This is a genomic window from Streptomyces sp. NPDC006384 (assembly GCF_042870695.1).
GTDB lineage: Bacteria > Actinomycetota > Actinomycetes > Streptomycetales > Streptomycetaceae > Streptomyces.
Genome location: NZ_JBIAHR010000008.1, coordinates 1 through 54,922 on the forward strand (window position 1 = coordinate 1; position 54,922 = coordinate 54,922).

The 54,922-nt window shown below is 72.0% G+C and carries 40 protein-coding genes, 2 tRNA genes and 1 pseudogene; 4 read left to right on the top strand and 39 right to left on the bottom strand.

Annotated features, from left to right (window positions below; genetic code table 11):
* Positions 1–100: 100 nt before the first annotated feature.
* From ACFYOJ_RS12405 to ACFYOJ_RS12475, 15 genes and pseudogenes are all read right to left on the bottom strand, one after another.
* Positions 101–1,894 (bottom strand): annotated as a pseudogene (locus tag ACFYOJ_RS12405) (ComEC/Rec2 family competence protein); the annotation flags it as partial.
* A gap of 89 nt (positions 1,895–1,983) precedes the next feature.
* On the bottom strand, positions 1,984–2,682 hold the full coding sequence (locus tag ACFYOJ_RS12410; protein ID WP_388596744.1) for a helix-hairpin-helix domain-containing protein: 699 nt from the start codon (positions 2,680–2,682) through the stop codon (positions 1,984–1,986).
* Between the two features lie 680 nt (positions 2,683–3,362).
* Entirely contained in the window at positions 3,363–4,208 is an 846-nt protein-coding gene (locus tag ACFYOJ_RS12415; RefSeq protein WP_356558053.1) for a DegV family protein, read from the bottom strand.
* A gap of 85 nt (positions 4,209–4,293) precedes the next feature.
* Complete coding sequence (locus tag ACFYOJ_RS12420) at positions 4,294–5,058, bottom strand: hypothetical protein (protein ID WP_356558054.1); 765 nt, start codon at positions 5,056–5,058, stop codon at positions 4,294–4,296.
* Positions 5,059–5,246: 188 nt separating this feature from the next.
* A complete protein-coding gene (leuS, locus tag ACFYOJ_RS12425; RefSeq protein ID WP_356558055.1) occupies positions 5,247–8,126 on the bottom strand; it encodes a leucine--tRNA ligase in 2,880 nt (959 codons plus the stop codon).
* A gap of 318 nt (positions 8,127–8,444) precedes the next feature.
* Positions 8,445–8,517: transfer RNA gene (locus ACFYOJ_RS12430), tRNA-Ala, on the bottom strand.
* A gap of 147 nt (positions 8,518–8,664) precedes the next feature.
* Positions 8,665–8,898 (bottom strand): hypothetical protein, encoded by a 234-nt coding sequence (locus tag ACFYOJ_RS12435; protein ID WP_356558056.1) that lies wholly within the window; start codon positions 8,896–8,898, stop codon positions 8,665–8,667.
* Positions 8,899–8,901: 3 nt separating this feature from the next.
* A complete protein-coding gene (locus ACFYOJ_RS12440) occupies positions 8,902–9,075 on the bottom strand; it encodes a hypothetical protein (RefSeq protein ID WP_356558057.1) in 174 nt (57 codons plus the stop codon).
* A gap of 224 nt (positions 9,076–9,299) precedes the next feature.
* A tRNA-Ala gene (locus ACFYOJ_RS12445) sits at positions 9,300–9,372 on the bottom strand.
* A gap of 121 nt (positions 9,373–9,493) precedes the next feature.
* A complete protein-coding gene (locus ACFYOJ_RS12450) occupies positions 9,494–10,165 on the bottom strand; it encodes a histidine phosphatase family protein (protein WP_356558058.1) in 672 nt (223 codons plus the stop codon).
* On the bottom strand, positions 10,162–10,608 hold the full coding sequence (gene rsfS / locus ACFYOJ_RS12455; protein ID WP_077798827.1) for a ribosome silencing factor: 447 nt from the start codon (positions 10,606–10,608) through the stop codon (positions 10,162–10,164). Before rsfS ends, ACFYOJ_RS12450 begins: the two co-directional genes overlap by 4 nt.
* 84 nt (positions 10,609–10,692) lie before the next feature.
* Positions 10,693–12,468, bottom strand: coding sequence for an LCP family protein (locus ACFYOJ_RS12460; RefSeq protein ID WP_356558059.1), 1,776 nt, complete (start codon positions 12,466–12,468; stop codon positions 10,693–10,695).
* A 16-nt stretch (positions 12,469–12,484) separates the two neighbouring features.
* Entirely contained in the window at positions 12,485–13,171 is a 687-nt protein-coding gene (gene nadD / locus ACFYOJ_RS12465; protein ID WP_356558060.1) for a nicotinate-nucleotide adenylyltransferase, read from the bottom strand.
* 56 nt (positions 13,172–13,227) lie between these two features.
* Complete coding sequence (locus tag ACFYOJ_RS12470) at positions 13,228–13,389, bottom strand: hypothetical protein (protein ID WP_356558061.1); 162 nt, start codon at positions 13,387–13,389, stop codon at positions 13,228–13,230.
* A gap of 151 nt (positions 13,390–13,540) precedes the next feature.
* Entirely contained in the window at positions 13,541–13,702 is a 162-nt protein-coding gene (locus tag ACFYOJ_RS12475; protein WP_356558062.1) for a hypothetical protein, read from the bottom strand.
* A 180-nt stretch (positions 13,703–13,882) separates the two neighbouring features.
* On the opposite strand from ACFYOJ_RS12475, the gene ACFYOJ_RS12480 reads away from it, so the two are divergent.
* Positions 13,883–15,013 (top strand): M48 family metallopeptidase, encoded by a 1,131-nt coding sequence (locus tag ACFYOJ_RS12480; protein WP_356558086.1) that lies wholly within the window; start codon positions 13,883–13,885, stop codon positions 15,011–15,013.
* A gap of 68 nt (positions 15,014–15,081) precedes the next feature.
* Here ACFYOJ_RS12480 and ACFYOJ_RS12485 read toward each other — a convergent pair whose 3' ends face one another.
* The 5 genes from ACFYOJ_RS12485 to proB form a co-directional block, all read right to left on the bottom strand.
* The gene (locus ACFYOJ_RS12485) at positions 15,082–16,152 is read right to left on the bottom strand and encodes a hypothetical protein (protein WP_356558063.1); all 1,071 of its coding nucleotides are present in this window, start codon (positions 16,150–16,152) and stop codon (positions 15,082–15,084) included.
* A gap of 85 nt (positions 16,153–16,237) precedes the next feature.
* Positions 16,238–16,807, bottom strand: a complete 570-nt coding sequence (locus ACFYOJ_RS12490) for a hypothetical protein (RefSeq protein ID WP_356558064.1) — start codon at positions 16,805–16,807, stop codon at positions 16,238–16,240.
* 131 nt (positions 16,808–16,938) lie between these two features.
* Positions 16,939–18,276, bottom strand: a complete 1,338-nt coding sequence (locus tag ACFYOJ_RS12495) for a glutamate-5-semialdehyde dehydrogenase (RefSeq protein ID WP_356558065.1) — start codon at positions 18,274–18,276, stop codon at positions 16,939–16,941.
* A gap of 147 nt (positions 18,277–18,423) precedes the next feature.
* Positions 18,424–18,939: a hypothetical protein gene (locus tag ACFYOJ_RS12500; protein ID WP_356558066.1), complete on the bottom strand. Its 516-nt coding sequence runs from the start codon at positions 18,937–18,939 to the stop codon at positions 18,424–18,426.
* Between the two features lie 134 nt (positions 18,940–19,073).
* The gene (gene proB / locus ACFYOJ_RS12505; RefSeq protein WP_356558067.1) at positions 19,074–20,198 is read right to left on the bottom strand and encodes a glutamate 5-kinase; all 1,125 of its coding nucleotides are present in this window, start codon (positions 20,196–20,198) and stop codon (positions 19,074–19,076) included.
* Between the two features lie 358 nt (positions 20,199–20,556).
* Between proB and ACFYOJ_RS12510 the strand changes: the two genes are divergently transcribed.
* Together ACFYOJ_RS12510 and ACFYOJ_RS12515 are read left to right on the top strand one after the other, a co-directional pair.
* Positions 20,557–22,785: a bifunctional glycosyltransferase family 2 protein/CDP-glycerol:glycerophosphate glycerophosphotransferase gene (locus ACFYOJ_RS12510; protein WP_356558068.1), complete on the top strand. Its 2,229-nt coding sequence runs from the start codon at positions 20,557–20,559 to the stop codon at positions 22,783–22,785.
* A 240-nt stretch (positions 22,786–23,025) separates the two neighbouring features.
* A complete protein-coding gene (locus ACFYOJ_RS12515; RefSeq protein ID WP_356558087.1) occupies positions 23,026–24,678 on the top strand; it encodes a VCBS repeat-containing protein in 1,653 nt (550 codons plus the stop codon).
* A gap of 103 nt (positions 24,679–24,781) precedes the next feature.
* Here the strand turns inward: ACFYOJ_RS12515 and ACFYOJ_RS12520 are convergent, their stop codons facing one another.
* From ACFYOJ_RS12520 to ACFYOJ_RS12610, 19 genes are all read right to left on the bottom strand, one after another.
* Positions 24,782–27,610, bottom strand: a complete 2,829-nt coding sequence (locus tag ACFYOJ_RS12520) for a stealth conserved region 3 domain-containing protein (RefSeq protein ID WP_356558069.1) — start codon at positions 27,608–27,610, stop codon at positions 24,782–24,784.
* A 6-nt stretch (positions 27,611–27,616) separates the two neighbouring features.
* Positions 27,617–28,606 carry a hypothetical protein gene (locus tag ACFYOJ_RS12525; RefSeq protein WP_356558070.1) on the bottom strand — a complete coding sequence of 330 codons (990 nt, stop codon included), beginning with the start codon at positions 28,604–28,606 and terminating at the stop codon, positions 27,617–27,619.
* Entirely contained in the window at positions 28,603–30,402 is a 1,800-nt protein-coding gene (locus tag ACFYOJ_RS12530; protein ID WP_356558071.1) for a stealth conserved region 3 domain-containing protein, read from the bottom strand. Before ACFYOJ_RS12530 ends, ACFYOJ_RS12525 begins: the two co-directional genes overlap by 4 nt.
* Positions 30,403–30,618: 216 nt before the next feature.
* Entirely contained in the window at positions 30,619–32,055 is a 1,437-nt protein-coding gene (gene obgE, locus ACFYOJ_RS12535) for a GTPase ObgE (protein WP_356558072.1), read from the bottom strand.
* A 103-nt stretch (positions 32,056–32,158) separates the two neighbouring features.
* Positions 32,159–32,413, bottom strand: coding sequence for a 50S ribosomal protein L27 (gene rpmA / locus ACFYOJ_RS12540; protein WP_003976205.1), 255 nt, complete (start codon positions 32,411–32,413; stop codon positions 32,159–32,161).
* A gap of 14 nt (positions 32,414–32,427) precedes the next feature.
* Positions 32,428–32,748, bottom strand: a complete 321-nt coding sequence (rplU, locus tag ACFYOJ_RS12545; RefSeq protein WP_004931419.1) for a 50S ribosomal protein L21 — start codon at positions 32,746–32,748, stop codon at positions 32,428–32,430.
* Between the two features lie 332 nt (positions 32,749–33,080).
* Positions 33,081–37,292, bottom strand: a complete 4,212-nt coding sequence (locus tag ACFYOJ_RS12550) for an Rne/Rng family ribonuclease (protein WP_356558073.1) — start codon at positions 37,290–37,292, stop codon at positions 33,081–33,083.
* Between the two features lie 274 nt (positions 37,293–37,566).
* Positions 37,567–38,343, bottom strand: a complete 777-nt coding sequence (locus ACFYOJ_RS12555; protein WP_356558074.1) for a TIGR03936 family radical SAM-associated protein — start codon at positions 38,341–38,343, stop codon at positions 37,567–37,569.
* A 140-nt stretch (positions 38,344–38,483) separates the two neighbouring features.
* Positions 38,484–39,554, bottom strand: a complete 1,071-nt coding sequence (locus ACFYOJ_RS12560) for a hypothetical protein (RefSeq protein ID WP_356558075.1) — start codon at positions 39,552–39,554, stop codon at positions 38,484–38,486.
* Positions 39,555–39,617: 63 nt separating this feature from the next.
* Positions 39,618–41,561 carry a TIGR03960 family B12-binding radical SAM protein gene (locus ACFYOJ_RS12565; RefSeq protein ID WP_356558076.1) on the bottom strand — a complete coding sequence of 648 codons (1,944 nt, stop codon included), beginning with the start codon at positions 41,559–41,561 and terminating at the stop codon, positions 39,618–39,620.
* Positions 41,562–41,690: 129 nt separating this feature from the next.
* Complete coding sequence (gene rodA, locus ACFYOJ_RS12570) at positions 41,691–42,890, bottom strand: rod shape-determining protein RodA (RefSeq protein ID WP_356558077.1); 1,200 nt, start codon at positions 42,888–42,890, stop codon at positions 41,691–41,693.
* Positions 42,887–45,136 (bottom strand): penicillin-binding protein 2, encoded by a 2,250-nt coding sequence (gene mrdA / locus ACFYOJ_RS12575; protein ID WP_356558078.1) that lies wholly within the window; start codon positions 45,134–45,136, stop codon positions 42,887–42,889. The genes rodA and mrdA overlap by 4 nt, the downstream gene beginning before the upstream one ends.
* A 113-nt stretch (positions 45,137–45,249) precedes the next feature.
* Positions 45,250–45,918, bottom strand: a complete 669-nt coding sequence (gene mreD / locus ACFYOJ_RS12580) for a rod shape-determining protein MreD (RefSeq protein WP_356558079.1) — start codon at positions 45,916–45,918, stop codon at positions 45,250–45,252.
* A 13-nt stretch (positions 45,919–45,931) separates the two neighbouring features.
* On the bottom strand, positions 45,932–46,930 hold the full coding sequence (gene mreC / locus ACFYOJ_RS12585; RefSeq protein ID WP_356558080.1) for a rod shape-determining protein MreC: 999 nt from the start codon (positions 46,928–46,930) through the stop codon (positions 45,932–45,934).
* Positions 46,931–47,159: 229 nt separating this feature from the next.
* Entirely contained in the window at positions 47,160–48,179 is a 1,020-nt protein-coding gene (locus tag ACFYOJ_RS12590) for a rod shape-determining protein (RefSeq protein WP_019325389.1), read from the bottom strand.
* 306 nt (positions 48,180–48,485) lie between these two features.
* On the bottom strand, positions 48,486–48,899 hold the full coding sequence (gene ndk / locus ACFYOJ_RS12595) for a nucleoside-diphosphate kinase (RefSeq protein ID WP_356558081.1): 414 nt from the start codon (positions 48,897–48,899) through the stop codon (positions 48,486–48,488).
* Between the two features lie 77 nt (positions 48,900–48,976).
* A complete protein-coding gene (locus ACFYOJ_RS12600; protein WP_356558082.1) occupies positions 48,977–49,333 on the bottom strand; it encodes a DUF4233 domain-containing protein in 357 nt (118 codons plus the stop codon).
* Between the two features lie 7 nt (positions 49,334–49,340).
* Positions 49,341–50,864: a folylpolyglutamate synthase/dihydrofolate synthase family protein gene (locus tag ACFYOJ_RS12605; protein ID WP_356558083.1), complete on the bottom strand. Its 1,524-nt coding sequence runs from the start codon at positions 50,862–50,864 to the stop codon at positions 49,341–49,343.
* 200 nt (positions 50,865–51,064) lie between these two features.
* Positions 51,065–53,689, bottom strand: coding sequence for a valine--tRNA ligase (locus ACFYOJ_RS12610; RefSeq protein ID WP_356558084.1), 2,625 nt, complete (start codon positions 53,687–53,689; stop codon positions 51,065–51,067).
* 136 nt (positions 53,690–53,825) lie between these two features.
* On the opposite strand from ACFYOJ_RS12610, the gene ACFYOJ_RS12615 reads away from it, so the two are divergent.
* Positions 53,826–54,827, top strand: a complete 1,002-nt coding sequence (locus tag ACFYOJ_RS12615; RefSeq protein WP_356558085.1) for a hypothetical protein — start codon at positions 53,826–53,828, stop codon at positions 54,825–54,827.
* The last annotated feature ends 95 nt before the right edge of the window (positions 54,828–54,922 follow it).

Consider the following 54,922-nt stretch of genomic DNA (forward strand, 5'->3'; position numbering starts at 1 on the left):
CCCATCACCGTCTTCGTCGGTACCCAAAAAACACGCCACTTGTTCACGGAGCCACCCTGTCAGATCAGCTTCAACACGCTGATTCAACAGGGAACGCGCGGCACACCGCCATCCGCCAGTCCGGCGGCGGCCAGCCCGTGACCAGTCTCGGCAGCGGCCCCGGCTGCACCACCACCAGCACCAGCAGCAGCGCACAGACTCCGCACCACCAGGGGTGTCCCAGCAGCCGCCGGCCGACGAGCAGCAGGCCCAGCGTGGTGAGGGCGAGGAGTGCCGCGCCCGTCCAGCTGCCCGGCCAGTCCACCCCCGCGCCGGGCAGCGCGGCCCCGGTGCGGGCGATGCCCGCGATCCACCCGGCCGGCCAGCTCGCGCACCAGGCGAACGCCTTGGCCGCCGGCATCGCCAGGGGTGCCGTCGCCAGGGCCGCGAAGCCCAGCACGGTGGCGGGCGCCACGGCGAACTCCGCGAGCAGGTTGCACGGCACCGCCACCAGGCTCACCCGTGCCGACAGCACGGCGACGACCGGTGAGCACACGGCCTGCGCCGCCCCGGCGGCGGCCAGCGCCTCGGCGAGCCGGGGCGGCACCCCGCGCCGGCTCAGCACCTTGCTCCACCGTGGCGCGAGGGTGAGCAGGGCGCCGGTGGCCAGCACGGAGAGCAGGAAGCCGTAGCTGCGGGCCAGCCACGGGTCGTACAGCACCAGGAGCAGGACGGCCGTCGACAGTGCCGGGATCAGGGATCTGCGGCGTCCGGTGGCCAGGGCGAGCAGCGCTACACCCCCGCAGGCGGCGGCGCGCAGCACGCTCGGATCGGGCCGGCACACGACGACGAAGCCGAGCGCGAGCGCCCCGCCCAGCAGTGCGGTCGTGCGCAGGGAGATGCCGAGGCGGGGTGCGATTCCCCGGCGTTCGCTGTGCTGGGCCAGCCCTGGCGGTCCGAGCAGCAGGGCGAGCAGGATGGTGAAGTTGGCTCCGGACACGGCCAAGGTGTGTGCGAGGTCGGTCTCCTTGAACGCCTCGTCCAGCTCCGGGGTGATGCGGGAGGTGTCGCCGACGACGAGGCCCGGCAGCAGCGCCCGCGCGTCGGCCGGCAGTCCGTCGGTGGCCTCCCGGAGACCGGCGCGCAACCGTCCGGCCAGCCGCTGCGGCCCGGACGGCCCGGCCACCACCTCCGGTGCCTGCCGGCCGCGCACCCGCAGCACGGCGGTGACCCGGTCCCCGCTCGTTCTCGGCGGGGCCGTCCGCGCGACGACGCGCAGGCGTGTGGTCGGCAGAAGGGCGAGCCAGGACTCGGCACCCGGCCGGCCGCCGGAGGCCCGGGGGTCTTCGGGCGCGGGGGTGGAGGCGGGCACCTCGCCCGGTGCCGCGCTGGCACCGACGGCCTCGTCGACATCGACGAGCATCAGCACCGGCGCCCGGGTCGCGACGGTCTTCCCGTCCGCCTCCTCGATCCGGCGTACTTCTGCCTCGATCACCACGGCCGGCGGCGCCGCGCGGTCCCCTCGGACGCGGGGGCGGGTGAGTCCGGGGTCCGCGGTGATCTCCACCTCGGCGGTCACGGTGGCGTACTCCCGGGCCAGTGCGGGCACGGGGCCGCGCCGCAGGTCCGCTCCGTGCAGCGCGGCCGAGGCGGCGGACGCGGCCACGCACAGGAGCACGGCGGCGGCCGACACGGGGGCCCACCCGCGTCCGGTGCGCCACCGCCTCCCCGCCAGCAGCGCGCCGGCCGTCACCGAGCAGACGAGGACCACACCGGCGGCCCACTCCGGCGCCGCGTCCAGCATCAGCGCCGCCGTCGCCCAGGCCGCCAGCGCGGGCGGCACCAGCCGCAGGTCCGTGGGCCCTTCCTGCCGGGGGTGGGCGGCACCGAGCCGGTGCCCGGACGCGGCGTGCACGGGGGCCCTGGCGGCGGCCGTACCGCCGGTGAGGGCGGACCCGTCCGCGGTGCGCCCGTCCGCGGCCGCACCGGCGCGGGTGACCGGGGTCATGGCCGGACGAGGTCGCGCAGATCGGCGAAGCGGCGCTCGCCGATGCCATTGACCTCACGCAGCTCGTCGACCGACCGGAAACCGCCGTGCTGTGTGCGGTAGTCGACGATGCGCCGGGCCATGACGGGTCCGACGCCCGGCAGTGTGTCGAGCTGGTCCACGGTCGCCGTGCTGAGGGAGACCGGCGCCGCGGGGCCCCCGCCCGGTACCGCCCCGGCCGGACCGGCCGGGGCGGTACCGGTGCCCGTGCCGGAGGCAGGTGCGGGTGCGCCGACGATCACCTGCTCGCCGTCGACGAGGAAGCGTGCCCGGTTCAGTCCGTCCGTCTTCGTGCCCGGCCGCACTCCTCCGGCCGCCCGCAGGGCGTCGTCGACCCGGGAACCCGCGGGCAGGCGGTGGATTCCCGGATCACGGACCTTCCCTCCGACGTCCACGACGATCTCGGGACCGGCCGAGGCCGTCGCCGCGGACCGCGGTGTCCCGGTGCTCCCGCCCTCGCCGGCCGGCGCCCCGTCGCCCTGTTCCTCCGTGCCGTGGGCCGCGGCCGCTCGTACCACTTCGGGCGCCGCGACCGTCTCGGTGCGGCCGGTCCAGAAGTGCTGCACGGCGAAGACCGCGGCGACGGCCAGCAGCACGGTGAGCGCGAGCGCGCTCCGCCGCTCCATCCCGCACCGGTTCTGCAACCACACCGGCATGCGCTCCCGCAGCGCCGCCCCGGCCCTCTCCCGCCAGTGCGGCACCCAAGGCCCGGAAGCGGCGGCATCGCCGTGCCCGACGGGACCGGCCGGGCCGACGGCGCCACCGACGCCGCTCGGATCACCAGGGCCACCCGGACCGCCCGAGCCGCCCGGGCCGCTGACGCCACCCGCCCCACCGAGGCCGCCCGGGCCGTCGATGCCCCCTGGGCTGCCGAAGTCTTCCGGGTCTCCTGCGCCGGGAATCCCCCGGCCGACGGGACCGCCGGGGCCGACCGGGCGGCCGAGGTCGTCGCCCGTACCGCCGGGCGGCCTCGTCCCACCGGGCGGCCCCGTCCCCGGTCCTCGCCGCGTCTCGGGGGGTTCGCCGAAGAGGACCTCCGCGCGCCTTCGCAGCTCCTCCGCGGGCGCGTGACGGTGCCGGGCCCGGCCACGTGCGGGTGACCGGTGGCGGGGACGGCCGACGCGGCCGTCGGACGCCGGTCCACGGCCCGGCCCGCTGCTCGCGGCCGCTGTGCGGGAGTGTGGTCGAAGAGCCATGCGCCGAGGATCGGCCACCTCGCCCCGACCGCGCTGATCATGGTCGATTCCCGTGGACCGTCACCGGATTGTGGATATCCCCGTCACCCTCAGGGACGAACGAGGACGGCCAGGCGTCCTCGACCGCCCCGCCCCGCCGCCTACCGGGGCGAGACCACGACTCCCAGCAGCCCCGGCCCCGTGTGCGCGCCGATCACCGCACCGACCTCGCTCACGTGCAGGTCGGCCAGGGCCGGGACCCTGTCCCGCAGCCGCTCCGCCAGGGCCGACGCCCGGTCGGGGGCGGCGAGGTGGTGCACGGCGATGTCGACCTCGGCGCCGCCCGCCCGGTCCGCGGCGATCTCCTCCAGCCGGGCGATCGCCTTCGACGCCGTACGCACCTTCTCCAGCGGCTCGATCCGGCCGCCGCTCAGCTGGAGCAGGGGCTTCACCGCGAGCGCGGAACCGAGCAGGGCCCGTGCCGCCCCGATCCGGCCGCCCCTGCGCAGATAGTCGAGGGTGTCGACGTAGAAGTAGGCGGACGTGGCGGCGGCCCGTTTCTCCGCCGCCGCGACGGCCTCGTCCGCCGTGCCGCCCGTCTCCGCCGCCTCGGCCGCGGAGAGCGCGCAGAAGCCGAGGGCCATCGCGATCATCCCGGTGTCCACGACCCGCACCGGTACCGGCGCCTCGCGCGCGGCGACGACCGCGGCATCATAGGTGCCCGAGAGCTCGGCGGACAGGTGGAGGGAGACGATGGCGTCGGCGCCCGACTCGGCGATCTTCCGGTAGGTCTCGGCGAAGAGCGCGGGGCTGGGGCGCGAGGTGGTGACCGGGCGGCGCTTCTGCAGGGCCTGGGCCAGGGAGCGGGTCGAGATCTCGGTACCCTCCTCCAGGGCCCGGTCGCCCAGGACCACCGTCAGGGGTACCGCGGTGATGCCGTGCCGTTCCATCGTCCGGGCCGGGAGGTAGGCCGTTGAATCCGTGACGATCGCGACATGGCGGGACATGAGCTGGAGGTTACCTGCCGTAGCGCCCGTACGGCAGACCGGCCCCGACGACCGGGCGGCACCGGCGCGGTGGCGGGCGTCCCCGTCAGGTCGTGTTCTCCGGCCGGGCCTTCTTCTGCCAGGGGTACACCGGTCGCGGGCCGGGCGGGGTGATGGCGGGCCGCGCGGGCTCCCGTGCCTCGCCGTGCCCCGCCGCTTCCCGGGCCTCGGCCTGTCCGGGGGCTTCCGGCCAGGTCTGCCGCCCGGCGGCCGGGGCGTCGGCGGCCGGGGTCCCGGGCCAGGAGGGCGGTGCCGCGGCGGGCTCGGTCTCCGTCCAGTGCCGCAGGGCGCCGGCCTCGACGTCGATCTGCGCGCTGAGCGAGTCCAGGTCGTCGTCGGCGAAGCGGCGGGCGCGGTCGCGGGCCGCCCAGCGCAGGGACTCCGCGGACCGGGTGATGCGCTCCGTGCGTTCCCGCAGCGCGGGCAGGCGCTCGGCCAGCGTCGCGCGGTCGGGCTCGGACTCCAGGCGCCTGAGCTCGCCGTCGAGCTCGAAGCCGTGCGCGCTGAGCCGCTCGAAGAGGGCGAGGGACTCCTTGAGGGACTCGTCCTCGGCCACGCCCGCGTGCAGCGCGTCCTGCGTGGCCCGCATCGACGTGCGCAGTGTGAGCCGCAGCTGCGCGAGCTCCGCCGCCGGTCCCGCCTGGACGAGGGCCTTGGCCCGCAGTGTGTGGTCCTCGACCGTGCGTCGGGCCTGGGTGATGTGGCGGTCCGCGCTGCGCTTGGCGGCGCCGACCGCCTTCACCGTGGCGTAGACGCCCAGCACGACGGCGAGTACGAAAAGCAGGGCGAAGACTGCGAACACTGCTTCCACGAAGCTCCTCCTCGAAGAACCGTCCCGCCGGCCCGCCCGCCGGCAGGCCGCGGTACCCGCCGCACCGCTCTTCCACGGTAAACGCAGCGGGCAGGCCCAGGGTTCCGACCGAACCCCGAACCTGCCCGTAAGGGACTACCCCGAAGCGACCGCCCGGGGCCGTCGGCCCCGGCGGCGTGACCGGCCGGTCACGCCGGGACGATGTTCACCAGCTTCGGCGCCCGCACGATCACCTTGCGGATCCCGGCCCCGTCCAGCGCGGCCACGACCTTCTCGTCGGCCAGCGCCGCCTTCTCCAGCTCCTCGTCGGAGATGGCCGGGGCGACCTCCAGCCGCGCCTTGACCTTGCCCTTGATCTGCACCACGCAGGTGACCGTCTCGTCCACCACGTACGCCGGGTCGGCGACCGGGAAGTCCCGGTGGACGACCGACTCGGTGTGCCCCAGCCTGCGCCACAGCTCCTCGGCGATGTGCGGGGCCAGCGGCGCGACCATCAGCACCAGCGGTTCGGCGACCGAGCGCGGCACCGGGCCGCCCGTCTTGGTCAGGTGGTTGTTCAGCTCGGTGATCTTGGCGATGGCGGTGTTGAACCGCATGCCCTCCAGGTCGCCGCGGACCCCGTCGATCGCCTTGTGCAGCGCGCGCAGCGTCTCCTCGTCGGGCTCGGCGTCGGTGACCGTCACCTCGCCGGTGCTCTCGTCGACGATGTTGCGCCACAGCCGCTGCAGCAGCCGGAACTGGCCCACCACCGCGCGCGTGTCCCACGGCCGGGAGACGTCCAGCGGGCCCATCGCCATCTCGTACAGGCGCAGCGTGTCGGCGCCGTACTCGGCGCAGATCTCGTCCGGGGTGACGGCGTTCTTCAGGGACTTGCCCATCTTGCCCAGCAGCCGGGAGACCTTCTCGCCCTGGTACCAGTAGGCGCCGTCGCGCTCCTCGACCTCGGCGGCCGGCACGGCGATGCCGCGGCTGTCGCGGTAGACGTAGGCCTGGATCATGCCCTGGTTGAACAGCTTGTGGAACGGCTCGGCCGAGGAGACGTGTCCCAGGTCGAACAGGACCTTGGACCAGAAGCGGGCGTACAGCAGGTGCAGCACGGCGTGCTCGGCGCCGCCGACGTACAGGTCGACGCCGCCGTGCGGCAGGCCCTCGCGCGGGCCCATCCAGTACTGCTCGATCTCCGGGTCGACCAGCCGCTCGCCGTTGTGCGGGTCCAGGTAGCGCAGCTCGTACCAGCAGGAGCCGGCCCAGTTGGGCATGGTGTTGGTCTCGCGCCGGTACGTCTTCGGGCCGTCGCCCAGGTCCAGGGTGACGTTGACCCAGTCCTCGTTGCGCGACAGCGGCGTCTCGGGCTGCGTGTCGGCGTCGTCCGGGTCGAAGGTGCGCGGGGAGTAGTCCTCGACCTCGGGCAGCTCCAGCGGCAGCATCGACTCGGGCAGGGCGTGGGCGACGCCGTCCTCGTCGTAGACGATCGGGAAGGGCTCGCCCCAGTAGCGCTGACGGCTGAACAGCCAGTCGCGCAGGCGGAAGTTGACGGTGCCCTCGCCGGCGCCGGTGCGCTCCAGCCACTCGGTGATGCGTGCCTTGGCCTCGACGACGCCCAGGCCGTCCAGGGTGACGTCCTCGCCCGAGGAGTTGACGATCTTCGCGTCGTGCGAGCCGAAGGCGTCCTCCCACGTCGAGGGGTCCGTGCCCCGGCCGTCGGTCGGCTCGACGACGCAGCGGACCGGCAGCTCGAAGGCGCGGGCGAACGCGAAGTCACGGCTGTCGTGCGCCGGCACGGCCATGATCGCGCCGGTGCCGTAGCCCATCAGGACGTAGTCGGCGATGAAGACCGGCACCTGCTCGCCGTTGACCGGGTTGGTGGCGTAGGCGCCGATGAAGACGCCGGTCTTGTCCTTGGCCTCCGCCTGCCGCTCGACGTCGGACTTGGCGGCGGCCTGCGCGCGGTAGGCGGCGACGGCCTCGGTCGGGGTCGCGTGACCGCCGGTCCACACCTCGTGGGTGCCCTCGGGCCAGGCCGCCGGGGTGAACTTCTCGACCAGCGGGTGCTCGGGCGCCAGCACCATGTAGGTCGCGCCGAACAGGGTGTCGGGGCGGGTGGTGAAGACGGTGATGCGCTCGCCGTCGATGGGGAAGTCGACGCGGGCGCCCTCGGAGCGGCCGATCCAGTTGCGCTGCTGCAGCTTGATGGCCTCGGGCCAGTCCAGCTCGTCCAGGTCGTCCAGCAGCCGGTCGGCGTAGGCGGTGATGCGCATGTTCCACTGGCGCAGCTTGGACTTGAAGACGGGGAAGTTGCCGCGCTCGGAGCGGCCGTCGGCGGTGACCTCCTCGTTGGCCAGCACGGTGCCCAGGCCGGGGCACCAGTTGACGGGCGCGTCGGAGGCGTAGGCCAGGCGGTACTCGCCCAGGACGTCGGCGCGCTCGGCCTCGGTCAGCTCGTCCCAGGAGCGGCCGCCGGGTACGGCGCGCTCACCGGAGGCGAACTGCTCGACCAGCTCGGCGATGGGGCGGGCCTTCTTCGCCTCCTCGTCGTACCAGGAGTTGAAGATCTGCAGGAAGATCCACTGGGTCCACTTGTAGTACTCGGGGTCGATCGTGGCGAACGACCGGCGCTTGTCGTGGCCCAGGCCCAGCCGGCGCAGCTGGGACTTCATGTTCTCCATGTTGGCCTCGGTGGACACGCGCGGGTGCGTGCCGGTCTGCACGGCGTACTGCTCGGCGGGCAGGCCGAAGGCGTCGAAGCCCAGGGTGTGCAGGACGTTGTGGCCGGTCATCCGCTGGAAGCGGGCGTAGACGTCGGTGGCGATGTACCCCAGGGGGTGGCCGACGTGCAGACCCGCACCGGAGGGATACGGGAACATGTCCATGATGAACTTCTTGGGCTTGGCGACCAGCTCCGGGTCGCCCGCCAGGTCGCCCTTGGGGTTCGGCGCGGCGTACGTCCCCTCGGCGTCCCAGAAGTCCTGCCAGCGTGCCTCGATCTCGGCGGCCATGGCGGCCGTGTAGCGGTGCGGCGCGGCGTCCGCCGTCACGGGGGCGGTCGCCGCGGGGTTCGTCTCGCTCATGATCCTCAAAGCTCCATCGATCGTCTCTGCCAGCGGCTGCGACATTCAAGACCAGCGGCTGCGGGTGCCGGGAAATGAAAAATCCCCTCGCACAGGAGGGGACGCCGCGCCGATTCCGGCCACCGGACTGTGACCGGGGCCGGGACTGATCAGCGCGGCTCGCTAAGCAGAAGGCGTACGGCACGCATGGCGTCAGGGTACCGCAGACGCCGATCGGGCCGCGACGGGCTCCGGGGCCGCAGGGAACCACCGGGATCCCCGGGGCACGTCCCGCACATGAACGAACCCCCCGGATCGGTGATCCGGGGGGTTTCTCTGTGGAGCTAAGGAGAATTGAACTCCTGACCTCCTGCATGCCATGCAGGCGCTCTACCAACTGAGCTATAGCCCCTTGTTCCTGCTTTCCGCCCGGTTTCCCCGGCGGCGACGCCAACATTACACGGTCCACCGGGTCCAACACCAAATCGTTTCCGATCTGCCCGTTTTGCCCTCTTGTGGCGCTCGTTACAGCGCCCCGGTCGTCACGCCGCCACGCCGGTCACGCCGCCACGAAGGAGTAGAACCGCTTGAGCGTGCAGTGCTCCTCCAGGAGCCGGCCGTAGATCGGCTCGCCCTCGAGTTCGCGGTACGTCTCGATCGGGTCGCCCTTTATGATCAGCGCCCGCGCGCACTCCTCGCACCAGTACTGGTAGTCCGGGTTGACCGGCTCCATGTCCCTGACGATCGGGGTGCCGCTGCCGCACCAGTCGCACTTCCGCCTGTGTGCACCCATCGGTCAGCTCCAGCTGTGGCCGCAGGCCGTGCACACGTAGGAGACGCCTCCGTTGTCGCCGAGGACCTGGGCGACGTGCGCCGAACCGCAGGAAGGGCAGCCGAGGCGGGTGGCCGTGCTCCGTGTCACCGCTCCGCCGAGGAGGTGACCGACCTCCTCGAGGATGCTCGCAGGCATCGCCACTCCCTCCCGTCGGGCCGCGGTCCCCTTCCGGCCGTTTGATTCTGCCACGAGCGGGCCAATACGGTCAGCGACGCTTCGGTACCGGTCCGGACACGGAGACCCGCGGGACGTAGGCCGGTGAGGGTGCGGCCGCTCGGGCGCGGAGAGCTCGGGCGCGGAGAAGCGAAGGAAACGAAGAATCCCGCCCCCCGAGGGGGACGGGATTCTTCCGTGGGCTGTGGAGCTAAGGAGAATTGAACTCCTGACCTCCTGCATGCCATGCAGGCGCTCTACCAACTGAGCTATAGCCCCTTGCTGCCACCCGGCCTGGCCGTGTGGTGTTTCGCCCCGCTCGGCGGGGCGAACAAGAAGAACTTTAGCCTGCGACCTGCCGAAAAGTGAAATCCGGGGTCCGGACCGGGTCGCGGGCGGCTCAGTCGTCGTCGCCGAGCACCGGTTCCGGCAGGGTGCCGGCGTTGTGCTCGAGCAGACGCCAGCCGCGGGCGCCCTCGCCCAGGACGGACCAGCAGCAGTTGGTCAGGCCGCCCAGGCTCTCCCAGGTGTGCGGCTCCAGACCGAGGAGGCGGCCGATGGTGGTGCGGATGGTGCCGCCGTGGCTGACCACGACGAGGGTGCCGTCCTCGGGGAGCTTCTCGGCGTGCCGGAGCACCACGGGGGCGGCCCGGTCGGCCACCTCGGTCTCCAGCTCGCCGCCGCCGCGGCGGACCGGCTCGCCGCGCTTCCACGCCGCGTACTCCTCGCCGTGCCTGGCGATGATCTCCTCGTGCGTCAGGCCCTGCCAGACGCCCGCGTAGGTCTCCCGCAGGCCCTCCTCCAGCGTCACCGACAGGCCGGTGAGCGCGGCCAGCTCGGCGGCCGTGTCCGCGGCGCGACTGAGGTCGGAGGCGACGATCGCGTCGGGTCCCAGGCCCACCAGCAGCCGGGCTGCGCGGCGGGCCTGGGCGACGCCGGTCTCGGTGAGACCGACGTCCGTGGAGCCCTGGAAGCGGCGCTCCACGTTCCACGCGGTCTGGCCGTGCCGCCACAGGATGATGCGCCTGCCGCGGCCCTGCTTCCCGGAGGTCACCTCACCGGTGGCGCTCATCGCCAGTCCCCGTCGGTCTCCGTCGCCTCCTCGGCGGCCTGGAGCCTGGCGTGCTCCTCCGCCTTGCCGCGGGTCTCCTTGGCGTCGGCGGGCAGCTCCAGCTCGGGGCAGTCCTTCCACAGCCGCTCCAGGGCGTAGAAGACGCGCTCCTCGCTGTGCTGGACGTGGACGACGATGTCGACGTAGTCGAGCAGGATCCAGCGCGCGTCGCGGTCGCCCTCGCGGCGGACCGGCTTGGCGCCGAGTTCCTTGTTCAGCCGCTCCTCGATCTCGTCGACGATCGACTTGACCTGGCGGTCGTTGGGTGCGGAGGCCAGCAGGAAGGCATCCGTGATCGACAGCACGTCGCTGACGTCGTAGGCGATGATGTCGTGCGCGAGCTTGTCGGCTGCCGCCTGCGCGGCGGTGTTGATGAGTTCGATGGAGCGGTCGGTCGCGGTCACTGCCTGGCTTTCGGGTCGGCGGTCGGTTGACCTCAAGGGTCTCACGACCGCCGACGGTGCCCCACGGGATGACGCCGGTGCCCCCTACGTCGCCGGCTCGTAGTCCCGGCCGAGGACCACCGAGACGGTCGCGTTCGCCGCGACCTCGCCCTGGGCGACGGAGCCGTCGGGCAGACCGAGGGTCCTGGCGACCTGGACGGCGTCCTCCTTGCGGGCGGCGTCCGCGTACAGCACCTGCGAGGTGGACCGGGTGCCGGTGGCGGTGCCGCCCTCCAGGAAGGTGAAGCCGCCGTTGAGGAGGGTGACGCGGGCCTTGCCGGCGCGGTCCTCGACGCCGGTGGCGTTGCGCACCGAGACGCTGACGGCCGCGTCCTTGTCGGGGCTCTTGGCGGTGCCGCCGAGGACCTCCTTGACGACCTTGTCGCCGGTGCCGGCGCCGAGCCGCCCGTCGGCGCCGACGGGCAGTGCCGTGGTGCGGAAGTCCCCGCCCTTGGCGCGCTCGGAGAGCCCGGCGAGGAAGGAGCCGAGGTCCTCCTCGGTCAGCGGCGGGTCGAGGACCAGGCCGAGCGTCTGGATCGTGACCGTCGCCGCCTGCGGGTCGGAGGACATCTTGCGCAGCACGCCCTGCAGGACCTGCCCGAAGCGCTTCAGCTCGGCGTCGGCGGACTCGCCGGGGCCGCGGTGGGTGGCGTAGGCGACGGCCGTCTTGCCGCTGAGGGTCTGCTTCTGCCCCTTGCGCACGAGGGGGGCGGCGCCCTTGTCCTCGGCGGCCGGGTCGGGGACGTCGGTGTCGGTGTCGACCTCGATGTTGCCGACGAGGTCCACCAGGATCTGCAGGAAGGGGGTGTCCAGCCGCCAGGTCCCCTCGATGTCGGTGCCGAGGACCGTGTCGAGCGCGGTGCGGGTGGCGTCGGGGCCGTCGTCGTCCACGGACGCGGCGAGCGTGGTGGTGGTGCCGTCGTCGCCGGTCAGGGCCAGGGAGTTGGGGATCAGCACCGCGGTGCCCTGCCCGGTGGTGGTGTTGTTCACGAGCAGTGCCGTGGAGGTGCCGCCGCCCGCGGTGTCGTGCAGGTGGACGGCGATCACGTCGCGTTTCTGGGCGCCGGCCGCCGCCGTGCCGCCCTTCTCGTCACCGGAGGAGGACGTGCCGGGCAGCTTTCCGGCGTACCAGAGGTAGCCGACGCCGCCGGTCACGACCAGGGCGAGGACGACGACCAGGGCGACGACGCGCGAGCGTGCGCGGCGCCGGGCCTCCTCGCGGCGCTCGGTGCGGTTCTCCGTGAACTTCATCCAGTCGATGACGTCCTCGGAGTCGTCGCTCGGCTCCTCGACGAAGGCGAACTGCTCGGTCCGGTAGTCCTGTTCCGGTTCCTCCTGCCCGGCGGGCGCCGTCGCCGGCTCCTCGGGCGGGCCGGCCTGCTGCGGGATGTGGACGGTCTGTTCGGCGACGCGGGGCTGCCGGCCGCTCGTCGCCGTCTGCCCGTAGGGGTCGTACGAGGGCTGCGCGGTGTGGCCGTAGCCGTAGTCGTCGCCGTAGCCGTCGGGGGCGGGCGGCTGCTGCCCGGTGTCGTGGCCGCCCTGGGCGGCGTACGGGTCGTGGACGTGGCCCTGGCCGTACGGGTCCTGCTGTCCGTACGACTGCTGCCAGTACTGCTGCCCGTACTGCTGCTGTCCGTACTGCTCCTGTCCGTACTGCTCCTGCTGCTGCCCGTACGGGTCGTACGTCTGCTGCGGGCCGGGCAGGTCCGGGGACTCGTACCGCGCCTGGCGGTACACCGGCCGGCCGTACTCGTCGTAGCCGGCGAGTTCGTACTGGCCGGCGTGCGCGTCGCCGTGTCCCGCGTCGTATGGGTCGTTCACCGGTGTCCCTCTCGGCTCAGTCGCCGCGGTACAGCTGGCGCTTGTCGATGTAGCGCACGACTCCGTCGGGCACCAGATACCAGACGGGGGCGCCCTTGGCGACTCTCGCCCGGCAGTCGGTGGAGGAGATGGCGAGGGCGGGGACCTCGATGAGCGAGACGCCGCCCTTGGGGAGTCCGGCGTCCGTCAGGGTGTGTCCCGGCCGGGTGACGCCGATGAAGTGGGCGAGGGAGAACAGTTCCTCGCTGTCCCGCCAGGTGAGGATCTGGGCAAGGGCGTCGGCGCCGGTGATGAAGAACAGGTCCGTGTCCGGGTTGAGCGCGCGCAGGTCGCGCAGGGTGTCCACGGTGTAGGTGGGACCGCCGCGGTCGATGTCGATGCGGCTGACCGAGAACTGCGGGTTCTCGACGGTGGCGACGACCGTCATCAGGTAGCGGTCCTCGGCGGCGGAGACCGTGCGGTGGCTCTTCTGCCAGGGCTGGCCGGTGGGGACGAACACCACCTCGTCGAGCGCGAACTGCGCGGCGACCTCACTGGCCGCGACGAGGTGCCCGTGGTGGATCGGGTCGAAGGTGCCGCCCATGACGCCGAGGCGGCGCCGGCCCGACCGCTCCGGGCCGTTGCCCGGAACGGGCAACGAGCGGTTCCGCGTGTCCCTCGCCGTGTCGTACGCCGGGCCGGTAGGCATGTCCTGCTCTCCCATGCGTGCAGACCCTACCGGCCCGGCATCACGGCCCCGGCCCCAGATCCCCTACGGGCTCAGCGGTCGCGGTTGAAGCGGGTGGTGATCCACAGCAGGAGCAGCAGGATGAACAGCGCGGCGCCTCCGGTGAGAAGGGGGTTGAGGCTCTCGTGGTTGCCGCCGTGCTCGCCCTCGGCGGCGAGAGTGACCAGCTGGGCAGCAGTGCTGTGGAAGCTCATCTTCGGCGAGACCTATCAGGTGTGGGCGGGATAAGGACGTCGGCTCATCGTATGCGGGCGCTCCGCGGGCGATCACGCCGACTCCGCCGTTGGGGCCGCTCCCGGACCCCGTCCCTCCCCGGCGGCCGGGCCGGGGAACCTTCCGTTCGCCTCAGTCGTCCTTCCGCTTGTACCCCCGCAGCAGGAACCACGCGGTCAGCACACAGCCCAGCACCATCACGATCAGGATGACCCGGAGCAGATTGCCCGCCCCTTGCTGCTCTGCCGCTGTCGCCGCCTCGGCGAGCCAGGCGGTGCGGGGGGTGTGCTCCATGACGGTGACTCCTTCGCTGTACTGCCCGTCCACGGTATCTCCGCCTAGGCTGGGCCCGGCTCCGGGGGTCCCGAAGGACCGCAAAGGGCCGCAAGGAGCACAAGGGAAACAAGGCCCGCACAAGGGTTCGCACAGGGCGTTTCCCGTACACAGGCCACACATACGCACATGGGGGAAGACATGTCCGACGGCCACCAGCACAACGGGCACGGGAAGGTGCCGGGCAGGCAGCGCAGGCGCTTCCCGGGGATCTCCTCACGTGCGTACGAGCATCCGGCCGACCGCAGTGCCCTGGTGGCGCTGCGGAAGCTGAGCGGCTTCGACACGGTGTTCAAGGCCCTGAGCGGTCTGCTGCCCGAGCGGAGCCTGCGGCTGCTGTTCCTGTCCGACTCGGTGCGCGTCTCGGACCGGCAGTTCGCCCATCTGAACGACATGCTGCGCGACGCCTGCTACATCCTGGACCTGGAGAAGGTCCCGCCGATGTACGTCAACCAGGACCCGACGCCGAACGCGATGTGCATCGGCCTGGACGAGCCGATCATCGTCGTCACCACGGGGCTGGTCGAGCTGCTGGACGAGGAGGAGATGCGGGCGGTCGTCGGGCACGAGGTCGGGCACGCGCTGTCCGGGCACGCGGTCTACCGGACGGTCCTGCTCTTCCTGACGTCACTGGCCGTCCGGGTCGCCTGGATCCCGCTGGGCAACGTGGCGATCATGGCGATCGTGACCGCGCTGCGCGAGTGGTTCCGCAAGTCGGAGCTGTCCGCCGACCGCGCGGGGCTGCTGGTCGGCCAGGACCTGCAGGCGTCCATGCGGGGCCTGATGAAGATCGCCGGCGGCAACCACCTGCACGAGATGAACGTGGACGCGTTCCTGGAGCAGGCCGAGGAGTACGAGGCGGGCGGCGACCTGCGCGACTCGGTGCTGAAGATCCTCAACGTGCTGCCGCGCTCCCACCCCTTCACCACCGTCCGGGCCGCCGAGCTGAAGAAGTGGGCCGCCTCCCGCGATCACCAGCGGATCATGGACGGCCACTACCCGCGGCGCGAGGAGGACAAGGACACCTCGGTGCGGGACTCCTTCCGCGAGTCGGCGTCCAGTTACGCCTCGCACGTGCGCGGCTCCAAGGACCCGCTGATGAAGCTGGTCAACGACATCGCCGGCGGCGCCGGGGACCTCGGCGACCGGATGCGGCGCGGTTTCGGCGGTTTCACGTCGTCCTCGCCGCGGCCGCCGAAGGACGCCGGCGGCTCCGGGGAGCCGGGCGGTCCGGGGACGCCGGAGGACCGTCCGCCGCGCGACGGCGCCTGAGACCGCGAGGCCGTGCGGGCGCCCGGGCGTGCCCGGGACCTCCGCGAGCGGGTGCCCCGCCGCGCGGCTCACACCGCCGGCTGGGCGCTCGTCGCGAGGGTGCCGCACAGGGCCGGGGCGCCGCCGGTGCGGTACGGGTCGGTGCCCGCGGGGCCGCCCGCCTCGGCGGTCTGGCCGGCGAGCAGCGGGCGCAGGTGGTTCGCCGAGTCCTCGGGGCAGGACAGCGGACCGGCCTGCACCGAGGAGGCGACGAGCTGGGTCTGGTGCAGGCGCAGGTCGTCCCGGTCGAAGCGGAAGCGCAGTTCGCGCCGGACGGTGAACAGCGACACCTCGGCCTGCCGGTCACCGGCGGGCCGCAGCGGATAGACCATGGTGTGGTCGGCGGTGACCTCGAGGGTGGACGCGTCGCTCTCCGCCACCGTCAGGCTGCCCCGCACCCTGATCCCGTCGCCGGTCAGCGCGGCCCGTGAGGGGTCGAAGCGCACCAGCCACCCGGTGGGCGTGTGCCGTCCGTCGGCGGCGGGACGGGCGAAGCTCGCGTCGAACTGGTCGAGCTGGTCCGCGTCGAGCAGCACCCGTACCGAGCGGACCTCGCCGCCGCTGACGACCGCCGGGTCGAGGGCCGAGCGGACGATGTAGTCCCTGGCGGTGGTCAGCGCGCTCGTCACCTGGTCGTCCGAGAAGTGCGCGGTGCTCCGCGCGCCCGGCAGCGGGACGCCCTTCGCCCCGGTCGCGTAGTGCGCGGCGGGGCTGCGCGCGTACAGGTACGCCGCGTCGTCGGCGCCGGGGACCTCGCCGCGCGGGGCCAGCGGGACGACGGTCAGCCGCGCCTGCTCGGTCTGCTGCCGGGCGGCGGGGCTCTGGTACGGGTGCCGTACGCCCATGTAGACCGCGGTGCCGAAGGCGAGGGTGATCAGCACGAAGAGGAGCAGCACCTGCCCGGACAGGCCCCGGCGGCGCAGCGGCGTGCGGCGCCGCACGGCGGGCGCGTGGTCGGCCATGCGCTCCTGGGCGGAGAGCTCCTGGAGGCGGGCAGCGCGCACGAACGACTCGTCGAAGACGACGGATCGGTACTCGTCCTCTCCGCCTCCGGGAACGCCGTCGGGCGTCCCTCCGGGCGGGTCGCCACGCCCTGCCATACCTTCAGGGTAGGTCCGGCAGGGGTCTCGTAAACGCCGTCGCACAGGCCAGGTCGGGACAGCTTCGGCGGGCCGGAGCGGCAGGTCAGGGGCTGCGCGGGATCACCGGGACGGGTGGCTGGGAGTAGTCGGCGGAGGCCGAGGGGGCCGCCCCGCCTCCCGGCTCGGGGCCGATGGAGGCGGGCGGCGGCACCTGCTGCGGGCCGGACCCCGAGGAGGCGCCCCGGTAGACCGCCGCGAAGGCCAGCGCGACCATGCCGACGCCCATCACCAGGGCGAGCATCCAGGCGACCGGCCGGTGCCAGCGGACCTGCCTGCCGTGGGCCGGCGGTGCGCCGTAGGGGCGGTCGAGGAGGTCCCGGTCGTCGTCCGGGTCGTCGAGGTCGGGATCATGGCCGAAATCGCCGTACCCGTCGTCGTAGCGCTCGGCACGGGAGCGGCCTCGGCGGGCCGCCTCGGCCTCGGTGGCCTCGGCCCTGGCCTGGGCGGCGGCCAGGAGGCGTTCGACGGCGGTCGGCTCGTGCACCGCGGCCGCCCGTACGAAGGCCTCGTCGAGGACCACGGAGGCGAACTCTTCGTCCGACACCCCGCGGTCGTGATCGTCGTCGGGCTCCCAGCCGTCAGGGAACGGCCTACCCCCCACGTCCTCCGGCACGGGACCAGAGTAGACCTGGGGGGTCGATTTGGGCAGACCGCGGGGAAATTCATCCGGTGGGTGAGATGCCCTGTTCGGATCAGTGGCGCCCGGCGGGGCGCGTGCCGGTCACCCGCGCCCCGGGGGGCTTCTCAGCGTCGTACGTGCCCGTCGCCGGTGACGATGTACTTGGTGCTGGTCAGCTCCGGCAGGCCCATCGGGCCCCGGGCGTGCAGCTTCTGGGTGGAGATGCCGATCTCGGCGCCGAAGCCGAACTGGCCGCCGTCGGTGAAGCGGGTGGAGGCGTTCACGGCGACGGTGGTGGAGTCGACCAGCTGGGTGAAACGGCGGGCGGCCTGCTGCGAGGTCGTCACGATGGCCTCGGTGTGGCCGGAGGTCCACAGCCGGATGTGCTCGACGGCCTTGTCGAGGGAGTCGACGACCGCGGCGGCGATGTCGTACGACAGGTACTCCGTCTCCCAGTCCTCCGGGGTGGCCTCGACGGCGTTCACCTTCGAGTCCTCGGCGTAGGCCATGACGCGCTCGTCGGCGTGGACGGTGACGCCGGCCTCGGCGAGGGCGTCCAGGGCGCGGGGCAGGAACTCGGCGGCGATGTCCTGGTGGACCAGGAGGGTCTCGGCGGCGTTGCAGACGCCGACGCGCTGGGCCTTGGAGTTGACGAGGATGTCGACGGCCGTGTCGAGGTCGGCCTGCGCGTCGACGTAGACGTGGCAGTTGCCGGTGCCGGTCTCGATGACGGGGACGGTGGACTCCTGGACGACCGTGTTGATCAGGGAGGCGCCGCCGCGCGGGATGAGCACGTCGACCAGGCCGCGGGCGCGCATCAGCTCACGCACGCTGTCGCGGCTCTCGCCGGGCACGAGCTGGACGGCGTCGGCGGGCAGTACGCCTCTGCCCGCCCGTCGCCCACCGCCACCCTTGCCGGAGTCGCTGTGCGACGCCCCGCTGATGGCGTCGCGGATCACCTGGACGAGGGCGGTGTTCGACCGGTAGGCGGAGGAGGAGCCGCGCAGCAGGACGGCGTTTCCGGACTTCAGGCACAGGGCGGCGGCGTCGACGGTGACGTTGGGACGGCCCTCATAGATGATGCCGACCACACCGAGGGGGACGCGGACCTGGCGCAGGTCGATGCCGTTGGGGAGGGTGGAGCCGCGCACGACCTCGCCGACCGGGTCGGGCAGCGCGACGACGTCACGCACGTCGGAGGCGATGGCGCGGATGCGTTCCGGGGTCAGGGTCAGCCGGTCGATCATGGCCTCGGAGGTCCCCGTGGCGCGGGCCTTGGCCACGTCCTGGGCGTTGGCCTCGACGATCTCGCTCGTGCGAGCCTCCAGCGCGTCGGCGACGGCGAGCAGCGCGTCGTCCTTCGTGGCCCGCGGCAGCGGCGCGAGGTCGGCCGCGGCGGCCTTGGCCCGGTAGGCGGCCCGGGTGACCGGGGACATCGAGTCGTAGGGCGAGAGCGTGGTCATGGGGGAAGCGTAGTGGGCGGGACGGGGCTGCTCCCGGGGCGTCCCACAGCGCGAGACTCGCTTTTGCGCCCGAGCCGGCGCCGCTCTCGCGGACCTGGTTGCTCGCCGTGGGGGTTGCGCAATCGACGGTCGCGGTTCGCGGTGGCCTCAGAACGGATGCACCCCTACCGGAGTGGCAGGCGCCGGGCCGTAGCCCGCGGCGATGCGCTGGTGGTAGGTCGCCCGGTCGATGACCTCCAGGCCGACGATCTCCCAGGGCGGCAGTCCCGCGGTCTGCCGGTGCTCGCCCCACAGGCGCAGGGCGACGGCGGCGGCGTCGTGCAGGTCGCGGGCCTCCTCCCAGTACCGGATCTCGGCGTGGTCGTCGGCGTACCGGCTGGTCAGCAGGAAGGGGTGGTCGTGGGCGAGCTGCTCAAGGGCGCGGCGCACCTCGGGGAGGGGGGCGCGGGCGCCGGAGACGCTGAGGGTGACGTGCCACAGGCGCGGGGTGTGCGCCGGTTCCTCGCCGTGGAACCGGTCGCCGGCCGCGACGCTCGTCAGGGCGCGTTCCTCGCCGCCGGCGCGGGCCGCCCCGCCGCTCCGGGCGGCGCGCGGTCCGGTACCGCCCCGGGGGGAGCCGGTACCACCGCGGGACGCCGGCGTCCCAGGGCGCACTCCGCTCACGACGGCCTCCTTCGCACACGGCTGGGCCCGGTGGTCGGCCGGGCTCGTCCCTGAAGGAAAGTTGAGCAGGCCGCGGGAGATCCCGTGGCGGTTTTGCGGAACGTCCACCGCCGATTCGAGGACGTTTCGGCCCATTACGGGTGCAGGATCACCAGATCGTCCCTGTGTACGATCTCGCGTTCGTACGCCGGACCGAGTTCGCGGGCCAGCTCCCGGGTGGAGCGGCCGATCAGCCGGGGGATCTCCTTGGCGTCGAAGCCGACGAGGCCCCGGGCCACCGCGTGCCCCGCGCCGTCCCTCAGCTCCACGGGGTCGCCCGCGGCGAAGTCGCCCTCGACGCCCGCGATCCCGGCCGGCAGCAGTGACTTGCGGCCCTCGACGACCGCGCGCACCGCCCCGTCGTCGAGGACGAGCGCGCCGCGCGGGGCGGAGGCGTGCTGCAGCCACAGCAGGCGGTCGGTGGAGCGCTTGCCGGTGGCGTGGAAGTAGGTGCCGGTGTCCTTGCCGGCCAGGGCGTCGGCGGCGTGGACCGCGCTGGTCAGCACCACGGGGATGCCGGCGGCTGCGGCGATCCGGGCCGCCTCGACCTTGGTGACCATGCCGCCGGTGCCGACGCCTGCCTTGCCGGCGCTGCCGATCTCGACGTGCGCGAGGTCGGCGGGGCCGCGCACCTCGGCTATCCGCGAGGTGCCGGGCCTGCTCGGGTCGCCGTCGTAGACGCCGTCGACGTCGGACAGCAGCACCAGCAGGTCGGCGCGGACCAGGTGGGCGACGAGGGCGGCGAGCCGGTCGTTGTCGCCGAAGCGGATCTCGTCGGTGGCGACGGTGTCGTTCTCGTTGACGACGGGGAAGGCGCCCATCGCGAGGAGCTTGTCGAGGGTGCGGGAGGCGTTGCGGTGCTGGGAGCGGCGGCTCATGTCGTCGGACGTCAGCAGCACCTGGCCGACGCGGACGCCGTAGCGGGCGAAGGAGGCGGTGTAGCGGGCGACCAGCAGGCCCTGGCCGACGCTGGCGGCGGCCTGCTGCCGGGCCAGGTCCCTCGGACGGCGGCGCAGGCCGAGGGGGGCGAGGCCGGCGGCGATGGCGCCGGAGGAGACGAGGACGATCTCCTTGTCGGTGCCCCGTGCCTTGGCGAGGACGTCGACCAGCGCGTCGACGCGGTCGGCGTCCAGGCCGCCCGCCGCGGTGGTCAGCGACGAGGAACCGACCTTGACGACGATCCTGCGGGCCTCGCCCACGGCTTGCCTTGCCCCTGCCACTGTGCCGCCTGCCCTCTCGCGTCGACGCGCGCCGGTGTCTGCGCTCGTCAGGCAATCTACGTGAACGCCGCCGTTCGCCGCGGAGCGCGTCCAGGCTGCGGACAGGGCACCCGGCCGCCGGGCCGCCGTCCCCGGCGGCACGCGTGAGAAGCCTTCCGCGCCCTGTGCTCCGCGCTGCCCTGTGTTCCGCGTATCGCGGTTCCGTCTATCGCGTACGGGGAAAGTCCGCGAAAAGCAATCCGGACATACGGGCCGGGAAACCGACATCATGAACATTGCTCTCGGCGGCAGGACACAGACCGTCCGGCTGCCGCGCCCGCAGGCCCACGGCCGGCTCCCCCGGAACAGGTAGCAGAGAATGCCCACTTTCTCCGTCATCGTGCCCGTGTACAAAGTGCAGTGCTACCTGTCCGAGTGTCTGGACTCCGTACTCGGACAGGACTACGCGGATTTCGAGATCATCGCGGTCGACGACTGCTCACCGGACGCCTCCGGAGCGATTCTCGACGAATACGCGGGCCGTGATGCGCGCGTGCGCGTGATTCACCTCGCGGTGAACGCGGGGCTGGGGAACGCGCGCAACGCCGGACTGGAAAGGGCGCAGGGCGACTACGTGCTGTTCCTGGACAGTGACGACACCCTGACCGGCGGTGCGCTGGCGGCGATGGCCGCCCGGATCGACGCCACCGGCGGCCCCGACATCCTCGTCTACGACTACGCCCGCACCTACTGGGACGGCGGTGTCAGGCGCAACCAGCGGGCGGACCTGCTCGCGTACGACGGCTCGGACGTCTTCTCCCTGGCCGAGCACCCGCACCTGCTCGACCTGCTGCAGATCGTCTGGAACAAGGCCTACCGGCGTGGGTTCGTCGCCGCGGCCGGGCTCGTCTTCCCGCCGGGGTACTACGAGGACGCCCCCTGGACGTTCTGCTCCCTGATCACCGCCGAGCGGATCGCCCTGCTGGACCGTGTCTGCGTCCACTACCGGCAGCGCCGGGAGGGCGGCAACATCCTCAGGACGGTCAGCCGCAAGCACTTCGACATCTTCGACCAGTACCGGCGCGTGTTCGCCTTTCTCGACGCGCACCAGGAACTCGGCCAGTGGCGTGCGCCGTTGTTCCGGAAGATGATCGACCATTATCTGATCGTGCTGGAGCACCCCGACCGGCTGCCGCGGAATGCGCGTGCGGAGTTCTTCCGGCGGGCGGCGGCCGACTACCGTGCCCGGCTGCCGAGGGGCTTCTCCCGTCCGCCCGGAAACCATGGCCGCAAGTACCTGATGCTGGAGCGCGGGGCGTACACGGCGATGGTGGGCGCCGGGCATGCGGCGAAAGCGGGAGAGCAGGTCGGAAAACACGCCCGGTCGGCCGTGAACCGGTCCAGGCGGGAGGCGATGGGCTTGTTCTACCGTGCCCGGCTGAGCATGCCGCTGGACGAGAATCTGGCCGTTTTCTCGGCGTACTGGAACCGCGGCGTGTCCTGCAATCCCGCGGCCGTCGACGCCGAACTGGCCCGTCTCGCGCCGCACATCCGCCGTGTGTGGGTGATCCGTCCCGACGCGGTGTCCGAGGTGCCCGCGGGCGTGGACCACGTGCGTGCCGGTTCGCGGGAGTACTGGGCCGTCGTGGCACGCGCCAGGTACCTGGTGAACAACGTGAACTTCGCGGACGCCGTGGTGAAGCGGAAGGGCCAGATCCACGTGCAGACCCATCACGGGACTCCGCTGAAGACCATGGGCCTGGACCAGCGGAAGTACCCGGCGTCCACGCACATGGACTTCGCCCGGCTCCTCAGGCGCTGCGACCGCTGGGACTACAGCATCAGTTCCAACCGGCACTCGACCCTGGTGTGGGAGCGGGCCTATCCGTGCTTCTACACGACGCTGGAGACCGGCTACCCGCGCAACGACGTCCTCGCCCGCGCCGGTGCCGAGGACGTGCGCCGGGCGCGTACGGCTCTGGGCCTGGCCGACGGCACGAAGGCGTTCCTGTACATGCCGACCCACCGTGAGTACCAGCCGGACTTCCGGCCTCCCGTGGACCTGGCCCGGTTCGCCCGGGAACTCGGCCCCGGCACGGCCCTGCTGGTGCGCGGCCACTACTTCTACGGCGGTTCCCCGCACGTCGACGGGCTCCGCCGTACGGGCCGGATCGTCGACGTGACCGCGCATCCCCGGGTCGAGGAGCTGTACCTCGCCGCGGACGCGCTCGTCACGGACTACTCCTCCGCGATGTTCGACTACGCCGTGCTGGACCGTCCGGTCATCAGCTACGTCCCCGACCGGGAGGTCTACTCCGCCGTCCGCGGCACCTACTTCGACCTGACCGAGGAGCCGCCCGGAGCGGTGGCCACCACACAGGAGGAACTGCTGACGCTGCTCGCCTCGGGCGCCTACGACAGCGCGGAGACGGCCGGGCGCCGGGACGCCTTCCGCCGGCGCTTCTGCGCGTTCGACGACGGGCGCGCGGCCGAGCGCGTCGTACGGCGCGTCTTCCTCGGGGAGCGGACGCCGCTGCCCTTCGTGCCGTTCGACGAGCGCCGCCCGGTGCCGACTCCCGCCCAGGCCGCCGCGGGAGGGGAGGTCTGACGCCGGCGGACCTCCGGAACCGGCCGACGCGCGACCGTGTCCGACTGGTGTGCGAAATCCAGGCCTCAACTGTCACAGGTGTCACATACAATCCGGTGATCATCGGCGACGGTCGCATTTCCTTCACCGCGCCGATTCTTCGACTTCACCTGTGGGGGGCCTTTGTCCATTTCACGTACCGTCAAGAGAACGCGGCGTTCCCGTCTGCTCGGCTGCACCGCTCTCGCGGTGGCCGCGGGCATGCTGCTGAGCACGCCGGCCGCCGCCGCCGACAAGCCGTCGCCGGCCGTCGACGTGACGGTTCCCAAGTCCGAACTGCCACGGCTGGACCGTGCCACGCCGAAGGCGAAGCAGGCACCGCGGGCGCTCGCCGCCGCGGCCCCCGCGCCCCGCTTCGACGTGGACGCCGACGGCTTCTCCGACACGCTGGTGCGGCTGCAGGACGGCGCCACCTACGTCTGGCACAGCACGACGGGCGAGTTCACCCCGTACACCATCGACACGGGCGACTACGAGGAGAAGCAGAAGGACATCCTCACGCCCGGCGACCTCGACGGCACCGGAGGACCGGAGGTCCTCACGCTGTCGTCGACGGGCACCCTCTCCCTGTTCCAGAGCTGGGGCGCGGACAGCACGGGCTACGCCACCTGGAGCGGCACGGGCTGGCAGATCTACAGCAAGGTCGTCACGCCCGGGGACGTGACCGGGGACGGCAGGCCCGACCTGCTCGCGCGGACCTACGCCGGAACCCTGTACCTGTACGCGGGCACGGGCAACGCCGACTCCCCGTTCCTCGGACGGGTCGAGGTCGGCAGCGGGTGGAACATGTTCGACCAGCTGGTCGGCATGGGGGACATGAACGGCGACGGACTCGGTGACGTCGTCGGCCGCACCCCGCTCGGTGACCTGTACTTCTACGCCGGCACGGGCAACGCCGACGCCCCGCTCGCCACCCGCGACCACATCGGCCAGGGCTGGACCGGCTACAACCAGATCATCGCCGCCGACGACTGGAACGGCGACGGACTCGGCGACCTGCTGGGCCGCACCGTCTCCGGCGACCTGTACTACTACCAGGCCGACGGCACCGGCAACTTCGAGACCAAGCAGCAGACCGGCACCGGTTTCGAGGCCGTCGAGCTCTTCGCCGGCAGCGGGGCCTACCCGCACTTCGGCAAGGCCTCGCTGCTCGGTCTGGACACGAACGGCACGCTGTACTGGTACGGCGTGCAGAACAACGGCCAGCTGACCTCGCGCATCCAGGCCAGCGACCCGGGCGGCTGGGACGGCGCCCGCATCGGGTACGCGTCCTCGCTCGACAACGACGGGCACGCGGACCTTCTGGAGCTGTACGACGGCGTGCTCTACAACTACGCCAGTACGGCCGACGGCTCCCTGGCCACCGGCTGGGGCGCGTACGACCTCTTCCTCGGCCCGGGCGACCTCAACGACGACGGCAAGGGCGACCTGCTCGCCCGGGACACGTCCGGCAACCTGTTCCTCTTCCGCGGCAAGGGCGACGGCGCCTCCCTGTCCGCACCGCTCAAGGTGGGCGGGGGCTGGAACGCCTACAACAAGCTGGTGGGCGCCGGTGACTTCACCGCGGACGGCCGTACCGACATCGTCGCGCGGACCCCGGACGGCCAGCTGTACCTCTACCGCGGGACCGGCGTCAGCACCTCGCCGTTCGCCGGCAAGGTCGCCCTGGGACCCGGCTGGCAGCAGTACAACAAGCTGGCCTCGCCCGGCGACATCGACGGTGACGGCCGCGCCGACCTGCTCGCGGCGAACTCCGCGGGCGAGCTGTTCCGCTACACCTCCTACACCGACGGGCGGTTCAAGGCCCGGGTGAAGCTGGGCACCGGCTGGAACACCTACCGGGACCTCTACTGATGTAGGGGGAAGACCCACCTGTGAGAAAGGGGGGCTGCCGACACGGTCCGTGTCGGCAGCCCCCTTTCTCCGTCGCCGTGGCCGCCGCGAGCGGTGCGCCGCGTCAGCGCTCGTAGGGGCTCTTCACCGGGAAGTAGGCCCGCAGGAACGCGTCGACGATGCGGGCCTGCTCCTGCTCCGGCACCTCCGCGTCACGGGACTCGCCGAGGCAGAACACGTCGTGGCCGCGGATCGCCAGCAGCCGCGTCAGCTCCGGGTGGCGGCTGTAGCTGCCCACGTCGATGTACGCGCAGCGGATGCTGCTCGGCACCGCGGCTCCGGTGAGGTAGCCGTAGTGGTGGTGGAGCGAGGACACCATGGAGATGTCCTGCCAGCCGCGCAGCGGGTTGGCGGCCGTGCGGGCCACGCTCTCGGGGAAGTCCGCCTCGATGCTCTCCAGCACGCTCTTGCGCAGCGGATGCGGCGCGTGCACGAAGCTGTTCGCCACCGTCACCCCGAACTTCTCCTCCAACAGGGCCCGGTTGTTCTTGGCCGCGGCGAAGTAGCCCTCGTCCTCCTCGGTCGGCTCACCGATCGGCACCGTCGTCGGCGACCAGAAGAACCGGCTCGTCCCGTTCGGCAGGAAGAACCGCTGCGGGCCGAGGGGCCGGCCGATGAACACGTCGTCGTTCAGGTAGAGGAACTGCTCGGACAGGCCCTCGATGTGGTGGAGCTGGCTCTCGATGGCGTGGGAGTTGAACGTGGGCAGGCAGTCGGGGTCGGAGAAGATCTCCCGGTGCGAGACGACCTGGATGTCCGGGTGCTCGGTGTCGAGCCACTCGGGGGTCTGGTCGTCGGTGACGAGGTAGACCTTGCGCACCCAGGGAGCGAACATCGCGAGCGAGCGCAGGGAGTAGCGCAGCTCGTCGCGGTTGCGGAACCGGGCGGCCTCGTCGCCGGAGGCCTCCGGTGCCAGCCCGAGCCCGGCGCGGCGCGCGGCCCGGCGTTCCTGCCAGCGCGGGTCGGAGTCGTCGACCCAGGTGTAGACGGCGTCCACGGGGAAGGTGATGTCGCTGACCAGCCTCTTGGTCAGCGGTTCGAGCGTGGGGTACTCGCGGTCCCGGACGCGTATCCGGGCGTCGGCGGTCAGCGACGGCAGCTTGGGGCCGACGGCGCTCGGCCTGAGCGGCGCGACGAACTGGCCGTCCCCGCCCTCCTCTTCCGGCACCTGACGCCAGAACTCGATGTCGCAGCCGTACGCGGGGCCGAAGCGCAGGGTGCGGCTGGAGCTCACCACGGGACGGAAGACCCGCAGGCCGGCCACCTCACCCGCCGCTTCGAGCCGCTCGGCGAGCAGCACACCCGGAGCGTGTGTACGGGGCTTGAGGAGCTCCGCGTAGACCGCCTTGCCCTCGTACTGGTCGGCGAGTGCCTTGCGGACCCGCGCCGAGTCCGCCGCGTCGACGGCCAGCCGCTGCCGGGGGTTGTCGTCGCGGTCGCGCAACAGCACGTACGGGATGCCGTGCGCCTCGAGTGCGGTGACGACCGTCTCGAAGTTCCGCTGGATGATCTCCGAGCCCTGCAGGTCGTCACGGACCTCGGAGAGCCGGCCGGCGGCCCGGACCAGGGAGCGGTCGGACGCGCCGATGACCACTTCCCGGGCACGCTGGTCGCCCGAGGAGGGGGCCGTGCGGTCCGCGGCGACGGCGGCGTGGAAACGGCCCGCCCCGCCGTGGGCCACCCGGTAGGCGATGCGGTCGGCACGCTCGGCCATCCGCCGCGGGTCGTCCCGCCGGGAGACCAGCTCGGTGAACAGCTCCTCCCACTGCTTGACGATCGCCTCGGCGGCGAACCGCGCCGACCCCTCGTAGGCCTTCTCGCCGAAGGAGCGCAGCAGCTCCTCGTCGCCCATGAGGCGCGAGATCGCCTCGGCCAGGGAGTCGATGTCGTTGGGCGGCACGAGCAGCCCGTCCACGCCGTGCCGGATGATCTCCGCGGGACCGGTGACGATGTCGTACGCCACCGCCGGGACACCGGCCGCGAACGCCTCCAGCAGCACCAGCGGGAAGGCCTCGCCGTCCTGCGACGGGAGAATGGTCAGGCTGGCCCTGGCCCACTCCTCGGTCATGTGCTGGCTCGGGCCGAGCAGCTCCACGGAGTCGTGCAGGCCCAGGCCCTGGATGAGATTGCGCAGGCGGGACATCTGCGGGCCGTCGCCGAAGATGCGCAGCCGCCACCCGGGGTGGTCGGGCAGTGCCTTGGCGAACGCGTGGATGGCGTGGTCGACCTGCTTGTCGGGCACGAGCCGGCGCGGCATCACGATCGTCTTGCCGGTCAGGCTGGACCGCGGACGGAAGCCCTCGGGGATCGCGTTCGGAATGGCGGCGAGGCGCGGGGCGGCCTTGCCGAGGGACTCCTCCATCCACTGCTTGGTCCGCTCGGTGAGCACGACCACCGCGTCGATGGCGGGTGCCCGCAGCAGCAGCGGTTCGCCCGTGCCGCCGCGCAGCTGCGACGGCCGGTGCTCCTGCTGGATGGTGATCACCCGGGAGGGCACCAGGTCGGCGGCGGCCGACATCAGCGCGGGCGAGGTGGTGATGAGCACGTCGGTGTCGAGAGTGCGCAGCGCGCGCTGCATCTCGGCGTCGGAGAGCGCGTCGAAGGTGGCCTCCCACACCGGGCTGATCAGCTCGCTCGGCAGTCCGGCGAGGTGCCGGCACTCCTCGGCGGTGAGGCTGCTCTCCCGCACCGGACGCTCGGTCTTGCCGGTGCGGTCCACCAGGTACCGCACCGGCACCCGCTCGTCGACGGAGAAGAACGGCTCCGCACGCGTCTTGAAGACGCTGAGCACCTCGACGTCGTGCCGGGGAGCCAGATGGGTCGCCTGGGTGTAGACGGCCTGCTCCGTGCCGCCCATCTCGTCACCCCAGGTGAGGAGAAAGGTGATCTTCATCTGTTATCAACTTCCAGAAGGGATAAGCGCAGCACGGAACGCCAGGCTGCCGATGGGCGTGTAGTAGGGGTTGATCCGCAGGGCCGTGCCGTCGTCCGAGGTCAGCAGCCGGTGCGGCATCCGGAAGACGTCTCCGGGGCTGCGCACGTCGGTCCGCCGCCTGGACAGCTTCAGCGACCTGCCGCGCGGCCTCTGCAGGCGCACGTCCCAGATCTGCTCCTTGGTGCTCAGCGCGCCGAAGTCGGCGATCTGCACGCCGCAGGTGAAGGCGTTCCCCTCCCACACGGCGGGCACGGTCCGGCTGACCTTGCCGTTCCTGCGGATCAGTTCCACGTTCCCGTTGCACGCCTCCGCGGGCGCGTTGACGAGCCGGCCGCGCAGCGTGATCTCCGTCCAGCCGACGTGGACGGACACGACCTCGGCGTCGGCGCCGTCCCTCCCCAGGGAGACGTACGCACGGCCGGTGCTCGACGCGATGACGCGGCAGTAGGTGCCGTCGTCCCGCAGGGATTCGGGGAGCGTGGGACCGTCGGGCATCAGCTTCGGGGCCACGGCCAGCGCGTAACGGCTCTCGCGGCCCCGGATGTCGGTGAAGACCACGGACATCCGCCACTGGCCGGCCTCCAGCAGATACCTGCGGATTCCTCCGGGCATCGGCGGGCCGGCGGAGGTGTCACCCTCCAGCAGGTCGATGACGGTGGTGCCCTGTGCCTCGACGCGCCCGTCGCTGCGCTGTGCCAGGGACAGCGGGACGACGACCGGCGAGGAGCCCTGGCCCAGGACCAGCGACGCGGACGCGGCGGTGACGTCGTCGGGCACGGCGACACAGATGTTGAGTGTTCTGCCGTCCAGCACGGACAGGTGTTCCGCGGTGACGCGCGGCCAGTCGTCGGGGCTCGGCGGGACGAGGACCAGGCTGTCCAGTCGCGACCGTGCCGAACGCACCACGGCGTAGCCCTTGCGCATGACCTGGTGGGGGGTGGGAAGTTGTCTCATCGGTTGTCTGCACCGCGCTCGTAGGGGCTCGGAAAGGGGAAGTACTCGTCCAGGAAGCGGGTCATCACGTTCTGCTGCTGGGCGAGTTCGGCCGCCGTGGACGTCGTGTCGTTCAGGCAGAAGACATGAGCCTCACGCTCGGCGAGCAGCCTGCCCAGCATCCGCTCGGCGCCGGGCCTGCCGACGTCGAGGTAGCGGTAGACAAGCCCCTCGCCGGGGAAGGAACGGCCGGTGTGGAACGCGTAGTAGTGGTGCAGTGACGAGGTGACCGAGATGTCACCGACGCTACGGAAGCGGCTTGCCGCGGTACGCCGGTGCTCGTCGGCGAACTCGGTCTCGATCGCGTTCAGCACACTGCGGTGCAGGGCGTGCGGCACGTGCTTCATCTTCTGGAAGATGGTGCCGCCGAAGCGCTCGGCGATCAGCCGGCGGTTGTTCTTCCCGGCGGCCGCGACCGGCGGGTCGTCGTCGCTCGGGTCGCCGAACGGGATGAGCGCGGGAGAGAGGTAGAACTGGCCGAGGCCGTTGGGCAGGAAGAAGTGCTGGGGCAGCACCTCCCGGCCGAGCATCACGTCGTCGTTGAAGTAGAGGAAGTGCTCCGAGAGGCCGTCGATGTGGTGCAGCTGGCTCTCTATCGCATGCGAGTTGAAGGTCGGCAGGAACGCGGGGTCGCTGAATATCTCCTTGTGGCTGACGACCTTCAGCCGCGGGTGGTCCGTGTTCAGCCACTCGGGAGTCTGGTCGGCGGTCACCAGGTAGATGTTGCGGACCCACGGCGCGTACAGGTTCAGGGAGCGCAGGGAGTAGCGCAGTTCGTCCCTGCTCAGGTACCGCGCCGCGTTGGCCGCTTCCTCGTGGTACGGCCGGTCGGAGAACTCCGCCCGTGAACGCACCCAGTCGGGGTCGGAGCCGTCGACCCAGGTGTACACCACGTCGATCGGGAAAGTGCGGCGCCCGACCCTTCCGGCGGCGAACGCGGGGCGGGTCCGCACGCGCACCGGGGCGGCGGCGGGCTCGGAGCCGTCCTGGTCGTCCGGGTCCTCGGGACTCTCCGGCGCCGGCAGCGGGGCCAGATCGGTGAAGAGGGACTCGTCCGCCTCCGTCGGTTCCTCGTCGGCCGGGACGGCCTCGGCGACCGGGTTGCGCCGGGGGGAGAGCAGCTCGGCGCCCTCCTGCTTCCAGAACTCTACGTCGCAGCCGTACCGCAGGCCGAACACCAGGCGGCCGGTCTCGTCGGTGCGGTACCAGGTACAGCGGATGACCGCGGAGCCGGACACCCGCTTCCACGGGCCGGCTCCGTAGGCGGGCAGGGCGGCCTCGTCGAGAGGCTCGCCCGTGCGTATGTGCGCCACGTACCCGGGCCTGGCCCGGCACGCCTGTCGCAGTGCGCCGATCACGCGTTCCCGGTCGTCCTCGCGGACCGCCACCGCCGCGGCGGTGTCCGAGCCGGAACGCACGCAGAAGTAGTCGACGCCGGCGTCCCGCAGCGCCGCGGTCACGTCGTCGAGGTTGGCCCGCCGCGCCTCCAGCGGAGTGATCCCCGGCATCACGTGGGCGATGCGCGGGGACTTGCCCACGCTGACGACCCGCCGGTCGTGGCGGGCCAGCAGTTCCCGGTGGCTGCGGGCGACCCGCACCCGCTTGATCTGGGCCCGCGCCGCCGCTGCGGCGGCGATGCCTTCCTTGACCTGCTGTCGGAAGCCGCTGTCCACATGCTCGGCGATCACTCGTCGCGCACCCACCGGGACTACGCGACGGTAGACACCGACCAACCGGGGTGCTTCAGGATTTCGCACTGCGGGAGCTCCTCCGACGGGAACGGCCTCGAGACCGGCACGCTCCCCTTGATGACGACTCGGGCGGACTACAGACAGGCCAAGTATGCAACGTGTTCATCTGCCGTCCGCCTTCGCGCTCCACCCTAACAACCGTCAAACCTGTGATATAGGAGACAGAAACCAGGGGTGACGGTTCCCTCACCGTGCGAGAACGCGGGCTGCGCCGCACACCGCTCAGAACGGGTCGAAGCCGTCGAACTCCCGCTCCGCTTCGTCGCGTTCGGCGTCCCGGTCGCGGCGGCGCTGGGCGGCCGGGCGGGGTGCCTCGAAGCGGTGGTCCTCGCCGCGGCGGCCGAGCATCTCGGCGCCGGCCGTCACCGACGGCTCCCAGTCGAAGACGACCGCGTTGTCCTCGGGACCGATGGCGACGCCGTCGCCGCCGCGGGCGCCGGCCTTGAGCAACTGCTCCTCGACGCCGAGGCGGTTGAGGCGGTCGGCGAGGTAACCGACGGCCTCGTCGTTGTTGAAGTCGGTCTGGCGCACCCAGCGTTCGGGCTTCTCGCCGCGCACGCGGAACAGGCCGTCCTCCTCGCGGGTGACGGTGAAGCCCGTGTCGTCCACGGCCTTGGGCCGGATGACGATCCGGGTGGCCTCCTCCTTCGGCCGGGCGGCACGCGACGCCGCCACCAGCTCGGCCAGCGCGAAGGACAGCTCCCGCAGCCCGGTGTGGGCCACGGCCGACACCTCGAAGACGCGGTAGCCGCGCGCCTCCAGGTCCGGGCGGACCATCTCGGCGAGGTCCTTGCCGTCGGGCACGTCGATCTTGTTGAGGACGACGATCCGGGGCCGGTCGTCCAGGCCGCCGTACTCGCGCAGCTCGGCCTCGATGATGTCCAGGTCGGAGAGCGGGTCGCGGTCGGACTCCAGCGTCGCCGTGTCCAGGACGTGCACCAGCACGCTGCACCGCTCCACGTGCCGCAGGAACTCCAGGCCGAGGCCCTTGCCCTGGCTGGCGCCCGGGATGAGACCGGGGACGTCGGCGATGGTGTAGACGGTCGAGCCGGCCGTCACCACGCCGAGGTTCGGCACCAGCGTCGTGAAGGGGTAGTCGGCGATCTTCGGCTTGGCCGCGCTCAGCACGGAGATCAGCGAGGACTTGCCGGCGCTCGGGTAGCCGACCAGCGCCACATCGGCGACGGTCTTCAGCTCCAGGACGATGTCGCCGAGGTCGCCCGGCTCACCGAGCAGCGCGAAGCCCGGGGCCTTGCGGCGGGCGGAGGCGAGGGCCGCGTTGCCGAGGCCGCCCCGGCCGCCCTGGGCGGCGACGTAGGAGGTGCCGTGGCCGACCAGGTCGGCCAGCACGTTGCCCGCCTTGTCGAGGACCACGGTGCCGTCGGGCACGGGCAGGACCAGGTCCTGGCCGTCCTTGCCGGAGCGGTGGCCGCCCTCGCCGGGCTTGCCGTTGGTGGCCTTGCGGTGCGGGGAGTGGTGGTAGTCGAGGAGCGTGGTCACCGACTGGTCGACGACGAGGATCACGTCGCCGCCACGGCCGCCGTTGCCGCCGTCCGGGCCGCCGAGCGGCTTGAACTTCTCACGGTGGACGGAGGCACAGCCGTGGCCTCCGTTACCCGCGGCGACGTGCAGCTCGACGCGGTCCACGAAGGTGGTCATGGAATGTGCCTCCAGTTACTACGGGGTTGTCTCTTGGGTAACACGCGAAAGGCGGACCCGCTTCCCGTCCGGGAAGTGAGGTCCGCCTCGCGAAAGTTTCCGATCAGGCGACCGGAACGATGTTCACGACCTTGCGGCCACGGTGGGTGCCGAACTGCACCGCACCGGCCTGCAGCGCGAACAGCGTGTCGTCGCCGCCGCGGCCGACGCCCGCACCCGGGTGGAAGTGGGTGCCGCGCTGGCGGACCAGGATCTCGCCCGCGTTGACGGCCTGACCACCGAAGCGCTTCACGCCGAGGCGCTGAGCGTTGGAGTCACGACCGTTACGGGTGGACGATGCGCCCTTCTTGTGTGCCATCTCTCCTCAGTCCCTTACTTCGCAGCCGCGGGGATCTCAGTGACCTTGATCGCCGTGTACTGCTGGCGGTGGCCCTGACGACGGCGGTAGCCGGTCTTGTTCTTGTAGCGCAGAATGTCGATCTTCTGGCCCTTGTGGTGGTCCACGACCTCGGCCTGGACCTTGATGCCGGCCAGGACCCAGGGGTCGCTGGTCACAGCGTCGCCGTCGACCACGAGCAGGGTCGAGAGCTCGACCGTGTCGCCGACCTTGGCGGTGGAAATCTTGTCAACCTCAACGATGTCGCCGACAGCAACCTTGTGCTGGCGGCCACCGCTGCGCACGATGGCGTACACGCGGATCTCACTCTCTCGCTCATGAACGGCACCCCCGCAGTCCAGCCGCCCGACGGCAGGCGCGAACGGCCTCTCCCGGTCGTGGCCGGTGACGGCCGCACCCGGAAGGAAGAGGTTTACGGGGATGTGGCGTGTCAGTCGACACGCCGACGGTCAAGGTTACGGGGCCACGCGACAGGGGTCAAACCGGGCCCCCGGCCACCGGCGCGACACCGCTCCGCGGGGCCGCCGCGACGGCCCGGGACCGGCGTGGCGGGCGTGCGGAGCCCGGGAACAGGCGTGTGGCCCTGCCCCGGACGGGCAGGGCCACACGTGGCGTGACAGGGACCGGATCAGCCCTCGTCGGTGGCGGCCGAGACCGAGGACGGCGCCTGCTGCTCCGCCGCCGCGGTCTTCTTCGACGCCGTCTTCTTGGCCGTGGCCTTCTTGGCGGTCGTCGTCTTCGTCGCCGCCTTCTTCGCCGTGGCCTTCTTGGCGGTCGTCGCCTTCGCGGTCGTCGTCTTCTTCGCCGCGGTCTTCTTGGCCGCGGTCGTCTTCGTCGCCGCCGTCTTCTTCGCCGTGGCCTTCTTGGCCGTCTTGCGGGCCGCCGTCTTCTTGGCCGGGGCGGCCTCGTCGGCGTCCTGTCCGGCTTCCGCGGCCGGTGCCCCGGCCTCCGGCTCCGGCTGGGCCGGGGCCGCCTGGGCCGAGGCCGACGGGACGACCACGACGGCCGCCTCCTCGGGCGCGGTCGAGGTGGTGGGCTTGCGCACGGCCCGACGGCGCGGACGGGCCGGAGCGGCGCTCTCGGCGGCCGGCGCGGCCTCCGCCGCCTTCTCTGCCACCGGTGCCTCGGCAGGCGCCGGCTCGGCGGGCGCGGTCCCGGGCACCGTCAGGACGGCGGCCTCGGCACCCGCGGGGGAACCGGCCGGCGCGGACACCTTCCGGGTGGCCCGACGACGCGTACGGCCCTTGGGCGCGGCCTCCTCCACGGCCGGGGCCGGGGTCCCGGCGGCCGGGGTCTCGACGGCAGGGGTCCCGGCGGCCGGGGCCGGGGCGCCGGACACCGCGTCCTCGACGGCGGCGGGCTCGGCCAGCACCTCGTCGGCCGGCTGCCGTACGACGGGACGCTCGGCCTCTTCCGCCGCGGTGACGTCCTGCGCGGTCGGGACCTCGGCCGGCGCCGGGGTCTCGCCGCGCACGGTCTCGTCCTTCGCCGCCTTCGGGGCACCCGCCGGTGCGGACGTCCGCCGGCTCGACCGGCGCCGGCCACGGCCGCGCGTGGCGGCGGCCTCGGCCTCGGCGGCGCTGCTGTACAGCTCCTCGTCCGGGACGAACTCGGGCGCCGGCAGGGCGACCGGCTCGGCGACCTCGGCGGCGACCTCGGACTCGGACTCGGCGTCCGCCTCCTGCTCGGCCGTCACAGCGGTCTCGGCGCCGGCCACGGCCTCGTGCTCGTGCTCACCGGCACCGGCGCGCGCCCGCTTGCGGCGCTTGCCGCCGCCACCGCCGGCGGGGGCCGTCGGCTGGTCGAGGTGGACGATGACACCACGGCCGTTGCAGTGGACGCAGGTCTCCGAGAACGACTCCAGCAGGCCCTGGCCGACCCGCTTGCGGGTCATCTGGACCAGGCCCAGCGAGGTCACCTCGGCGACCTGGTGCTTGGTGCGGTCCCGGCCCAGGCACTCCAGCAGGCGCCGCAGCACCAGGTCCCGGTTGGACTCCAGCACCATGTCGATGAAGTCGATGACGATGATGCCGCCGAGGTCGCGCAGCCTGAGCTGGCGCACGATCTCCTCGGCCGCCTCCAGGTTGTTCCTGGTGACCGTCTCCTCGAGGTTGCCGCCCTGACCGGTGAACTTGCCGGTGTTGACGTCGACGACGACCATCGCCTCGGTCCGGTCGATCACCAGCGAACCGCCGCTGGGCAGCCAGACCTTGCGGTCCAGCGCCTTGGCGAGCTGCTCGTCGATCCGGTACGTGGCGAAGACGTCGACCTCGCTGGTCCACCGGGACAGCCGGTCGGCGAGGTCCGGCGCCACGTGGGAGACGTAGCCATGAATGGTCTGCCAGGCGTCGTCACCGCTGACGACGACCTTGGAGAAGTCCTCGTTGAAGATGTCGCGCACGACCCGGACGGTCATGTCCGGCTCGCCGTACAGCAGCGTCGGCGCGTTGCCGTTCTTGGCCTTCTTCTGGATCTCCTCCCACTGCGCCTGGAGCCGCTCGACGTCGCGGCGCAGCTCGTCCTCGCTGGCGCCCTCGGCGGCGGTGCGCACGATGACGCCCGCGTCCTCGGGGACGATCCGCTTGAGGATGGTCTTCAGCCGGGAGCGCTCGGTGTCGGGCAGCTTGCGGCTGATGCCGGTCATCGAGCCCTCGGGCACGTAGACCAGGTAGCGGCCGGGCAGGGAGACCTGGCTGGTCAGGCGAGCGCCCTTGTGGCCGATGGGGTCCTTGGTGACCTGCACGAGGACGGACTGGCCGGACTTGAGGGCGGACTCGATGCGGCGCGGGCCGTGGCCCATGCCCAGCGACTCGAAGTTGACCTCACCGGCGTACAGGACGGCGTTGCGGCCCTTGCCGATGTCGATGAAGGCGGCCTCCATCGACGGCAGCACGTTCTGCACCTTGCCGAGGTAGACGTTGCCGACGTACGAGGTGGCCTGCTCCTTGTTGACGTAGTGCTCGACGAGCACCCCGTCCTCCAGGACGCCGATCTGGGTGCGCTCGCCGTGCTGGCGGACGACCATGACGCGCTCGACGGCCTCGCGGCGGGCCAGGAACTCGGCCTCGGTGATGATCGGCACACGCCGGCGGCCCTGCTCGCGGCCCTCGCGGCGGCGCTGCTTCTTGGCCTCCAGGCGGGTGGAGCCCTTGATGGACTGCACCTCGTCGGACGGCTCGGCCTTCGGGCGCGGCTCGCGGACCTTGACGACGGTGCGCTCGGGGTCGTCGGCGGACGGCTCGGCCTCGCCGGAGGCGTCCCCGGCGCGGCGGCGACGGCGACGGCGGCGACGGCTGCTGCTGGAGCCGCCGTGCTCGGCGTGCTCGCCGGTGGTGTCCTCGCCCTCCTCGGCGTCCTCCTCCGCCTGCTCGGCGGTGTCCTCGGCGTCCTCGGCGGCCTGCACGGCGGCGGTGTGCTCGGTGTCGTCGTCCGCGGAGTCCTCGGAGTCCTCGGCCAGGTCGCCCCGGCGACGGCGACGGCCGCCCCGGCGACGGCGACGGCGCGAGCCGTACTCCTCGGAGCCCTCGGCGTCGTCGCCGTGGTCGTCGTCACCGGACTCGTCGTCCTCGGTGTCGGCCTCCGGCTCGTCGGCGGCGGCCGGGGGCGCGGTGACCGTGCGCTCCTCGGCGGTCTCCTCGGGCCCGGCGGCCCGGCGGCGGCGCCGGCGGCGCGAACCGGTGCTCTCCTCCGGGAGGTCCTCGGTCGTCGCGGCGGCCGGGGGCGCCTGCTCCGGCTCGGCCCCGGCGGCCTCGGCGGCCGCTTCGGCGGCGGCCCGCTCGGGCGTCTGGAACTTGGGCTCGGCGAAGACCGGGGGCTGGAAGACGGCGACGGCGGGGCGCACCGGACGCTTCGGGGCGTCGCCCCCGTCGGTGGCCGCGGACGCGGTCCGCGCCGGCTCGGCGAAGCCGCCGGCGGCCTTGCGGGCCGAACGGCGACGCGTCGCACGCCGCGGAGCGGCCTCCTCCACGGGCGCGGCGGGCTGCACGGCCTCGGGTGCCCCGGTGGTCTCCGGGGCCTTGACGGCTTCCGGAGCGGTGGTCGCCTCGGCGGTCTCGGTCTCGGTCTCGGTCCCGGCCCGCTCCTCGCCGGCGGGCGCGCCGGCCGGGGCGGACACGCGGCGCGTCGCACGACGACGGGTACGGCGCGGAGCGGCCTCCTCGGCGTCCTCCGTACTCTCGACGGGCGCGGCGACGGCCGGAGCGGCCTCGGTCCCGGCCGCCTTCTCGTCCGTCTCGGCGGCGGTCCCGGTCGCCTCCGTACCGGCGGGCGCGGTCACCGTACGCGTGGCGCGACGGCGGGTACGGCGCGGAGCGGCCTCCTCGGCGCCCTCGGCATCCTCGACGGGCGCGGCGACGGCCGGAGCGGCCTCCACGACCTCGGCGGGCGCGGCAGGCGCGGTCACCGTACGCGTGGCGCGACGGCGGGTACGGCGCGGAGCGGCGTCCTCGGTGCTGCCGGTGTTCACGGCCGGCTCGGGCTCGGCGGGCGTCCCGGCGGCCGGGGTCACGGGGACGACGGTCTCGGCCGCGTCGGCGGCGGTGGGCGACGCGACGGGCGCGGAGGCGCGGCGCACCGCGCGGCGCCGCGGCCGGGCCGCGGGTCCGGCGGCCGGCTCGGGCGTCGCGGCCGTCTCGGCGGCGGCCTCCTCCGGCTCCTCGGCCGCGGGTGCCCCGGCCGGCGCGACGGTCTCCGCCTTCGTCTCGGAGGCACCGGACGGCGGACCCGCCGGGCGGGACGCGGCCCTGCGCCGTCGGCGCGGCGGCAGGGTGTCGCTGGGGGTGTTCAACTCGGAGCCCGTGGCGGAAGCTGCGGTCTCTGCGGGTTCGGTCGGTTCGAGCATGCGGGGGTTTCTCCCGTCAGGCTCCCGGGCGCCGCGCCTGGTCCGGCATCGACCGTGTCGACCGCCGGTGACGTCCGCGGCTCGCGCGATGCGCGGTCGCCGCCGTCCGGGGCGCGTGCGCCGCTCGGGAGCTCTCCGTGTCTTGTCTCGCCGGTTCCGTACCCCTTGTCGTGCACGGCCTGGCGAAAGTCTTGTGGTCGGTGCGCCGCCCGACCCAGGTGGCTCCCGAGTTCGAGGGCTGCGCTACGACGCTCGTCCCTGCGCGGAACCTTCCTTACGCCGGCGCCTTCGCGGCGGCGGAAGCGGCGGCCGGTTGCGGCGCGGGCGCTTCTGCCTCGCGGTCGGGCGCGAGCGGGTCGGTCACCGCACCGGTCTCTTCATCGAACAGCCCCTGCGCCAGCCTGGTCACCGCTGCGGGGACCGGCGGCGCCAGGTCGGCCACGGCGCGAAGACCGGACAGGACGTCGTCGGGTCGTACGGCAGGCGTCACGTGCCGAACAACCAGGCGCAGTATCGCACAGGGCCGGTCGGTCGGCCTATCAGCCGGCGAACCGTCCGTCGCCACGGCCTCGAGGCTCACGACGGCGGAGCGGGCGTCGAAGGTGCGGACGCCGTTCTTGGTGCGGCGCTGGACCTCCACGGCCGGGGCCGAGTTGAAGGCCGCCACGGCGCGCTCGGCGTCCGCGGCCTCCACCCCGTCCAGGCGCAGCTCCCACACGGAAGCCGTCAGCCGGTCGGCGAGCCCGGAGGTGCGGGCCTCGACCGCGTCGACGATGTCGAGCCCGGCGGGCAGCGACTCGTCGAGGAGCAGCCTGAGCCGCTCCGGGTCGCGCGCCTCGGTCAGCGCGATCTCCAGGTACTCCGCCTCGCTGCCCGTGCCGGTGGGTGCGGCATTGGCGTACGACACCTTCGGGTGCGGGGTGAACCCCGCCGAGTACGCCATGGGCACCTCGGCACGGCGCAGCGCACGCTCGAAGGCGCGCTGGAAGTCACGGTGGCTGGTGAACCGGAGGCGGCCGCGCTTGGTGTAACGCAGTCGGATGCGCTGCACCGCGGGTACGGGCGGCGGGCCTTCGGGCTGTCGCTTGCCCAGGGGACTTCTCCTTGTGTACGGGCGGACGGACCGTGACGCCGCTCCCCCATCGGCGGGAGCGTCCGGGCCGACACCTCACCGGCGTCGTACGGCCCGGATCATCCCCGCGTCGGCGGGGACGCTTCGCGTCCGGTCTTCTTTTCTAGAGTACGCGCCGGCGCCGGCACAGGTTCCCGCCGGTCCACGGCCCGTGCTTCCCGCGGCTTCCCGAACAGCACCCGGCGCACCTCCGCGCGGGCCTGGCGCACGGACTGCCGCGCGGCGGCGAGCGCCTCGCGGACCCCCTGCCCCACCGCGCGCGAGGCCCGGGCGGCGGGCCGCCAGACCAGGTCCCGTACGGCATGCCCCGCCGGTGTCAGGACGGTCCGGTACACCCAGCGCGCCGGCTCCCCGACCAGCCACCGGAACAGGGTGCCGAGGAACCGGCCGACGGCGCGCGAGACGTGGCCGGCGATCCGCCAGGCGTGCCCGAGGGCGTCCAGGATCTCCCGTCCGACGACGGCGAGGCCCCGGCCGAGAGGGGCGAGCACCCACCGCCACAGGGCGAGGGCGGGCAGCACCAGCAGGATCCGGGCGGTCCAGTACAGGACGGCGCCGACCGCGGCGGCGGCCGTGCGCAGACACCACGCGATCCCCCGGCCGCACCACGCGAGCGCGTGCCCGACAGGGGTGAGGACCCATGTGTACAGCCACGTCGCGGGGACGACGAGGAGATACCGGCCGAGCCAGGCACCGGCGGCGTACAGGCCGCGCCCCACGGCGGCGAGCGCGGCACCCACGCCCCCGAGCACCCACATGAGCGCGTGTCCGACGGGCGTCAGCACCCACCGGTACAGCCACACCGCCGGTACGACGAGGAGGACGTTCCCGAGCCAGGCGACGCCCTTGGCCACCGGCACGACGACGTACCGCCACACCCCGACGGCCGGCCACACGAACAGGGCCCGCCCGAGCCATGCCAGCGCGCGTCCGCAGGGCCGCAGCAGCGTGTCCCGCAGGAAGCGCCCGGCGACGACGAGCGCGTCCCACACCAGCCGCGCCGGTACGACCACGACCAGGGCGACGATCCGCACCGGGACGCGGATCGCCACGGCGAGGCACCCTTCGGCGTCCCGTCCGCGGTCCGGCTGCCGTTCGTCCCCGCCGCGGGGCGGCTTCTCGAGGTCCATACCCTCAGGGACGCGAGCGGGCCCCGTCCGGATCCCTCACCGGGCCGGACGGGGCCGGGACGGTCACTTGACCACGGACAGCGGCAGCAGCTTCCTGCCGGTCGGGCCGATCTGGATCTCGGTGTCCATCGCGGGGCACACCCCGCAGTCGAAGCACGGGGTCCAGCGGCAGTCCTCGACCTCGGTCTCGTCGAGGGCGTCCTGCCAGTCCTCCCACAGCCAGTCCTTGTCGAGGCCGGAGTCGAGGTGGTCCCAGGGCAGGACCTCCTCGTAGGAGCGCTCGCGGGTGGTGTACCAGTCGACGTCCACGCCGAAGGGCGCGAGGGCCTTGGCGGCGCAGCTCATCCAGCGGTCGTAGGAGAAGTGCTCGCGCCAGCCGTCGAAGCGGCCGCCGTCGTCGTAGACGGCGCGGATGACGGCGCCGACGCGGCGGTCGCCGCGGGAGAGCAGGCCCTCGACGATGCCGGGCTTGCCGTCGTGGTAGCGGAAGCCGATGGAGCGGCCGTACTTCTTGTCGCCGCGGATCTTGTCGCGCAGCTTGGCCAGGCGTTCGTCGGTCTCCTCGGCGGACAGCTGCGGGGCCCACTGGAAGGGGGTGTGGGGCTTGGGGACGAAGCCGCCGATGGAGACGGTGCAGCGGATGTCGCCCGAGCCGGAGACCTCGCGGCCCTTGGCGATCACCCGGGTGGCCATGTCGGCGATCTGCAGGACGTCCTCGTCGGTCTCGGTGGGCAGGCCGCACATGAAGTACAGCTTCACCTGGCGCCAGCCGTTGCCGTAGGCGGTGGCGACGGTGCGGATCAGGTCCTCCTCCGAGACCATCTTGTTGATGACCTTGCGCATGCGCTCGGAGCCGCCCTCGGGGGCGAAGGTCAGGCCGGAGCGGCGGCCGTTCCTCGTCAGCTCGTTGGCCAGGTCGACGTTGAAGGCGTCCACCCGGGTCGACGGGAGGGACAGGCCGATCTTGTCGTCCTCGTACCGGTCGGCGAGGCCCTTGGCGATGTCGCCGATCTCCGAGTGGTCGGCGGAGGACAGGGAGAGCAGGCCGACCTCCTCGAATCCGGTCGCCTTCAGCCCCTTCTCGACCATGTCGCCGATGCCGGTGATGGAGCGTTCGCGCACCGGGCGGGTGATCATGCCGGCCTGGCAGAAACGGCAGCCGCGGGTGCAGCCGCGGAAGATCTCGACCGACATGCGCTCGTGGACGGTCTCGGCGAGCGGGACGAGGGGCTGCTTGGGGTAGGGCCACTCGTCGAGGTCCATCACCGTGTGCTTGGAGACGCGCCACGGGACGCCCGAGCGGTTCGGCACGACGCGGGCGATACGGCCGTCGGGGAGGTACTCGACGTCGTAGAAGCCGGGGACGTACACCCCGCCGGTCTTCGCCAGGCGCAGCAGGAGTTCCTCGCGGCCGCCGGGGCGGCCCTCGGCCTTCCAGGCGCGGACGATCGCGGTGATCTCCAGGACGGCCTGCTCGCCGTCGCCGATGACGGCGCAGTCGATGAAGTCGGCGATCGGCTCGGGGTTGAACGCGGCGTGGCCGCCGGCGAGGACGATCGGGTCGTCGAGACCGCGGTCCCCGGCCTCCAGCGGGATGCCGGCCAGGTCGAGGGCGGCGAGCATGTTGGTGTAGCCGAGCTCGGTGGAGAAGGAGAGCCCGAACACGTCGAAGGCCTTGACCGGGCGGTGGCTGTCGACGGTGAACTGCGGGACGGAGTGCTCCCGCATGAGCGCCTCCAGGTCCGGCCACACGCTGTAGGTGCGCTCGGCGAGGACGCCCTGCTGCTCGTTCAGTACCTCGTAGAGGATCATGACGCCCTGGTTGGGCAGACCGACCTCGTACGCGTCCGGGTACATCAGGGCCCAGCGGACGTCGCAGGAGTCCCAGTCCTTGACCGTGGAGTTGAGCTCTCCGCCGACGTACTGGATCGGCTTCTGCACATGCGGGAGCAGAGCTTCGAGCTGTGGAAACACGGACTTCACAGACTCGGCGGCTTCGGCAGGCATCTCACGGAACCTTTGTGTGCTGACAGGGGGGACCATTCAGCGTAACCCGGCCCGCGCGGTCCCCCGAACCGCTTCGGGGACCGTGCGGTCCCGCACGGTCCCCGAGACGGTCCGGAAAGGCCCCGGAAACTACGCCGACATGGGCCGTTGCACGGTGATCGACTGCAGGAGTCCCACCGCTATCCACACGGCGAACATCGACGAGCCGCCGTAGGAGACGAAGGGCAGGGGCAGGCCGGTGACGGGCATGATGCCGAGGGTCATGCCGATGTTCTCGAAGGACTGGAAGGCGAACCAGGCGACGATCCCGGCGGCGACGATCGTGCCGTACAGGTCGGTGGTGTCCCGGGCGATCCGGCAGGCGCGCCAGAGGACCACGCCGAGCAGCAGGATGATGAGGCCCGCACCGAGGAAGCCGAGTTCCTCGCCGGCGACGGTGAAGACGAAGTCGGTCTGCTGTTCCGGTACGAAGCGGCCCGTGGTCTGGGAGCCGTGGAAGAGGCCGGAGCCGGTGAGGCCGCCGGAGCCGATGGCGATGCGGGCCTGGTTGGTGTTGTAGCCGACGCCGGCGGGGTCGAGTTCGGGGTTGGCGAAGGCGGCGAAACGGGCGATCTGGTAGTCGTCCAGGACGCCGAGCTGCCATACGGCGAGCGCGCCGGCCGTGCCCGTGCCGAGGAGGCCGAACACCCACCGGTTGGAGGCGCCGGAGGCGAGCAGGACGCCCAGCACGATGATGACCATGACCATGACCGAGCCGAGGTCGGGCATGAGCATCACGATCAGCATCGGCACGACGGCCAGGCCGAGAGCCTGGAGGACGGTCCGGTGGTCGGGGTGGGGCCGGTCGCCCGCGTCCACCCGGGCGGCGAGCAGCATCGCCATGCCCAGGATGATCGTGATCTTCACGAACTCGGAGGGCTGGAGGGAGAAGCCGCCGGGGAGCTTGATCCAGGAGTGGGCGCCGTTGATGGTCGAGCCGAGCGGCGTGAGCACCAGCAGGATCAGGAAGACGGAGGCGCCGTACAGGACGGGCACGGCGGTGCGCAGGGCGCGGTGGCCGAGCCAGACGGTGGCGGCCATCAGGGCGATCCCGATGCCGGTGTTCAGCAGGTGCCGGGTCAGGAAGTAGTACGGGTCGCCCTGGTTGAGCTCGGTGCGGTTGCGGGTGGCGGAGTAGACGAGCAGGGAGCCGAGCAGGGACAGCGCGAGGCCGGCCAGCAGTATCGGCCAGTCGAGCCGCCGGGCGAGGGAGTCGCGGGCGAACAGCCGGGTCCAGCCGGCCTTCTGGGGTCCGTATCCGGAGACCTGGAAGCTGTTGACTCCGGTCATGGGCGTGCCCTCCGCTTCCGCCTGCGGGTCTGCCGGTTCCCGGTGTCGGGCGGGTTCACTGTCGCCTGCTGGTTCTGGTCCTGCTGTCCGGCGGGGGCGTCGCCGCCCTCCTGAGCGGCCTCCTCGGTGGGCTGGAGGACCTTCACGGGGTCCTTGGAGATCTTCGGGGAGACGATGGTGCCGTCCGGCCTGATCTTCGGCAGGCTCTTGGCCGGCTGGGGCAGCAGCGCCTTCTTCTTGTCGATCTTCCCGTCGTCCGAGACGCCGTACAGGGCGTCGTAGATGTTGCGGACGGCGGGGCCCGAGGCGCCGGAGCCGGTGCCGCCCTGGGAGATCGTCATGACGATCGCGTAGTCGTCGGTGTACGTGGCGAACCACGAGGTGGTCTGCTTGCCGTAGACCTCGGCGGTACCCGTCTTGGCGCGCATCGGGATCTCGTCCTGCGGCCAGCCCTCGAAGCGCCAGGCGGCGGTGCCGCGGGTGGCGACGCCGGCGAGGGCGTCGTCCATCTTGGCCAGCGTGGTCCTGCTTATGGGCAGCTTGCCGTTCGCCTTGGGCCTGATCTCCTGGATCCGCTTGCCGTCGGGGCTGACGATCGCCTTGCCGATGGTCGGCGCGTACATGGTGCCGCCGTTGGAGAGGGCGGCGTAGACCGTGGCCATCTGGATGGGGGTGACGAGGGTGTCTCCCTGGCCGATGGAGTAGTTGATGGAGTCACCGGCGCGCATCTTGTTGCCCTCGAGGCAGTTCTCGTACGCGATCTGCTCGACGTAGGAGCCGCCCTTCTTCCCCGTCCTGCACCAGGCGTCCTTGTTGGCCTTCCAGTAGTCCTGCTTCCACTGGCGGTCGGGGACGCGGCCGGCGACCTCGTTCGGCAGGTCGATGCCGGTCTCCTTGCCGAGGCCGAACTGGTGGGCCGCCTTGTAGAAGTAGTCGTTGGGGCTCTTCGGGTTCATGCCGCCGTCCTTCTTCCACTCCTCGTGCGCGAGCCGGTAGTAGACGGTGTCGCAGGAGAGCTCGAGGGCGCGGCCGATGCTGATCGAGCCGTGGTCGGCGGACTCGAAGTTCTTGAAGACCTGGCCCCCGACGGAGTAGGAGCTGGAGCAGGCGTAGCTGCCGTCGAAGTCGTAGCCGGCCTCCACCGCGGCGGCCGAGGAGACCACCTTGAAGATGGAGCCGGGGGCGGCCTGCCCCTGGATGGCCCGGTTCAGCAGCGGGTAGTTGGAGTCCTTGCCGGTGAGCTTCCTGTAGTCCTTGGCGGAGATGCCGCCGACCCAGGCGTTGGGGTCGTACGTCGGGTTGGAGGCCATGGCGACGACGCGGCCGGTCCTGGCCTCCATCACCACGACGGCACCGGCGTCGGCCTCGTAGAGCCGGTTGGTGTTGCGGTCCATCTCCTTGCGGGCGGCCTTCATGGCCTCGTTCAGCTCGTGCTCGGCGACGCGCTGGACGCGGGCGTCGATGCTGGTGACGAGGTTGGAGCCGGGCACGCCCGGGTCGGACTCGGCCTCGCCGATGACGCGGCCGAGGTTGTCGACCTCGTAGCGGGTGACGCCGGCCTTGCCGCGCAGCGCCTTGTCGTACTGGCGCTCCAGTCCGGAGCGGCCGACCTGATCGGAGCGCAGGTAGGGCGAGTCGGTGTCCTGGGCCTTCTGGATCTCCTCGTCGGTGACCGGGGAGAGGTAGCCGAGGACCTGGGCAGTGTTGGACTTGCCGGGCGCGGCGTAGCGGCGTACGGCCATGGGTTCGGCGGTGATGCCGGGGAAGTCCTCGGCGCGCTCGCGGATCTGCAGGGCCTGCTTGGGGGTGGCCTCGTCGGTGACGGGGATCGGCTGGTAGGGCGAGCCGTTCCAGCAGGGCTGCGGCGTCTTGGCGTCGCACAGCCGGACCTTGTCCATGACCTCCTGGGGCTCCATGCCCAGAACGCCGGCGAGCTTGGTGAGGACGGCCTTGCCGTCGTCCTTCATCTTCAGCAGCTCGGTGCGGGAGGCGGAGACGACGAGGCGGGTCTCGTTGTCGGCGAGGGCCACGCCGCGGGCGTCCAGGATGGAGCCGCGGGTGGCGGGCTGGACGACCTGCTGGACGTGGTTGCCGGAGGCCTCCTTGGCGTACTCGTCGCCCTGCCGGATCTGCAGGTACCAGAGGCGGCCGCCGAGGGTGGCGAGGAGGGACAGGACGAGGACCTGGATGACGACGAGGCGGGTCTGGACGCGTGTGCTCCGGCCGGTCTCGGGGATGTTAGTCATGGGCGCAGCCCATTCCGTTGAGGGTGGTGGTGGGCGACGGGTGGGAGTTGGTCACTGCCTCCCCCTCCTCCCCCTCGCGAGGTGCGTGCTGTCGGTCGTGTGCTGCCGCGTCGTCACAGCCGCTTGACCCCCTTGATGCGTCCGGCGCGGGCCACCCGGGCCCGTGCCGCCCTCATGCGCAGTCCGCTGCGCTGCTCCCCGATGCGCAGTCCGGTGCCGGAGAGCCAGCCGGAGGAGATGTCGGTGCCCTGGGCGGCGGGGGTGGTGTCGGCCAGCGGGTCGTTGTCGGTGCGGCGGGCGAGCGCCATGACGCCGGGGACCACGAAGGGCGAGAGCAGCAGGTCGTACAGCGCGGCGGTGAACACCAGGCCGGGCAGGCCGACGTGGCGGGCGGCGGTGTCGCCGACGAGGGCTCCGACGCCGGCGTAGAGCAGGGTGGTGCCGACGGCGGCGGCGACCACGACGGCCATCGGGCCGGTGGCCGACCTGAGCCGGCCGTTGTCGGGTCTGGCGAGGCCGGCGAGGTAGCCGACGACGCAGAGCACCAGGGCGTAGCGGCCGGCGGCGTGGTCGGCGGGCGGGGCGAGGTCGGCGAGGAGTCCGGCGCCGAAGCCGACGAGGGCGCCGCCGACGTGGCCGTAGACCAGGGCGAGGCCGAGGACGGTGAGCAGCAGCAGGTCGGGGACGGCGCCGGGCAGGTGGAGGCGGGCGAGGACGCTGACCTGGACCACCAGGGCGACGACGACCAGGGAGGCGGACAGCAGGATCCGGTTGACGCGCATGGGACGAAAGCTCCTACTGCTCGGTCTGTTCGGACTGCCCGGTCTGCCCGGTCTGCCCGGACCCTTCGGCCTCTTCGGACCGGGCCTGGCCGTCGGGTGCCTCGGCGGACGGCGTCACGGTCACCGTGACGGTGGGCCTGGGCTCGGGCTTCGGCTTCTGCGGGAGCACCGTGTCGCGCGGGTCCTTCGCCGGGGCCTGGACGACGACGCCGACGATGTCGAGCTTGGTGAAGGAGGCGAACGGCGTGACGTAGAGGGTGCGGGTCAGGTCGCCGCGGGAGGGGTCGACGCGGGTGACGGTGCCGACGGGGACGCCGGGCACGAAGGGCTTGTCGGCCTGGGAGCCGAAGGTGACGAGCCGGTCGCCCTTCTTCACGTCGGCCTTGCCGTTGAGGAGTTCGACGCGCAGCGGGCGGTCGCCCTGCCCGGAGGCGAAGCCGAGTTCGTCACCGGCCTCCATCCGGGTGCCGACGGTGAAGTCGGGGTCGCTGGCGAGCAGCACGGTCGCGGTGTCGGGGCCGACGGTGGTCACGCGTCCGACCAGGCCGTCGCCGTTGAGGACGGTCATGTCGCGTTCGATGCCGTCGTCGGCCCCGGCGTCGATGGTGATGGTCCAGGAGAAGCCCTGGGCCGCTCCTATGGCGATGACCTGGGCGCCCTTGATGCCGTACTGGCCGGCGCCGGCCAGGCCGAGCATCTTGTCGAGCTGCTCGAGGCGGCTGCGGCCGCGTTCGTCGCTGCCGAGCTTCGCCTTGAGGGCCGCGTTCTCCGTCTCCAGCGCGGCGAGCCGGTCGTGCCGGTCGCCCGACTCGCGGATCGCGGAGACCGCGTTGCCGACCGGGTCGACCGCGGACGCCACCCCGTTCTCGATCGGGCCGAAGACATTGGCCGCGGCCTGCCGGGCACCGTCGACCGGTGAGTCCTCCCCGCCGCGGATGTCCACCGTGATCAGCGCGAACGCGACGGCGATCAGCAGCACCAGGAGCAGCCGGCTCTCTTTCGTGTCCCTCACGTGCGGCGGCCGTGCCTTCCTCGTCGGAATTCGGGAATTACGTTGCGGTCTTCAGGAATTCGGGGGATTCGAGGGGGACGCCCGTCCCGTCCGGTGCGGGCACTGCGGGAGTCCGGTGTCCCTCTGTCCTATGTCTCTGTGTCTCTGTGTCTCTGTGTCTCTGTGTCTCTGTGGCAACGGTCCGCCGTACGAGAGAAGAACCTCTCGTACGGCGGACCGAAGAGCTGCCTCATCTGCGGGGCTGGGCGTCCAGCACCTGCTGGAGCGCCTCGAACTCCTCGACGCACTTTCCGGAGCCGAGCGCCACGCTGTCCAGCGGGTCCTCGGCGATGTGGATCGGCATGCCGGTCTCCCGGCGCAGCCGCTCGTCGAGGCCGCGCAGCAGCGCGCCGCCGCCGGTCAGGACGATGCCCCGGTCCATGATGTCGCCGGACAGCTCCGGCGGACACTTGTCGAGGGTCGTCTTGACGGCGTCGACGATCGCGTTGACCGGCTCCTCGATCGCCTTGCGCACTTCGGCGGCCGAGATGACGACGGTCTTGGGCAGTCCGGACACCAGGTCCCGGCCGCGGATTTCGGTGTGCTCGTCAGCGTCGAGGTCGTACGCCGAACCGATCGTGATCTTGATCTGTTCGGCCGTGCGCTCACCCAGCAGAAGGCTGTACTCCTTCTTGACGTGCTGGATGATCGCGTTGTCCAGCTCGTCACCCGCGACGCGGATGGACTGGGCGGTGACGATGCCGCCGAGCGAGATGACCGCGACCTCCGTGGTGCCGCCGCCGATGTCGACCACCATGTTGCCCGTGGCCTCGTGGACCGGCAGGCCGGAACCGATGGCCGCGGCCATGGGCTCCTCGATGATGTGCACCTGCCGGGCGCCGGCCTGGGACGACGCCTCGATCACGGCACGGCGTTCGACGCCGGTGATGCCCGAGGGCACGCAGACGACGACCCGCGGGCGAGCCAGATAACGCCGCTTGTGGATCTTCAGGATGAAGTAGCGGAGCATCCGCTCGGTGATCTCGAAGTCGGCGATCACGCCGTCCTTCAGCGGACGCACGGCGACGATGTTGCCGGGGGTGCGCCCGATCATCTTCTTCGCTTCGGCCCCGACCGCGAGGATGCCACCGGTGTTGGTGTTGATCGCGACGACGGACGGCTCGTTGAGTACGATCCCGCGACCCCTGACGTACACCAGCGTGTTGGCGGTCCCGAGGTCGACAGCCATGTCACGGCCGATGAACGACATTGAGTTCCCCATCAGGATTCGACTGGCCTTCCCATGAGCTTTTGAGGGCTTTTCAGGTAGGCGAGGTGGCTGCAGTGACGCGTGGAGGCTTCCATCGTAGACGCGCTTTCGCGAACACTGCGCGAGGGTCTTCGCCATTGTCGGCAGATGGCGCATCGCCTCGCTCGTGGAGACGATCCAACGGTGGCATCCGTTCCCCCGATCAGGCGCGCATATGCCACGGGGCGGCCGCTTTCACGCGGCCGCCCCGGTCGGCGCGCCACCCAAGGGGTGACGGCTCGTCAGAAAAAAGGTGTTCCGGCGTCCTCAGACCCGGCCGGGGAAGAAGATCTTCAGCTCCCGCTCGGCCGACTCCTCGGAGTCGGAGGCGTGGATCAGGTTCTCCCGGACGATGACACCGAAGTCCCCGCGGATGGAGCCGGGGGCCGCGGCGATCGGGTCGGTCGGGCCAGCCAGCGCGCGCACGCCCTCGATGACCCGCTCGCCCTCGACGACCATGGCGACGACCGGTCCGGAGGACATGAAGGCGACCAGCGGCTCGTAGAAAGGCTTGCCCTTGTGCTCGCCGTAGTGCTGCTCCAGCGTCTCGGTGTCCAGGGTGCGCAGTTCCAGCGCGGTGATCTGCCAGCCGGCCTTGCGCTCGATACGGCTGATGATCTCGCCGGTCAGGCCGCGACGGACGGCGTCGGGCTTGAGCAGGACGAGGGTGCGCTGGGTCACGACGGGCTCCTTGGGATGTACGCGTGTGCGGTTGTACGAGGTGATGACAGAGGTTACCGGGCGTGTCGCGGCGCCTGTCACGCAGCGTCAGCGGCCTGGGCCTCCGCCTGCGCCGCGAACCTCGCCTTCGCCTCGTCGATCTTCCGCCCGTAGTGCACCGAGGCCCACCACAGGGCCCCGAACACCGCGCCGAGGAAGAACATCGTCGGCACGATGAAGCCGGACGCGAGCAGGGCGATCTGCAGGGCCCAGCCCAGGGCGACGCCGCCCGGCCGGGTCACCACACCGCACAGCGCCACGCACAGGAACATCGCGACACCGCTGACCGTCCACACGGTGCCCATGGTCAGGTCGGGGTCCTTCATGGCGACCAGTCCGGCGAAGCCGATCACGAAGAACTCGCCGATCAGGGTCGAAGCACAGAGCGTACGCACGGGATTCTCAGCCCTTCCCCAGCAGCAGCCGGGCCTCGCCGACGGTGTAGACGGAACCGGTGACGAGCACGCCGCCGCCCGCGAACTCGCCCTCCTCCTCGGCCAGCGTGATCGCCGCCTCCAGGGCGTCCGGCAGCCGCGGCTCGACCTGGACGCGGTCCTCGCCGAACACCTCGACGGCGATCGCGGCCAGCTCGTCGGCGTCCATCGCGCGAAGGCCGGTGTTCTGGGTGACGACGACCTCGGCGAAGACCGGTTCGAAGGCCTCCAGCAGTCCGCGCACGTTCTTGTCGCCGCTCGCACCGACCACGCCGATGAGCCGGCTGAACTGGAACGCCTCCCCGACCGCCTCCGCGGTCACCCGGGCGCCCGCGGGGTTGTGCGCGGCGTCCAGCACCACGGTCGGCGAGCGGCGCACGACCTCCAGCCGCCCCGGCGAGGAGACCGCGGCGAAGGCCTTGCGCACGGTGTCGATGTCCAGCGGGCCGGGGCGCTGCGCGCCGACGCCGAAGAACGCCTCGACGGCGGCCAGCGCGACGGCCGCGTTGTGCGCCTGGTGGGCGCCGTGCAGCGGCAGATACACCTCGCTGTACTCGCCGCCGAGTCCGCGCAGGGTCATCAGCTGCCCGCCGACGGCGACCTGCCGGGCGACGACCCCGAACTCCAGGCCCTCGCGGGCGACGGTGGCGTTGACGTCCACGGCCTTCTTCAGCAGCACCTGCGCCGCGTCCACCGGCTGCTGGGCCAGGATCACGGTGGCGTCCTGCTTGACGATGCCGGCCTTCTCGGTCGCGATCGCGCCGGGCGTGGAGCCGAGCCGGTCGGTGTGGTCCAGGTCGATGGGGGTGACCACGGCGACGTCCCCGTCGATCACGTTGGTCGCGTCCCAGGAGCCGCCCATGCCGACCTCGACGACGGCCACGTCGACGGGCGCGTCGGCGAAGGCGGCGTACGCCATGCCGGTCAGCACCTCGAAGAAGGACAGCCGGTACTCCTGCCGCGCGTCGACCATCTCGACGTAGGGCTTGATGTCCTGGTACGTCTCGACGAACCGCTCGGCGGGGATCGGCGCCCCGTCCAGGCTGATCCGCTCGGTGATCGACTGCACGTGCGGCGAGGTGTACCGGCCGGTGCGCAGCTCGAAGGCGCCGAGCAGGGCCTCGATCATGCGGGCGGTGGAGGTCTTGCCGTTGGTCCCGGTGATGTGGATGGAGGGGTACGAGCGCTGCGGCTCGCCCAGGACGTCCATCAGCGCGGCGATCCGGCTGACGGACGGCTCCAGCTTGGTCTCGCCCCAGCGGGTGGCGAGCTCCGCCTCGACCTCGCGCAGCGCCTTGTCGACCTCGGGGTCCTCGGGGCGGGCGGGTACGTCGGCCTGCGGGGGGCCGCCCTGGGTGCGCAGGGTGCGGCTGCCGGCCTCGATGACCGCGAGGTCGGGGTCGCGGGTCGTCTCCGCCTCGATGATCTCGTCGAAGGAGTCGAGGGGGTCGGAGGGGTCGGGCTGGTCGTTCTCGCCGGGGATGTCGCTCACGGGGACAGTCTACGGAGACCGGCCGACAGGACGCCCACGGAGTGGGGTGGCTCGGGTCTCCCGGCGGGTGCGGGTGGTCCGTGGCCGGCCGCGCCCACGCGGCGGAGCCGCACATCGATACGGACCCGCGCCCCCCTGAAGGACGTGAAGGCCCCCGGCGCCTGTCGAGGCACCGGGAGCCTTCTTTCACGTTCCGGCGTCTACGCCTGCGGCAGCTTCTCCAGCTGGGACTGGATGCGGGCGATGTCCTCGTCCGCCTTGGCCAGCCGGCCCCGGATCTTGTCCACGACGTGGTCCGGCGCCTTCGCGAGGAACGCCTCGTTGCCGAGCTTGGCGTTGGCCTGCGCCTTCTCCTTCTCCGCCGCGGCCAAGTCCTTCGCCAGCCGCTTCCGCTCCGCCGCGAAGTCGATGACGCCGGAGAGGTCGAGGGCGACCTCGGCGCCCGCCACCGGCAGCGTCGCCGTCGCCGTGAAGGAGTCGCCCTCCGGCTGGAGCCGCAGGAGCTGGCGGATGGCCGCCTCGTGCGGGGCGAGCGCCGTGCCGTCCAGCGTCAGCCGGGCCGGGACCCGCTGGCCGGGCTGCAGGCCCTGGTCGGCCCGGAAGCGCCGCACCTCGGTGATCACGGACTGGACCGTCCCGATCTCCCGCTCGGCGTCCGTGTCCCGGAAGCCGCTGTCGGCCGGCCAGTCCGCGATGACGACGGACTCGCCGCCGGTCAGCGTCGTCCACAGCGTCTCGGTGACGAAGGGGACGACCGGGTGCAGCAGGCGCAGCGTGACGTCCAGGACCTCACCGAGGACCCGCTTGGAGACCTCGGCGGCCTCACCGCCCGCCTGGAAGGTGGTCTTGGACAGCTCGACGTACCAGTCGAAGACCTCGTCCCACGCGAAGTGGAACAGCGCGTCGGACAGCTTGGCGAACTGGAAGTCGTCGTAGTAGGCGTCCACTTCGGCGACGACCGAGTTCAGCCGGGACAGGATCCACCGGTCGGTGGCGGACATCGCCGACGGCTCCGGCAGCGGGCCTTCCACCGTGGCGCCGTTCATCAGCGCGAAGCGGGTGGCGTTCCAGAGCTTGTTGGCGAAGTTGCGGGAGCCCTGGACCCAGTCCTCACCGATCGGGACGTCCACGCCCGGGTTGGCGCCGCGGGCGAGGGTGAACCGGAGGGCGTCGGAGCCGTACTTGTCCATCCAGTCCAGCGGGTTGACCGCGTTGCCGAAGGACTTCGACATCTTCTTGCCGAACTGGTCGCGGACCATGCCGTGCAGGGCGATGGTGTGGAACGGCGGGGTGCCGTCCATCGCGTAGAGGCCGAACATCATCATCCGGGCGACCCAGAAGAAGAGGATGTCGTAGCCGGTGACCAGGACGGAGTTCGGGTAGAACTTCGCGAGCGACTCGGTCTGTTCGGGCCAGCCCAGCGTGGAGAAGGGCCACAGGCCGGAGGAGAACCAGGTGTCGAGGACGTCGGTGTCCTGGTGCCAGCCCTCTCCGGTGGGCGGCTCCTCGTCGGGTCCGACGCAGACGACCTCGCCGCCGGGCCCGTACCAGACCGGGATGCGGTGGCCCCACCACAGCTGCCGCGAGATGCACCAGTCGTGGAGGTTGTCGACCCAGTCGAAGTAGCGCTTCTCCATCTCCTGCGGATGGATCTTGACCTTGCCCTCGCGGACCGCGTCACCGGCGGCCTTGGCCAGCGGGCCGACCTTGACCCACCACTGCATGGACAGGCGCGGCTCGATGGTGGTCTTGCAGCGCGAGCAGTGGCCGACGGAGTGGACGTACGGGCGCTTCTCGGCGACGATCCGGCCCTCGGCGCGCAGCGCGGCGACGATCGCGGAGCGGGCCTCGAGGCGGTCCAGTCCCTGGAAGGGGCCGTGGGCGGTGATGACGGCGTGCTCGTCCATCACGGCGATGGACGGCAGGTCGTGGCGCTGGCCGATCTCGAAGTCGTTCGGGTCGTGGGCGGGCGTCACCTTGACGGCGCCGGTGCCGAACTCGGGGTCGACGTGCTCGTCCGCGACGACCGGGATGGAACGGTCGGTCAGCGGCAGCTTGATGAGCTTGCCGACGAGGTGCTTGTACCGCTCGTCCTCGGGGTGGACGGCGACGGCGGTGTCGCCGAGCATCGTCTCCGCGCGGGTGGTGGCGACGACGATGGTGTCGTCCCCGTCCCCGTACTTCATGGAGACGAGCTCGCCGTCGTCCTCCTGGTACTCGACCTCGATGTCGGAGATCGCGGTCAGGCAGCGCGGGCACCAGTTGATGATGCGCTCGGCGCGGTAGATCAGCTCGTCGTCGTAGAGCCGCTTGAAGATGGTCTGGACGGCCTGGGAGAGGCCCTCGTCCATGGTGAAGCGCTCGCGCGACCAGGCGACGCCGTCGCCGAGGCGGCGCATCTGGCCGGAGATCTGCCCGCCGGACTCGCCCTTCCACTTCCAGACCCGCTCGACGAAGGCCTCGCGGCCGAGGTCGTGGCGGGACTTGCCCTCCTTGGCCAGCTCCCGCTCGACGACGTTCTGCGTGGCGATGCCGGCGTGGTCCATGCCGGGCTGCCACAGCGTCTCGTAGCCCTGCATGCGCTTGCGGCGGGTGAGGGCGTCGATGAGCGTGTGCTCGAAGGCGTGGCCCAGGTGCAGGCTGCCCGTGACGTTCGGCGGCGGGATGACGATGGTGTACGGCGGCTTGTCGCTCTTGGCGTCCGCCTCGAAGTAACCCCGCTCTACCCAGCGCTCGTACAGCGGCCCCTCTACATCGGCCGGCGCGTACGTCGTCGGCAGTTCGGTGTCGGGCGCTGGTGGCTGCTGCTGAGCGTTCTCGGTCACCCGCCCAGTTTAAGGGCGTCACAGCCATGTCCCGAAACGCGATTCCTTTGTAACGGTGCGGCCCCCCGATGACCTGCGCACGCCATGTCTGCGTCAGGATGTCAGCACCACGTAAGCACGGAGGGGAACCCAAGCAATGAGTCACAACCAGCCGGGCCCGTACGGCGGGCAGCCCCAGCAGCCCGGACCGTACGGCCAGCCGGGGCCGTACGGCCAGCCGCAGCCGCAGGCCCCCCAGCCCGGCTACGGTTACCCCCAGCAGGCGCCTCCCCCGCAGCCGGGCTACGGCTACCCGCAGCAGCCCGCGCAGGGCGGCGTCCCGCCGCAGCAGCCGCCCTACGGCCAGCAGGCCCCCTACGGTCAGCAGCCGCCCTACGGCCAGCAGGCCCCGTACGGCCAGCAGCCCTACGGCATGCCGCAGCCCCCGGCGCCGGCCGGCGGGAAGAAGAAGACGGGCCTGATCATCGGCGCGGTCGCGGTCGTGGCCGCGATCGGCGTGGGCGCGTACTTCGTGCTCGGCGGGGGTGGCGGGGGCGCCGGTGACATCGCCGACGACGGCCCGCACAAGCTGACGACCCCGGCGACGGTGCTCGGCGGGGAGTACAAGAAGAAAGACTCCGCCGAGAGCAGCGGTGGTTTCGACGAGGACTCCATCAAGGAGGCCGAGAAGCACGGCGTCAAGAACCCCAAGGATGTCGGTGCGGGCTACCAGGCCGGGGACGAGAACAACCCGTTCGCCATGAAGATGGTCCAGTTCATGGGCGTCTACGGCGAGATCGAGGACCCGGAGAAGGTCGTCGACGGCATGTTCGCGGAGATGAAGAAGGGGGCCGCGGAGGACAAGGAGGCCGAGGGCGAGGTCGTCGGCAGTCCCAAGGCCTTCAAGCCGGCCGATCTGGACGGCGCGGTCCTGAAGTGCCAGGAGATCAAGACGAAGACCCCCGCCGCCTCGTCGGGCGACGCGGCCTCCGGTCCTTCGGAGCTCAGCATGCCGGTGTGCATCTGGGGCGACCACAGCACCCTGGGCGTCATCCTCAACATAGAACTGACCGACGCCATGGCCGGCAAGCCCGCCGACCTGGACAAGGCCGCCGAGCTGACCGCCAAGTTCCGCAAGGAGGTCCGCGTCAAGGCCTGACGCGTACGCACACGGACATGGGGGGGGGGGGGGGGGGGGGGGGCGCGGGCCGGGGGCGCGGGGGGGGGGGGGCGGGGGGGGGGGGGGCGGCCGGT

Excerpts from the sequence above, each read along its gene's own strand:
- ACFYOJ_RS12410 (WP_388596744.1), bottom strand. The coding sequence starts at position 2,682 with ATGCCGGTGTGGTTGCAGAACCGGTGCGGGATGGAGCGGCGGAGCGCG.
- ACFYOJ_RS12415 (WP_356558053.1), bottom strand. The coding sequence starts at position 4,208 with ATGTCCCGCCATGTCGCGATCGTCACGGATTCAACGGCCTACCTCCCG.
- leuS (WP_356558055.1), bottom strand. The coding sequence starts at position 8,126 with ATGAGCGAGACGAACCCCGCGGCGACCGCCCCCGTGACGGCGGACGCC.
- ACFYOJ_RS12435 (WP_356558056.1), bottom strand. The coding sequence starts at position 8,898 with ATGGGTGCACACAGGCGGAAGTGCGACTGGTGCGGCAGCGGCACCCCG.
- ACFYOJ_RS12440 (WP_356558057.1), bottom strand. The coding sequence starts at position 9,075 with ATGCCTGCGAGCATCCTCGAGGAGGTCGGTCACCTCCTCGGCGGAGCG.
- ACFYOJ_RS12450 (WP_356558058.1), bottom strand. The coding sequence starts at position 10,165 with ATGAGCGCCACCGGTGAGGTGACCTCCGGGAAGCAGGGCCGCGGCAGG.
- nadD (WP_356558060.1), bottom strand. The coding sequence starts at position 13,171 with ATGGGAGAGCAGGACATGCCTACCGGCCCGGCGTACGACACGGCGAGG.
- ACFYOJ_RS12470 (WP_356558061.1), bottom strand. The coding sequence starts at position 13,389 with ATGAGCTTCCACAGCACTGCTGCCCAGCTGGTCACTCTCGCCGCCGAG.
- ACFYOJ_RS12475 (WP_356558062.1), bottom strand. The coding sequence starts at position 13,702 with ATGGAGCACACCCCCCGCACCGCCTGGCTCGCCGAGGCGGCGACAGCG.
- ACFYOJ_RS12480 (WP_356558086.1), top strand. The coding sequence starts at position 13,883 with ATGTCCGACGGCCACCAGCACAACGGGCACGGGAAGGTGCCGGGCAGG.
- ACFYOJ_RS12485 (WP_356558063.1), bottom strand. The coding sequence starts at position 16,152 with ATGGCAGGGCGTGGCGACCCGCCCGGAGGGACGCCCGACGGCGTTCCC.
- ACFYOJ_RS12495 (WP_356558065.1), bottom strand. The coding sequence starts at position 18,276 with ATGACCACGCTCTCGCCCTACGACTCGATGTCCCCGGTCACCCGGGCC.
- ACFYOJ_RS12510 (WP_356558068.1), top strand. The coding sequence starts at position 20,557 with ATGCCCACTTTCTCCGTCATCGTGCCCGTGTACAAAGTGCAGTGCTAC.
- ACFYOJ_RS12515 (WP_356558087.1), top strand. The coding sequence starts at position 23,026 with ATGCTGCTGAGCACGCCGGCCGCCGCCGCCGACAAGCCGTCGCCGGCC.
- ACFYOJ_RS12520 (WP_356558069.1), bottom strand. The coding sequence starts at position 27,610 with ATGAAGATCACCTTTCTCCTCACCTGGGGTGACGAGATGGGCGGCACG.
- ACFYOJ_RS12525 (WP_356558070.1), bottom strand. The coding sequence starts at position 28,606 with ATGAGACAACTTCCCACCCCCCACCAGGTCATGCGCAAGGGCTACGCC.
- obgE (WP_356558072.1), bottom strand. The coding sequence starts at position 32,055 with ATGACCACCTTCGTGGACCGCGTCGAGCTGCACGTCGCCGCGGGTAAC.
- rpmA (WP_003976205.1), bottom strand. The coding sequence starts at position 32,413 with ATGGCACACAAGAAGGGCGCATCGTCCACCCGTAACGGTCGTGACTCC.
- ACFYOJ_RS12550 (WP_356558073.1), bottom strand. The coding sequence starts at position 37,292 with ATGCTCGAACCGACCGAACCCGCAGAGACCGCAGCTTCCGCCACGGGC.
- ACFYOJ_RS12560 (WP_356558075.1), bottom strand. The coding sequence starts at position 39,554 with ATGGACCTCGAGAAGCCGCCCCGCGGCGGGGACGAACGGCAGCCGGAC.
- ACFYOJ_RS12565 (WP_356558076.1), bottom strand. The coding sequence starts at position 41,561 with ATGCCTGCCGAAGCCGCCGAGTCTGTGAAGTCCGTGTTTCCACAGCTC.
- rodA (WP_356558077.1), bottom strand. The coding sequence starts at position 42,890 with ATGACCGGAGTCAACAGCTTCCAGGTCTCCGGATACGGACCCCAGAAG.
- mrdA (WP_356558078.1), bottom strand. The coding sequence starts at position 45,136 with ATGACTAACATCCCCGAGACCGGCCGGAGCACACGCGTCCAGACCCGC.
- mreD (WP_356558079.1), bottom strand. The coding sequence starts at position 45,918 with ATGCGCGTCAACCGGATCCTGCTGTCCGCCTCCCTGGTCGTCGTCGCC.
- ACFYOJ_RS12590 (WP_019325389.1), bottom strand. The coding sequence starts at position 48,179 with ATGTCGTTCATCGGCCGTGACATGGCTGTCGACCTCGGGACCGCCAAC.
- ACFYOJ_RS12615 (WP_356558085.1), top strand. The coding sequence starts at position 53,826 with ATGAGTCACAACCAGCCGGGCCCGTACGGCGGGCAGCCCCAGCAGCCC.